The organism is Nocardia sp. NPDC050412 (assembly GCF_044458825.1).
In the GTDB taxonomy this organism is placed as follows: domain Bacteria; phylum Actinomycetota; class Actinomycetes; order Mycobacteriales; family Mycobacteriaceae; genus Nocardia.
Map to the genome: position 1 here is coordinate 55,530 of NZ_JBITIJ010000023.1, position 57,671 is coordinate 113,200.

General features: G+C 66.8%; 29 protein-coding genes, 1 tRNA gene and 1 pseudogene (2 of these 31 cut by a window edge). 21 read left to right on the forward strand and 10 right to left on the reverse strand.

Features of this window, described 5'->3' with window-relative positions; all coding sequences use genetic code 11:
* The 6 genes and pseudogenes from ACIBI6_RS38305 to ACIBI6_RS38330 form a co-directional block, all read left to right on the forward strand.
* A pseudogene (locus ACIBI6_RS38305) lies at nucleotides 1-232 on the forward strand (ionic transporter y4hA); its annotated part reaches 70 nt to the left of the window's first position; the annotation flags it as partial.
* 26 nt (nucleotides 233-258) lie between these two features.
* Nucleotides 259-636, forward strand: coding sequence for a hypothetical protein (locus tag ACIBI6_RS38310; protein WP_396959867.1), 378 nt, complete (start codon nucleotides 259-261; stop codon nucleotides 634-636).
* Between the two features lie 116 nt (nucleotides 637-752).
* A complete protein-coding gene (locus tag ACIBI6_RS38315; RefSeq protein WP_364355770.1) occupies nucleotides 753-1,457 on the forward strand; it encodes a hypothetical protein in 705 nt (234 codons plus the stop codon).
* 47 nt (nucleotides 1,458-1,504) lie between these two features.
* Nucleotides 1,505-2,386, forward strand: coding sequence for an aminoglycoside phosphotransferase family protein (locus ACIBI6_RS38320; protein WP_364355773.1), 882 nt, complete (start codon nucleotides 1,505-1,507; stop codon nucleotides 2,384-2,386).
* 261 nt (nucleotides 2,387-2,647) lie between these two features.
* A complete protein-coding gene (locus tag ACIBI6_RS38325; RefSeq protein ID WP_396959870.1) occupies nucleotides 2,648-3,793 on the forward strand; it encodes a sensor histidine kinase in 1,146 nt (381 codons plus the stop codon).
* Entirely contained in the window at nucleotides 3,790-4,434 is a 645-nt protein-coding gene (locus ACIBI6_RS38330) for a response regulator transcription factor (protein WP_364355779.1), read from the forward strand. Before ACIBI6_RS38325 ends, ACIBI6_RS38330 begins: the two co-directional genes overlap by 4 nt.
* A 4-nt stretch (nucleotides 4,435-4,438) precedes the next feature.
* On the opposite strand, the gene ACIBI6_RS38335 is transcribed toward ACIBI6_RS38330, so the two are convergent.
* Both ACIBI6_RS38335 and ACIBI6_RS38340 read right to left on the reverse strand, forming a co-directional pair.
* Entirely contained in the window at nucleotides 4,439-4,807 is a 369-nt protein-coding gene (locus tag ACIBI6_RS38335; protein ID WP_364355782.1) for a DUF5313 family protein, read from the reverse strand.
* The gene (locus ACIBI6_RS38340; protein WP_396959873.1) at nucleotides 4,804-5,274 is read right to left on the reverse strand and encodes a MarR family winged helix-turn-helix transcriptional regulator; all 471 of its coding nucleotides are present in this window, start codon (nucleotides 5,272-5,274) and stop codon (nucleotides 4,804-4,806) included. Before ACIBI6_RS38340 ends, ACIBI6_RS38335 begins: the two co-directional genes overlap by 4 nt.
* Before the next feature lie 227 nt (nucleotides 5,275-5,501).
* Here ACIBI6_RS38340 and ACIBI6_RS38345 point away from each other — a divergent pair, with 227 nt between their 5' ends.
* Nucleotides 5,502-6,527 carry a DUF418 domain-containing protein gene (locus tag ACIBI6_RS38345; RefSeq protein ID WP_396959875.1) on the forward strand — a complete coding sequence of 342 codons (1,026 nt, stop codon included), beginning with the start codon at nucleotides 5,502-5,504 and terminating at the stop codon, nucleotides 6,525-6,527.
* 226 nt (nucleotides 6,528-6,753) lie between these two features.
* Here the strand turns inward: ACIBI6_RS38345 and ACIBI6_RS38350 are convergent, their stop codons facing one another.
* Complete coding sequence (locus ACIBI6_RS38350; protein WP_396959877.1) at nucleotides 6,754-7,038, reverse strand: hypothetical protein; 285 nt, start codon at nucleotides 7,036-7,038, stop codon at nucleotides 6,754-6,756.
* Between the two features lie 55 nt (nucleotides 7,039-7,093).
* Between ACIBI6_RS38350 and ACIBI6_RS38355 the strand changes: the two genes are divergently transcribed.
* Nucleotides 7,094-7,450, forward strand: a complete 357-nt coding sequence (locus ACIBI6_RS38355) for a helix-turn-helix transcriptional regulator (RefSeq protein ID WP_396959879.1) — start codon at nucleotides 7,094-7,096, stop codon at nucleotides 7,448-7,450.
* Here the strand turns inward: ACIBI6_RS38355 and ACIBI6_RS38360 are convergent.
* On the reverse strand, nucleotides 7,399-7,590 hold the full coding sequence (locus ACIBI6_RS38360; RefSeq protein ID WP_062990687.1) for a heavy metal-associated domain-containing protein: 192 nt from the start codon (nucleotides 7,588-7,590) through the stop codon (nucleotides 7,399-7,401). The two genes, ACIBI6_RS38355 and ACIBI6_RS38360, sit on opposite strands and share 52 nt — an antisense overlap.
* A gap of 141 nt (nucleotides 7,591-7,731) precedes the next feature.
* On the opposite strand from ACIBI6_RS38360, the gene ACIBI6_RS38365 reads away from it, so the two are divergent.
* Nucleotides 7,732-8,247: a hypothetical protein gene (locus tag ACIBI6_RS38365; protein WP_396959881.1), complete on the forward strand. Its 516-nt coding sequence runs from the start codon at nucleotides 7,732-7,734 to the stop codon at nucleotides 8,245-8,247.
* Between the two features lie 11 nt (nucleotides 8,248-8,258).
* Nucleotides 8,259-8,417: a hypothetical protein gene (locus tag ACIBI6_RS38370; RefSeq protein WP_364355800.1), complete on the forward strand. Its 159-nt coding sequence runs from the start codon at nucleotides 8,259-8,261 to the stop codon at nucleotides 8,415-8,417.
* 49 nt (nucleotides 8,418-8,466) lie between these two features.
* Here the strand turns inward: ACIBI6_RS38370 and ACIBI6_RS38375 are convergent, their stop codons facing one another.
* Both ACIBI6_RS38375 and ACIBI6_RS38380 read right to left on the reverse strand, forming a co-directional pair.
* A complete protein-coding gene (locus ACIBI6_RS38375; RefSeq protein WP_396959884.1) occupies nucleotides 8,467-9,189 on the reverse strand; it encodes a VIT family protein in 723 nt (240 codons plus the stop codon).
* 228 nt (nucleotides 9,190-9,417) lie between these two features.
* A complete protein-coding gene (locus tag ACIBI6_RS38380; protein ID WP_396959886.1) occupies nucleotides 9,418-9,807 on the reverse strand; it encodes a PPOX class F420-dependent oxidoreductase in 390 nt (129 codons plus the stop codon).
* Nucleotides 9,808-9,938: 131 nt separating this feature from the next.
* Between ACIBI6_RS38380 and ACIBI6_RS38385 the strand changes: the two genes are divergently transcribed.
* Entirely contained in the window at nucleotides 9,939-10,907 is a 969-nt protein-coding gene (locus tag ACIBI6_RS38385) for a sigma-70 family RNA polymerase sigma factor (RefSeq protein WP_396959888.1), read from the forward strand.
* A gap of 350 nt (nucleotides 10,908-11,257) precedes the next feature.
* Here the strand turns inward: ACIBI6_RS38385 and ACIBI6_RS38390 are convergent, their stop codons facing one another.
* Entirely contained in the window at nucleotides 11,258-14,143 is a 2,886-nt protein-coding gene (locus ACIBI6_RS38390; protein WP_396959890.1) for a BTAD domain-containing putative transcriptional regulator, read from the reverse strand.
* A gap of 288 nt (nucleotides 14,144-14,431) precedes the next feature.
* Here ACIBI6_RS38390 and ACIBI6_RS38395 point away from each other — a divergent pair, with 288 nt between their 5' ends.
* Together ACIBI6_RS38395 and bla are read left to right on the forward strand one after the other, a co-directional pair.
* Nucleotides 14,432-14,557, forward strand: a complete 126-nt coding sequence (locus tag ACIBI6_RS38395; protein WP_396959892.1) for a hypothetical protein — start codon at nucleotides 14,432-14,434, stop codon at nucleotides 14,555-14,557.
* Between the two features lie 119 nt (nucleotides 14,558-14,676).
* Nucleotides 14,677-15,576, forward strand: a complete 900-nt coding sequence (bla, locus tag ACIBI6_RS38400) for a class A beta-lactamase (RefSeq protein ID WP_396959894.1) — start codon at nucleotides 14,677-14,679, stop codon at nucleotides 15,574-15,576.
* On the opposite strand, the gene ACIBI6_RS38405 is transcribed toward bla, so the two are convergent.
* Entirely contained in the window at nucleotides 15,565-16,587 is a 1,023-nt protein-coding gene (locus ACIBI6_RS38405; RefSeq protein WP_396959896.1) for an AraC family transcriptional regulator, read from the reverse strand. The two genes, bla and ACIBI6_RS38405, sit on opposite strands and share 12 nt — an antisense overlap.
* 69 nt (nucleotides 16,588-16,656) lie before the next feature.
* Between ACIBI6_RS38405 and ACIBI6_RS38410 the strand changes: the two genes are divergently transcribed.
* The gene (locus ACIBI6_RS38410; protein ID WP_396959898.1) at nucleotides 16,657-18,222 is read left to right on the forward strand and encodes a flavin-containing monooxygenase; all 1,566 of its coding nucleotides are present in this window, start codon (nucleotides 16,657-16,659) and stop codon (nucleotides 18,220-18,222) included.
* Nucleotides 18,223-18,276: 54 nt separating this feature from the next.
* On the opposite strand, the gene ACIBI6_RS38415 is transcribed toward ACIBI6_RS38410, so the two are convergent.
* Complete coding sequence (locus ACIBI6_RS38415) at nucleotides 18,277-19,491, reverse strand: FAD-dependent oxidoreductase (protein ID WP_396959899.1); 1,215 nt, start codon at nucleotides 19,489-19,491, stop codon at nucleotides 18,277-18,279.
* Between the two features lie 72 nt (nucleotides 19,492-19,563).
* Here ACIBI6_RS38415 and ACIBI6_RS38420 point away from each other — a divergent pair, with 72 nt between their 5' ends.
* Nucleotides 19,564-20,031, forward strand: coding sequence for a MarR family winged helix-turn-helix transcriptional regulator (locus ACIBI6_RS38420; protein ID WP_396959901.1), 468 nt, complete (start codon nucleotides 19,564-19,566; stop codon nucleotides 20,029-20,031).
* A 50-nt stretch (nucleotides 20,032-20,081) separates the two neighbouring features.
* On the forward strand, nucleotides 20,082-20,801 hold the full coding sequence (locus ACIBI6_RS38425) for a hypothetical protein (protein WP_396959903.1): 720 nt from the start codon (nucleotides 20,082-20,084) through the stop codon (nucleotides 20,799-20,801).
* A gap of 1 nt (nucleotide 20,802) precedes the next feature.
* Here ACIBI6_RS38425 and ACIBI6_RS38430 read toward each other — a convergent pair whose 3' ends face one another.
* Nucleotides 20,803-21,216: a VOC family protein gene (locus ACIBI6_RS38430; protein ID WP_396959905.1), complete on the reverse strand. Its 414-nt coding sequence runs from the start codon at nucleotides 21,214-21,216 to the stop codon at nucleotides 20,803-20,805.
* A gap of 100 nt (nucleotides 21,217-21,316) precedes the next feature.
* Here ACIBI6_RS38430 and ACIBI6_RS38435 point away from each other — a divergent pair.
* From ACIBI6_RS38435 to ACIBI6_RS38455, 5 genes are all read left to right on the forward strand, one after another.
* Nucleotides 21,317-21,390: transfer RNA gene (locus ACIBI6_RS38435), tRNA-Met, on the forward strand.
* A 902-nt stretch (nucleotides 21,391-22,292) separates the two neighbouring features.
* Complete coding sequence (locus ACIBI6_RS38440) at nucleotides 22,293-36,893, forward strand: SDR family NAD(P)-dependent oxidoreductase (protein WP_396959907.1); 14,601 nt, start codon at nucleotides 22,293-22,295, stop codon at nucleotides 36,891-36,893.
* 52 nt (nucleotides 36,894-36,945) lie between these two features.
* Nucleotides 36,946-47,763 (forward strand): type I polyketide synthase, encoded by a 10,818-nt coding sequence (locus tag ACIBI6_RS38445; RefSeq protein WP_396959909.1) that lies wholly within the window; start codon nucleotides 36,946-36,948, stop codon nucleotides 47,761-47,763.
* Nucleotides 47,760-53,267, forward strand: a complete 5,508-nt coding sequence (locus ACIBI6_RS38450; protein WP_396959911.1) for a type I polyketide synthase — start codon at nucleotides 47,760-47,762, stop codon at nucleotides 53,265-53,267. Before ACIBI6_RS38445 ends, ACIBI6_RS38450 begins: the two co-directional genes overlap by 4 nt.
* Before the next feature lie 34 nt (nucleotides 53,268-53,301).
* Nucleotides 53,302-57,671 carry part of the coding region annotated (locus ACIBI6_RS38455) for a type I polyketide synthase (protein ID WP_396959916.1) on the forward strand (this coding region is incomplete at its 3' end). Its footprint extends 1,887 nt past the window's final position, so 4,370 of the 6,257 annotated nt are shown.

Consider the following 57,671-nt stretch of genomic DNA (forward strand, 5'->3'; position numbering starts at 1 on the left):
AGGTGCAGATCAGCCTTGATCTCGCGCTCGGCTCCTAGGCGAGCATCGGTATGACCATTCCGGCGATCGCCGTAGCAACCATCTGGCTAGACGGTAACCGGTCCTCGGGCTCGTCGCCACGCAGATGGTGCTGCTCGCTTTGGCGGTCGTCGTCGGCGTACTGACGTAGGTTCCGAGTCGGGCGACGCTACTGCGAGGCGGTGTACATGTGCCCCTGTTCTCGGCTTTTTAGTTCATCGCGGGTAGTCCGTAGCCGGTGTGATCGAGCTCAATAGCTTCCAGTTGGCCGCGAGCGATATCGAATGGGCGGGACCGGCCACCTCGATCGGCGCGCCCAATCTGGTGCGGTTCGGTCAGTCGCTGGACGATCTCGTCGAGGCGGTCGGTCGGCTGGTCACGGCCGGGAACAGTCCGCAGATGTATCTGGAAGGCGATGGCCTGGTGCCGTTCCTACAGCGGGTGACCGAATGGATGGACAAGGTCGGGCCGGAGCTGAAATCGCTGCTTCCGGGACTGCGGCCGTTGGCCGATGCGGTCGCCGCCACAGCGCCGCGCATCGATCTCAGCAGTCTGATCAGTCAGGCGCTGCACGAAACCGGCGATGACGCCGTCAAGGTGCGCGTCGGCATCAAATAGGGCATTACCTGCACGAACACACGTCGCCAAAGTTGATCTTTCGCACTGCGATCTTCGGTAGCCTGCCAGCAGAGCTTTTCGTGAAGGTAGTCCCTACTCGGCACGAAGGCGGTGCGATGGTGGAACCCGGCGTCGGCACGACACCCGGCGGTGATCGCGGAACCGATAACGGGCGCGTCATGGCCATCGCGGCCGTAATCGCCGCCGCGCTCGCACTGGTGGTCGCGATCGCTCTGCTGCTGCGATCGAATCAGGATTCGAAGAACGCACCGCCATCGGCGACGTCGACCACCACCGCCCGGCCCGTCCCCGCACCACCGCTCGTGCCGCCGTCGAACCGCGCGACGACCTCCGCGGCACAACCGGCGCGCAAGCCCGGCGATGATTGCTCGCACGAAGGGATCGTCGCGCAATGGGATATGCGCAATGGCCTGTGGGTCTGCGCACCGCGGGAACAGGCGCGCAATCAGCACCAGGTCGGCGATGATTGCTCGCACGAAGGGATCGTCGCGCAATGGGCCCTGTCACCGGATGGCGGCTGGAACTGCATACCGCAAGGTCAGGGCGTTGCGGAACCGCCGCCGGTGCCGCAGAATCCAGTGCCTCGCTCGGTTCCGGTCCCGGGCAATGCGAGCCCCAACCCGGGCAATGCGAGCCCCAATCCGGTTCCGGACAATCCGAACCCCAACCCGGTTCCGGACAATCCCAACCCCAACCCGGCCCCGCAGAATCCGAACCCCAACCCGGCCCCGCAGAATCCGATCATCATCCCGGGTCTGCCGCCGCTGCCCCCGCTGCCGCCGCTGCCCGGACTGCCGTAGCCGAGGCGATGACGAAATTCGTTCGACACGGCTGAGATGCTCGATCGGTGATCGTTGTCCCCGAATTCTTCGCCGATCGTCTCGCCGAGATGGAGCCCGCGGCCCGGGTTTGGCTGGACGGTCTGCCCGAACTCGCGGCGCGGTACGCCCAGCGCTGGGAGCTTCGGTTCGAGGGCGCGCCCATGCACGGTTATGGCGGCTTGGTGCTGCCCGCCTTGCGCGCGGATGGCAGTCGGGTTGTGCTCAAACTCGGCCATCTCACTCCGGAGACCCGCGATGAACCGGTCGCGTTGACCGCCTGGGCAGGCAATGGCGCGGTGCGTTTGCTCGACAGCGATGCCGAGTACGGCGCACTCCTGCTGGAACGACTCGATCCCGCCCGGTCATTGGACTTCGAGCCCATCGACGACGCGGTTCGGATCATCTCCGTCCTGCTGCGTCGGCTCGCCATCCCCGCCCCGCCCGGCCTCTCCCGCGACCTGCGCAGTGAGGCCGAGCGCCTGGTGGAGGAGCTGCCGAAGGACTGGCAGCGCCTCGGCGCTCCGTTCCCACGCAAAATGCTCGATGCGGCCGTCGAGGTCTGCGCTCAGCTCGGCCCGAGCGCGGACCGCCTGCTGGTCAATGAGGATCTGCACTTCGAGAACGTCCTCGGCGGCGGCCGCGAACCGTGGCTCGTCATCGATCCGCAGCCCCTGGCGGGCGATCTCGAATTCACCACGCTGTCGCTGCTATGGAACCGGCGCACCGAATCCGCCCTCGACGATCGCTTCGCCGCCGTCGTCGATATCGCCGGACTCGATCCGGATCGCGCCCGTGCCTGGACGCTGGTCCGCGCCGTGCAGAACTGGCTGTGGTTCGTCGAAGATGAGGACACCGAAGACTTCGGCTGGCCCGCCGTCCAGGCCATTGCCCCGTGGGCTCTGCGCTGACCCTCCCGGCTATGCGAAGAAAACGACTCCACGCCACCCGCCCGGCCGACGCCCCTTGGCGAAACGGTCGGCGCGCCAGGCCGACCGAGACCAGGCCGCCCAACTTCACCGCCCGCCGCTGCGCGCGTCGCCGCTACTGGTGAACCGCGAAGGCAGGCAGGACGTAGGAACTTCGGCCTCCGGGAGGAGGGGCATCCTCCGCCGGAAGGAGTCGATGCCCGCCCCCGACCAGGCATCATGGTCCGCGTGGTGGATTCGGGCGTGACCAGGAGTGTGGACTGGCTGCTCGATGTCCGTGCACTGCCGGTGCGCGTGGGCGTGCTGTTGGCATCGGCGATCGGCTGTCTGCTGCTGCTTTCGGATGCGCCCCGACCGGTGGACTGGACCATCGGCCTGCTCGCGGTATTCGTGACCGCCGTCGGCATCCGCTGGCCGTTCGTGACGTCGCTACTGGTGACCGGGCTGTTGGTGCTCGGCTACGAGATCGGCGGCACCGGCCCACTGGTCCCCAAGGTGGGCGCCGCGATCGCCCTCATCGGGCTCGCGGCCCGTCGCAGTGGATGGCAGCCTTGGGCGGCGGCGGGCGCATTGGGCGGGGCCTATCTGCTGCATCCCTCGGGCGCGGAAGCGGCGACCGTTTACCGAGCGCTTGTCATGGCCGGTGCACCGCTATTGATCGGACATCTCCTGTACGCGGCACGTGCGGGTGCCGACCGAGCCAGGCAGCTGGCCGGGGAGATTTCGCAGCGCCGCGAGGCCGATATCGCGGCGGCGCGAGCGGTGGAACGGACCGCCATCGCCAGGGAGCTACACGATCTGATCGCACATCACGTTTCGTCCACCGTGCTGCGGGTCGGCGTGGCCCGGCATGCGGTTGCGGACGCGCCGCCTGCGGTCCGTGCGGTGCTCGACGATATTCACGCCAGCGGCACCGAAACCCTCGCTGACCTAAGACTTTTGGTGTCTGTATTAAGAGATCCGACGATGGCGGGTGAACCCTTCGTCGCGCCAACGGATCTGCCCGCCGCCATCGCGGCCGTCGCGGAACGGGCCGTGCGATTGGGAACAATTGTGGAGGTCGAGGTCGACGATGCCGGGGTGGATGCTTTGCGGTCATTGACATTGCTGCGATTGGCGCAGGAGGGCGTGGCGAATGTCGTGAAGCACGCGGGTTCGGGAGCGACCGCCCAACTGGCCATTACGACACGTGAGGATGGGACGGTCGATTTCGTGCTGTGCGACAACGGGACGCACACCGGCAAGGGCAGCGGGCAGGGCCTCGGCTTGGTCGGACTGCGCGAGCGGGTCGAACTGCTCGGCGGCGAATTCATTGCCGGGCCGGGTGATTCCGGTTGGCGGCTCGACGCATCCCTGCCGATTTCCGTCGGGAGGGCAGTGGCGTCATGACGATTCGGGTACTCATCGTCGACGACCAGCAGTTGGTCCGCGCTGGATTGCAGATGCTCTGTGAGGCCGATGCCGAACTCGAGATCGTCGGGCGGGCGGCCAGCGGGGGCGAAGCCGTTCGGCTGGCCGAGCAGACCTCTCCCGACGTCATCCTGATGGATCTGCGCATGCCCGGTATGGACGGTATCCGCGCCACCGAGCGCATTCTCGCAACCAGGCCATCGATCCGCGTCGTGGTCTTGACCACCTTCGACGATGACGACCACCTGTACCCCGCACTCGCCGCGGGGGCGTGCGGTTTCCTGGTCAAGGATGCCTCGCCCACCGATCTGCTCGACGGCATCCACCGCGCCGCCGCGGGCGAGTCACCGTTCACGCAGGCGGTACTGCAGCGACTGGTGGATTCCGCTGTGGCCGCACGCGAGGCCGATCGAACCCCGGATCACGTTGCACCACAAGGACTTACCAATCGCGAAGCCGAAGTCCTCACGTTGGTCTCGGCGGGGCTATCCAATGCCGAAATCGCCGAACGCCTGCACCTCGGCGTCACCACGGTCAAAACGCATATCGGCAACCTGATGACGAAAACCGGTGCCACCAACCGTGTTCGGCTCGCGGTACTCGGCGTCGGTCACCACTGAATTCTCAGTGCGGATGCTGCGCCGCGTATGTCGCCCGCTCCAGCGCCCGGCGCCGCGCCCGCTGCGGATTCTGCAAATCCGCTGGCAGTCCATGTTTGGCCAGCCGGTGCGCGCGATTCATCGGCATGAAGGCCGTCGTGTAGAACAGGGCGAGCAGTAACGCCAACAACACCATCGAGCCGCGCAACCACAGTTCGCCTGGGAACAAAAGGAAAGCGGCGAACAGTGGAGTGAACGGCATCAGTCCGCGCAGGAGATGACGTGGCGTCGCGTACTTGCCGGTGAGATCGTTGCGCACCCACTCGCGCAACGAATCCGGCAGCCGTCGCCCGAAGGCGTAGCCGATCCACTGAATGGGATTGGGTCGGGTCATGCGTGCACTCCTCGTGACGTGGCAGGGGCACCCGCGTGCCGTGCGGCCGCGTTGACCCGGGTCAGTACTTCGCGCAGTTCCTCCAGGTCCGCCAATGTCACGCCGAGTCGCTCCACTACGGCGGGCGGAATCTGCTCGGCCTGCTTGCGCAGCGTCCGCCCGCCCGGAGTCAGATCCACCACCAGGTTGCGCTCGTCACGACTATCGCGCCCTCGTGTGATCAGCCCGGCCGACTCCAGCCGCTTGAGCAGCGGCGACAGCGTCGGCGAATCCAACTGGATCGCCTCGGCAATCGCCTTGACCGACATCGGCGCCTCACCCCACAGCGCCAACATCACCAGATACTGCGGATGCGTGAGCCCGAGGGGTTCCAGCAGCGGCCGATACACCCCGAGCACCGCCCGATTGGCCACGGCCAGCGCAAAACAAACCTGCCGATCCAGCCGCAACGGATCGTCGGCCTCCATGGAACCTCCTAGTTCGCCAGCAAGCTTAGTGCATGAATCATTAGTGTACGAACTATTAGCGGGTGTGGTCACCGAGTTCACCAAAATGCGTAAGAACCGGAGGTGGCAGGGCACGGGAGATTCTCGATGCCACGGATGCGTTTGCCGCATGGGCGGCTCGTCGGCAATCTGGGCTGAGCGGCGCTGTCTTCACCGGATCTCGGGCAGAGTCTCGTTAGCGTGGACATATGGATCACGCCGGTGCGCGTCCGCGCATCCACGCGCTCGACGCCGTGCGCGGTTTTGCGCTGTGCGGGATTCTGGTGGTCGATATCTGGCAGATCACCGATATGCGGGCGATGACCGGGCCTGGCATCGTGGATCCGATATGGCACGTGCTGTCCGTGCTGTTCGAGGGACGGTTCTTTCCGATCTTCTCGTTTCTGTTCGGGCTCAGCTTTTCGCTGTTCCTGGATCGTGCCGCCGAGCGCAGTGACCGTCCGCGGCTGGTACTCGCGCGTCGGCTCGTCGCGCTTGGTGTGCTCGGCTTGATCCACCATGTGTTCGAGCCGGGTGAGGCGTTGCTGCCGTACGCGATGGTCGGGTTGGTGGTTCTGTTGCCTGCGGCTGGTCTGGCGCGCTGGGTGATATTGCTCGCCGGGCTGGTCGCCACGATCGGGGTTCCGGTCACGATCGGCGGTGGGCTCGGGTTGGTGCCGGGTCTGTTCCTGCTCGGCATGGCGGCCGACCGTTTCGGTCTCGCGGAGAGCCTGCCCGATGGCGGCTGGCGGATCGCGATGGTGTTCGCGCTGGCCGTGCCTGCGGCGGTGGCGGCGGGGGTATGGGAGTACCGCACGCCATATACCAACCTGTGGACCGGGAGTGTGGCTCCGGTGGCCGGACTACTCGGCGCGCTCGCATATCTCACCGGATTTCTGCTGTTCCTGCGCACCGAGACCGGTGAGGTTTTCGCGGAGGTGCTCGAGCCGATGGGGCGCATGGCGCTGACCAATTACGTTTCGGCAACCGGACTTATCCTGGCCGCCGACCCATGGCTGGGCATATCCGATTCCAATCGCTACGGCGCACTACTCGGCCTGGCCGTCGGGATCATCGCGGTGCAGGCAGTGTGGAGTTACTACTGGTTGCGCTGGTTTCGCTATGGCCCGCTGGAATGGGTGTGGCGGTGTGTGACCTGGTGGCGACTGGTGCCGAACCGCCTGACGCGACAGGAACGCTGGAAACTCACAGTGCCGTATGGGCGCGGTCGCTAGGGAAATCTCAGCAAATCACCGCAGACTGGGGCGTCATGGACCAGTTGGTGGGTGATGTTCGTCTTGCTTTTCGCCACGATCCTGGCCGAACCGCTCGCTCGGCGGCTCGGTATCGCGTCAGCGGTTCTGATGACGGTTTTCGGTTGCGTGCTCGCGTCGATACCTCGACGTGACCGGCGTTGCACCGGTCGGGTGGACCCGACACCTCGACCTGGGCGGCGCGCCGCTAGACCGATCGGGCGGACCAGACGCGTTCGACGTACTCGGCGAAATCGGTGGCCGGTCGGTCGAGTACCGCGAGCACGCCGTCCGTCGGTTCGGCGATGCGCCCAGTCCGCATCAGCTCGAACATCGCGTTCAGCGCCGTCGCGACTTCCTCGGGAAGGCCCTGGGCGAGCAGTTCGGTTCGGTAGGCGTCGGGCGTCAATGTCTCGTATTCGATCGGACGCCCTGCCGCCGTTGCGATCTGCGAGACGGCTTGCGCGAATGTCAGCGCGCGCGGCCCCGACAACTCGTAGATCCTGCCCCGTGGCCATCGCGAGTGAGTACCGCAAGCGAGCGATGACGTGGTCGGTCCCGTATTGCGGGTGATGCACGAAACACCGGGCGCGCCATGGACTCTCACCACTTTGGCCGCTGTCGCCGGCGTCTCGCGCACCACATTCGCCAAGCGGTTCGCCGAACTGGTCGGCGAACCGCCATTGGCATATCTGACGGATTGGCGGATGACGATCGCCGCGGACCTGTTGGCTGAACCCGGCGCCACCGTGAGTGCGGTTGCCCGCCGGGTCGGCTACGCGGACGCCTTCGGATTCAGCACGGCATTCAAACGCGTGCGCGGGGTCAGTCCGAGCGAATACGCCAGGTCCGCCTACTTCGCACCGACGCCCGCGGAGCGGATCGCGTCGAGTACTTCACCGTAGGAAAGGGTGGAATTTACGGTGATGGTTTCCGAAGTGCGGTCGACGTCGACCGATTGCACGCCACCGAGGTTGTAGAGCGCGCGTTCGGCGACGACGGCGCGTTCATCCGAGTAATCGGTCATATCGAAGGTGTAGGTCATCACGACCTCCTGGTAGGGGCTGTCTTCGGTTCGGCGGATAACCCGATCGGCAGGTTTCAAACGCCGCGCCGGCGTGGTGTTTGATTTCGGAATCACCGGGCATAGCCAGAAAGTAATATCAACCAGCGCAACGGGATTGTCATGATCATTATCATCGGGCTCGTCGTTCTCATCGGCGCGGTAATTATCGGCGTTGCCGGAGTGGCGGCCAATACGGGCGAAGTTCGTACGTCACCGGGCGATTTCGGGGTATTCGACTATCACTTCAGCGTCTCCGCGGGGGAACTTTTCCTCTACGGGATCGCAATCGGGGCGATCGGGATGCTCGGCCTGAGCCTGCTACTGGCAGGCCTCTGGCGTAGTTCCCGTCGCAGCAGCGCCGCACGGCGCGATCTGCGGCAGTCGCGCCGGGAGTTGGCGGCCCAGGAAAAGGCCCAAGAAAAAGCCCAAGAAAAGGCCCAAGCAAAGGCGGCCGAGCCGCGTCGAAGCACGCCACCGGCGGCGGCACCACCGCCCGCCGCGACCAAACCCGCCACGCAGGACACCCCGCCCCAGGGCGGTAAGCCGGCGTGGAGCTGGAATCGGTTCATGCGCCAGTCCGGCGGGTCGGCACCGGTCGAAACATCCGGCCGCACAACGGTCAAGACGACCAAGTAAAGGAAAGAACGATGATCATCCTCGGCTTGATACTCCTCATTGTCGGATGGCTACTCGGCATCGGTCTGCTCACCACAGCCGGAATCATATTGCTGATCATCGGTGCGGTACTCGCCCTCGTCGGGTCGGTGGGGCGGCACCCGGTCGGCGGTCGACGGCACTATTACTGACGTCGACATGCTGAGCAGTGAGCGGGCCGAGGGTTTCCCTCGGCCCGTTTCACGATCCGGAAATACCCGCCAATTGACCGATGCCGTAGGTGACCGCCATCCCCAGCGCACCACCGATCACCACCCGCAACACCGCGCGCCCGCGATTACTGCCGCCGAGCCGCGCGCTGACCGACCCCGTAATCGCCAGCGCGATCAGCACCGCCGCGAATGTCACCGGAATACGCGCCGTGGTCGGCGGCAGGATGATCGCCAACAGCGGCAGCAGCGCACCCAGGGTGAATGAGACCGCCGAGGAGACGGCAGCGGCCCATGGATTGGTCAACTCGTGCGGATCCAGACCGAGTTCGGCCTCGGCGTGGGCGAGGAATGCGTCGTGTGCGGTCAACTCCTCGGCCACCTTGCGCGCCGTCTCCGGTGTCAGCCCCTTCGACCGATAGATATCGGCCAGTTCGGTCAGCTCGTATTCCGGTTCTTCCTTGAGTTCCGTGCGTTCCTTGGCCAGTAGCGCACGCTCGGAATCCCGCTGTGCGCTCACCGACACGTACTCGCCGACGGCCATGGAGATCGCACCCGCGGTGAGTCCGGCGATGCCCGCGGTGAAAATGGCCGAGGCGCTGGTCGTCGCCGCCGCGACACCGACAACCAGACCCGCGGTCGACACGATGCCGTCGTTCGCTCCGAGTACGCCCGCGCGCAACCAGTTCAGCCGCGACGCCAGACCCTCACGATGTGGTTCGTGGGGGTGCGGCGAACCCAGCGTCTCGTCCATAAGCCGCAGACTATGCCAAAGTCCGGAAGGTATCAGTGTCTTCCTGCGGGTTCACGCGCCAGTCGAGGCGGGCGAGCGGCACACCCAGCCGATCGGTGTGGTCGGTCGGCGTGACGCGCCTGTCCGGATTCGGCAGGTCGTAGGCCGGGCACCGTCCGACGATGCCCAAATCCAGACGGATCCGACGTCGGCGCGGTCACACTCGAAGCTCGTTGTGGCACAGGATGATCAGGACGGCGGAAAAGTGTACAGCTTTTCGGGCGTGATCCGCACGATCAGCCGCTCGGCCTCCGGTTCCGGCGGTGGGGTGACCCCGTTCATATACCGGCCGTACATCTCGTACAGCAGCGTCTTCTCCGGATCCTCGGTGATATCCACTCGTCCGCGAATCTCCACGTAGCGACCGTTCGTCCGGCTCAGTACCAGCAGGCTGACTCGCGGATCGCGCAGCATATTGCGGGTCTTGAGCCGACCCTTGATGGTGCTGAACACCACGGTGTCGTCCTCGTACTTCACGAAGATCACCGACGATTGCGGCCGGCCGTCGGCATTGGGGGTCGAGAGGATAGCGGCGTGCGGTTCGTCGATCAGCGTGCGGACATTGTTATCGAGTTTCATCGCGGTCTCCTTTGCGGGTGGTCGGATAGGTAGACCCAGGTGATCGCCCGAAGGAATCGGGTGCGGCGATTCTTTTTCGGCGCTCGGTCGGTCTATCTCTACGAGGACCTCGAGACAGGAAGGAGGCGCCGATGACGCAGGCGAGCACCGCGCATGCCGAATTCGATCGCCGCACCCAGCCGTATCGGCGCGAATTGCTCGCGCACTGCTATCGGATGCTCGGCTCACCCGACGACGCCGAAGACCTGGTCCAGGAGACCTATCTGCGCGCCTGGCGGGCCTTCGACGGCTTCGAAGGCCGCTCGTCGGTGCGGACCTGGCTCTATCAAATCGCCACCAATGCCTGCCTGTCCGCGCTGCGACATCGCAGCCGTCGCGTCCTGCCGTCCGGACTCGGCGCGCCCGCCACCGACCCGTCCGGTACTTCGACCGTGGACCTCGAGGTGCAATGGCTCGGTCCGCTGCCGGACAAGCTGGTGACCGATGAATCCGACGATCCGGCCAGCATTGTCGCCGCCCGCGACAGCCTGCGGCTCGCGCTGATCGCCTGTCTGCAACAGTTGTCCGGCAAACAGCGTGCGGTTCTGCTGCTGCGCGACATCCTGGACTTTTCGGCTGCCGAGGTGGCCGAATTGCTCGGCACGACCACCGCCGCGGTCAAGAGTTCGCTGCAGCGTGCGCGGGCCCGGCTCGATGAACTCGGCGCGGTCGATGCGAATAGTCCGACCGAACCCGAGCAGCGGGCACTGCTCGACGCATATATGACCGCATTCCAGAATGCCGACGCCGCCGCCATCGAGCGCCTGTTGCACCGCGACGCTGTTCTCGAAATGCCTCCCGCCACAACATGGTTCGCAGGAAAACGTGCCTGTGTCGCCTACCTCGCCACACAGGTACTCGGCACGCCGGGCGATTGGCTCATGTTGCCGACCACAGCCAACCGACAACCTGCCGCCGTCGCCTACCTCCGCGAAACAGATGGCGGCTACCGGGCTTTCGGACTCGCGGTGCTCACCACCACACGCGGGGCGATCACCCGAATCGCCGCCTTCGGTGACGCGAATTTGGTCACCGCATGCGGATTTCCGGCGACCATGTAGGCGTACGGCCCGCGTTCGTTGAGGGGCGCATGTCACGGACTCGTCAGATTGCGACTCGAGATTCTTTCAGATAGCGATGGACCGGGCGCACCGGCAACCGGTGCTGCCGGGGCGACCACGGCGTGCGCGGACTGCGTGGACCGGACCCGGCGGGCCCGCGGCCGCTGTCGATGCGACGCCCGCGAATCGCTCGAAACACCGCGGTTGGACATGTCGATACGCCTTGCGTACCCCTCGTACACAAGGCGGTATATAGCGCGCCCGCCCGGTGAAACCCACGACGGTGATCGCATCGACCCAGAGAATCCCAGGCAACCATCAGCGACCGATAAATGTTGGATAAACGCCGCCTAATCCGCGATATCGGCGGTCGGCGCGGCGCTGAACAGCCGGTCGATGGTGGGTGGTGCCAGCCCCGCGCGCCGGAAGATCTCGGCTGCCTCACCGAATTCCGCGGTGGCCGGGCCGGTGCGTCCCTGTGCGGCCAACGCGCTCGCGTGCAGCGCCAGCGCGCGCGCCCGATCGATCGGATCGGCCGCCTTAGTGAGCAACCGAACCGCTTCCGCGGCTTGGCTTTCCGCATCGACCACATTGCCCGCGCGCAGCTGGATCTGCGCCAATCTGGTTCGCGCCCAACCCTCCCAGAGGCGCACACCATTGCGTTGCGCGATCCGCACGGCATCGCGGCCGAGTTCGAGTGCCCGCTCGTGCTCGTCGCGCATCGAAAGCGTGGCCGCCAATTCGTGGGTGGCCCAACCGAGTGCGACCGGATTCGAGGACGCCTGCGCCAACGCGATGGCGCGGTCCGCGATATCGACCGCCTCGTCGTATCGGCCTGCCTCGCAATAGGTTCGGGTGACCAAGGCCAGACACCAGGCCTGCATCGACCGGTCGCCGAGTTCGCGGGCAAAGCGCATCGCATTCTCGAAATGCCGACGCGAGGTTTCGACATCGCCGAGTCGTCGATCGGCAATGCCGAGCAGTACTTCCGAAAGCACCGCGATCCGGCGATCGGCATCGTCTGTGGGTGGCCCGGCCGCCGCGTCGAGATATTTCAGACTCGCCTCGACCTCACCGAGCCCGACCTGCAGCAGCGCACCGAGCGCGACCCGGATGCGGCGTTCGCTCGCGTGCGAGTCGCGAATTGCGGTGTCCAGCAGGGCTGTCAGTGCCTCGGATAATTCCCTGGCGCGGGTGCCCGCGTCCATTAGTTCGGCCATCACCCAGGCCAGATCCGCGGCCACCCGCAGTGCGCGGCCACCGACCCTGGCGGCCTGCCGGTGCAGCGCGATCACGACGGGTCGCTCGACGTCGTTCCACACCTGCCCCTCGGAACCGTTGGCGAACCGCCGACCTGGCACTGTGGTCGGGACCAGCAGGCGCGTGATGTTGCTGTAGTCGATGGCGCTCAACAGGTTCTTCGCACCCGCGAGGTAGTAGTCCAGCAGCCGGACCAGCACCGCCGACTCGTCCTCGTCGGCGACACTCTGGGCGAATAGCCGCAGCAGATCGTGGAATCGGTAGCGACGGGGCACCGTCGTCTCGAGCAGGCTCAGATCGACCAGCGATTCGCAGATCCGCTCGGCCTCGGACTCCGCGATGCCGAGCACCGCGGCCACGCCGTCGACCGGCAGATCCGGGAAGTCGACGAGCGCAAGCGTGCGAAAAGCCTTGGCCTGCTGTTCATTCAGCTGCCCATAGCCGAGCCTGAATGCGGCCTCGACGCCGAGTTCGCCGGTCTCGAGCACCGCGAGCCGACCCTGCTCATCGGCCAGACGTGCCACGAACGATCCAATCGTCCATTGCGGCCGAACTGCCAGTCGCGCACCGACAATGCGCACCGCCAACGGTAGGCAACCGCACAGTGCGACGACCTGCCGTGCCGCGCTCTCCTCAGCGGCGACGCGTTCCGGGCCGAGGATGCGGATCAGTAGCGCCATGGCCTCGTCATGCTCCAGCACGTCGAGGCGAGTGCGACGCACAGCGGGCATCTCGGTCAGCGCCGAACGACTGGTGATCAGCACCGCGGTGCCGGAAGTTCCGGCGAGCAGCGGCGTCAATTGCGCACTGCCACGGGCATTGTCGAGCACGATCAGCATGCGTTTACCCGACAGGCGGGTGCGTAGTTGGGCCGCACGATCGTCGACGGCGCCCGGAATCTCGCCCTCCGCGATGCCGAGCGCACGCAGGAATCCGCCGAGTGCGTCACCGGGTGAGGTCGGCACCGGATCGACGCCGCGCAGGTTCACATACAGCTGTCCGTCCGGGAAGCGATCGCGCACGTGATGGGCCACATGCAGGGCCAATGTTGTCTTGCCCACGCCGCCCATGCCGCCGACCGCGGAAATGGCGACTGCGCTGCCACCGCTGGTCAACTGGTCGGTAATGCGCTCGACCAGCTGCTCGCGGCCGGTGAAATCGGCGATATCCGGCGGCAGTTGCGCTGGCACCACCGGCTCCGGACCGTAGCCGTGCTGCCGCGGTGTCGGCATTTCGGCCCGCAGGATGCGTTCGTGCATCGCGGTCAACTCCGGGCCGGGTTCAACTCCGATTCCGTCGATCAGATCGCGGCGGGCTCGCGCGTACACTTCGAGCGCCTCGGCTTGGCGGCCGCAGTGGTACAGCGCGGCCATGAGCAGCGCCCGGAACCGTTCACGCAATGGATGCTCATCGATCAGCGGACCCAGTTCGGCGACCGCGCCGCCAGCACGGCCGACCTCGATATCGAGGGCGAGTCGGTCCTCGAGAATCGCCAAGCGCCACTGCTCGAGGCGGGTGCGGTGGCGTTCGGCGAAAGGTCCGGCCAATCCGCTCAGCGCGGGCCCACGCCAGCGGACGAGTGCGTCGATCAGTGCCTCGCGTGCCGCCTCCGGTGACGCGCCGCGCACCCGTTCGGCCGTTCCCACCAGGGCCTCGACCTCCTCGATATCGGTCGAGCCCGGCGGGATCCGCAATGCGTAACCGTCACCGACCGAGACCAGCACCGTCGACGGCGCGCGCGGAATCCGATCAGGTTCCAGCACCCGACGCAATTGCGCGACATGGGTGCGCAGTGCGGCAATGGCGCGCGGCACCGGATCCTCGCCCCAGATGCCGTCCACCAATTCCGCTGCGGTAACCGACTTTCCGGCACGCAGCAGTAGCGCGGCCAGTACCGCGCGACGTTGCGGAGGTCCCAATTCGAGCGGCGTCTCCCCACGCCACCCGCAGACCTCGCCCAATACGGAAAACTGCACTGACCCGACCTCCCGGACCAGGGAGCATACGCGCGCATCCGGCGAACGGCTCGTTCATTCCTTGACTATTCGACGTTCATCGATCCTTGCTAGCGCCGCGTCCAGGCCCATCACGACCCAAGCCGTTCGCCGCATTGCGCCCGGCGGGCACCTCGCCTGGTACGGAAATATCGGGGGTGCAGCCGAATTGAACCTGGCCGACTTCTACGCCCAAAGCTGGAACGCGCACATCGTCGGCTTCATAAGCCCGGTCCCGGAGGAAACCACGGGCGAAGATCTCGGCACCTGGTGGACCTGGTCGCCGATGGCCGGGTCGCGCCATCGATCGGCTTGACGCTCGACTGGGAGCAGACCGCCGATGCCTTCCAAGCGCCGCGGACCCTGCGCGGTAAGGCGGTGCTGCGGGTGACCTGATTTGCGGTGCCTACGAGCCCACGGGTGGGGCCCTGCGCTGCGGCGATATCGGTTTCGATATCGGATTTCGGCCACGTCGGTCTTGGACAGGCGGATCGGCGCTGTGCTGTCGTGTCGCCATGACAAAGATCGGTAGACGCGGGGCTCGCATGGGCCTGTTCCTGGTGACAACGGTGCTGCTCGGCGCATGTGGGACCGAATCTAAGGATCCGGACCCAGCGCCCACCCCGGTGGGCCAGCTGGCCGGTATCGAGCAGCAGCATCAGGCCAGGCTCGGGGTCTTCGCCGTCGATACCGGTTCGGGAAAGACCGTCGGCTTCCGTCAGGACGAACGCTTCGCGATGATGTCGACATTCAAGACCTTCGCGTGCGCTGCGTTGTTGCGCGAACATCCGCTTGCCACAGGGTATTTCGATCAGACTGTGCACTTCACCGAGGCGGATGTGGCGGCTGCGGGCGGCTCGGCGGTCACCGGTACCCGGATCGATAGCGGTATGTCGGTTTCGGAACTGTGCGATGCGGCCATTACTCGCAGCGATAATGCCGCGGGCAATGAGCTGCTGAAACTGCTCGGCGGCCCGCAGGCGCTGACGCAGTTCCTGCGGTCCATCGGCGATCAGATCTCCCACCTGGACCGTACCGAGCCGACGCTCAATACCGCTATCCCCGGCGACGAGCGCGACACCACCACCCCTGCGGCAATCGCGGCCGACTATCGGGCACTGACGATCGGCGACGCACTCGGCGCGCCTGAGCGTGCGCAGCTGACAGCCTGGCTGATCGCCACCGCCACCGGCGGTACTCGCATTCGCGCTGGCCTGCCTAATAATTGGAAGACCGGCGACAAGACCGGGACCGGCGACTACGGCTCTGCCAACGATGTCGCGGTCACTTGGCCCGCAGGTAGCGCCGCGCCCATCGTTATCGCGGTACTGACCACCCATTCCAGCCCGGATGTCAAGGCGGACAACGCCTTGGTCGCGGAGGCCGCCAAAGAGGCAGTCGGTCTACTGCGGTAACCGGTGCTGCGCGCCTTCTCGGCGAACCGCGGTAGGCGTTGTGCCCCACCATCTTCGGCAGCAGCGGGTGAAGGTGGCCTGTTCGGACAGGCCGATCAGCGAGGCGACCTGACTCATCGGCATATCGGTGGTGGTCAGGTAGCGGCGGGCCTCGTCGCGGCGGACGGTATCCAGGATGGTGGCGAAGGAGGTGTCCTCAGCGGCGAGGCGACGTTGCAGAGTGCGCGGATGGATTGTCAAAAGCCTTGCCACGGTAGTAATTTCCGGCGCGGAAGTACCCAGCAGTTGTTGTACGGCGGCGCCGACCTTAGGTGCCATGGTGGCATCCGCGCCGCCGGACTGTTCGGCCAGGAATGCCATCGCCAAACGATGCAGATTCTCGTCGCCGCCGCTCAGCGGCCGGGTCGCCAGGCTGATCGGCACTCGCAACACCGCCGCGGCACACTCGATCCGCACGGGGGCGCCGAAGAACTCCTCATAGATCCGGATCGGCGCGGCCGGTCGGTACGGCAGTTCGACCGAGCGCAGCCCGTAGCGCACATCCACCAGCCGTTGAAATGTGCGGTGCACGAAGGCGAGTCCGAGATCGGTGCCCTGGACCGGTGTCGGCCCGCCGGGCGCAATGCCATAGCGCAAGGCGGTAACGCTGCGATCGCCGTACGGGTCGGGTGCGAGCGTCAGGCTGAGTGAGCGCGCGTGCAGGAACAGATAGCGCGAACAGCATTCGAGGGCATCGGCGAGCGTCGGCGAATTCCGGATGGCCAGGGCCAGCGGGCCGAGCATATCCAGATCTTGTCGACGCGAAATGCGCAGACCGAGGTCGGGGCAGTCGAGCCGCTGCGCGGCCAGTTCCAGCGCCGCCGCGACCGCCTGATCCGGTACCAGCAGATCATCGGCGTCTAGAGCGGCGATCGGCAGCCCGACGGCGGTGGCGAATTCCTCGGCGTTCCCGCCCAGCTCGGCCACCGTCGCGCGAAATCCGCGCAACCCCGCGGACCGAATCACCGACATGTCGCTCAGAATCAAATACTTGTCGTGCAAAGTCAAGAATCCGGTCCATTGCCCTCGCAGACTGGAACGATGAGGTCAGCATCGCGCGGCGATTCGATAAGGGACGGTGGTCGGGTGACGGGTGGGCCCGAGACCGCTGTAGTTCCGGACCACCTCGATGTCGTAATCGTCGGCGCCGGGTTATCCGGCGTCGGCGCAGCGTATCGGCTGCAGACCGAATGCCCGGGCAAAACCTATGCCGTGCTGGAGGCGCGCGAATCGCTGGGTGGGACGTGGGATCTGTTCCGCTACCCCGGAATTCGCTCGGATTCGGATATGTTCACCCTCGGCTATCCCTTCAAGCCGTGGCGGGACGCGAAGTCGATCGCCGACGGTCCGTCCATCCTGCGCTACGTCGAGGAGACGGCCGCGGAATTCGGCATCGACCGGCACATCCGCTACGGCACCAAGGTGGTCGGGGCCGACTGGTCCACCGCATCAGCGCGCTGGACGCTCACCCTCGAGCAGCGCGACACTGCCGGTAGCACCACACAACGCACGCTGACCTGCAATTTCCTATATGTCTGCGCCGGGTACTACAACTACGACCAGGGCCACTCCCCGGATTTTCCGGGCATCGACTCCTTCGCCGGACAGGTCGTGCATCCACAGTTCTGGCCCGAGGATCTCGACTACGCGGGCAAACGTGTCGTGGTCATCGGCAGTGGTGCGACGGCGGTCACGCTGGTGCCCGCCATGGCCGACCAGGCCGAATCGGTGACGATGCTGCAGCGCTCGCCGACCTGGATCAGTGCCGTTCCCGGCCGGGACAAGCAGGCCGACAAGATCCGCGAGTTGCTGCCGCCGCAGCTGGCGCACCGCGTGATCCGCACCAAAAACATCCTGTTCAGCATTGGTTTCTATCAGTACTGCCGTCGACGTCCGGAGGCCGCGCGCAAACTGCTCACCGGTCTGACTGCGCGAATCCTGAAGGACCGGCAGGTCGTTGCCGAGCACTTCACACCCGAGTACGACCCGTGGGATCAGCGGCTGTGCGCCGTACCCGATGCCGATTTCTTCAAGGCGATGAAGAAGGGTAAGGCACAGGTCGTCACCGATCACATCGAAATCTTTGGGCCCGAGGGGATTCGGTTGAAGTCCGGTCGAATCCTGGAGGCGGACATCGTGGTTACCGCGACCGGACTGCAGTTGCTGGCCTTCGGCGGCATCGCGCCGCGGGTCGACGGCGAGACGGTGAACCTCTCGGAGCAATTCGTCTGGCAGGGTGCGATGCTCACCGGCGTACCGAATTTCGCGGTCTGCATCGGCTACACGAATGCCTCATGGACGTTGCGTGCCGACCTGACCTCACGGTTGGTCTGCAAGGTCATCAACCACCTGGACCGCAATGATTACGCGGCCGTGGTGCCGAAGCCGGAGGGCAAGCTCGATGAGCGCCCGCTGCTCGATCTGGCCTCCGGCTATATTCAGCGCTCGATCGGCGACTTCCCGCGGCAGGGGGATCGGCACCCGTGGAAGGTGCGGCAGAACTATCTGCTCGACTCGGCCACGACCATGCGCACCAGTTTGCACAAGACGCTGGCTGCGACCCGGCGCTCGGCCGTCCGTCACGCCGATCTCCCGGTTGCCCGCTGAACCGTCGCATTTTCAGTGGTGACCCCCGCACAACGTGCACCCTGGGTGGGGTCGTCACGCGGTGTGCGTCACTGAGGCTTGTGTCCAGTCGATCCGGTAGTCGTACATCCAATTCAGTGGGGCGACACCGGCTTTGGCGGCCTTGCGTAGGAAGTAGGGAGTGAGCAGGCGAACCAGCAGGCGTGCGAGTCCGTTCGATGCCTTGTCGCTGGTGGTTTCCGCGCCATAGGCGACCACCTTCTCGACGCGTTCCCGGCGGCGGTTCTCGAAGGCAGCCAAGGCCGCCGGGGTATCCGGTATATCGCGCAGGCAGATCGCCAGCGTCACGGCATCTTCCACCGCCATGGACACGCCCTGACCGGAGGAGGACGCCACGGCGTGCGCGGCATCGCCGACGATGACCATATTGTCGTTGTGCCACTTGTCGACCGTCGGCATGTCGTACTGGTTGAAGGCGGGGACGAATGTGTCATCCATTGTGGCGGCGACGATCCGGGCGGCCGGGCCGCGGTCCGCCGACAGCAATTCGACGAGTTGCGCACGCCAGTCCACCGAATCCGCCATTGAAAGCTCCTGTGTCCGAGGCATATTGGCGAACCACCAGATTTCGCCGTCCGGTGCGACGAAATAGCCGAAGAACGCCTTCTTGCCGAAGATCATGCTGTACACACCGGGCCGCAACCCGAGCTCGCTGTGCAGCGCCCGGTCGGTCACGAATCCGCCGAGCCCGTAGATGCCGAGGAAGTGCGCCTTCGGTGCGGACGGGTCGATGATTTCTCTTGTGCAGGAACGGATTCCATCGGCACCGATCAGTACATCGGCATCCATGGTGGTGCCGTCGGCGAAGGTCGCACGGACGCCCTCTTCCGTCGATGTCGCGTCCACCAGTAGCTTGTTGTACTCGAACCGCACGCCGCGCCGCGTCGCCTCGGCATTCAGCGCTCGATACATATCGCGCCGCTTGATGCTGTGCGTGACGGTGCCGTCGGGCAATGTGCCGCCGATCGGCATATCGGTGATGTGCTTGCCCCCGCTGGTCGCGAACGACAACGTGGCGGTCGGGTGCCCGATCTCGGTCACCACGTGATGTGCGTCCAGCAATGCCAGCGCCGACAATCCGTTGACCGCCACCGTCAGATACGCGCCGATCTGCTCGGCTGCCGCCTCCCCGTATGCCTCGCACACAATCGGCTCCAGCCCCGCCTGCCGCAATGCCATCGCGGTGACCGGTCCGGCGATCCCGCCGCCGATGATCAGCGCCCTCTTCATGATGTCTCCTGACTTGGCTCTGCTGTATCTTGATTATCAAGACATCATTAGTTTGACAATCGAGAGGCTTGAATGTCAAGAGAAAAGTCGGAGCTGGCAGAATTGCGTGCCGAGGTCGGCCGCGAAGCGCAGGCGCTACAGGCCGCGGTCGATGACGTGGACCAGGCCGCCGCGACCAATCTCGGCGTCAACCGCACCGATCTGCGCTGTCTGGAAATCCTGTGGCACGGCGAATCCACCCCCGGCGCTCTCGCCGCCGAACTGGGGTTGACCAGCGGCAGCGTGACCACCATGCTGGACCGCCTTGCCAAACTCGACTACGTCGTCCGGCATCCAGAACCGGGAGACCGTCGCAAGGTCGTCATCCGCATTACCGATACGGCGATGGCCAAGGTCATGCGGATCTATGGGCCGATCGCCGAGGAGGGGGCCGGCGAGGTATCGCGCTACAGCGCAGCGGAATTGCGCCTCGTTCTCGACTATCTGCGTCGCTCGCGCGAGCTGCAGCAGCGCCACCGCGGCCGGATAACGGAGCTCTGAAATACCTTCCGAAAGTCGGTGCTCGTGGCGACAGCTGACATGATCACCCCATGATCGAATTGCGTAACGCACGGTGGGCAGTGGCAATGGCGGCGGGCGTGGTGCTCGTGGCTGGCTGTAGCGGCAGCAAGGACGACTCGGCGGATCACTGGAATTCTGCGGCGCCCAGCACACCTCGCGAACAGTTGGTGCTTACCCAGGAGGAATTCCCCGCGGGCACCAAGAAACTCGACCTGCCGCCGGAGCAGCTGCAGTCGACGGTCGGCGACCTCACCGCGACCCAGCAGAATGCCACCTTCACGCCGGCGGAATGCGGTTCCACGCAGCAGGATCTCGGCGCGGCGACCAAGGAACTGCTCGCGCAGTCATCCATCTCCGCGGCGACCGGTAAGTCGGGTCAAATCTTTGTCGAATTCGTCTCCGGGCGCACCGGCGATCTGCAGCGGATCGCCGACGGCAATAAGCGCTGCGGTTCGGTCGAGGTGGTCGCCAACTACGACGGCCATCAGGTCAGCGCGACCGAGCGTGTCACGGATCAGCCTGTGCCCCAGGAACTGAAGGGCGCGAACGCAATCGCCTACCACGCGACCAGCACCGCGAAGACGGATGCCAGCGACAAGCCGTTGACCCAGAACGCATACCTGGGTTACGCCGAAGTTCGGGGCATTACGGTCGCGGTTCGCGTTGCCGCGCTGGATGATTCGCTCGACCAGGCGGCATTCGACCAGTTCTTCGTCGCCGCGGTGCAGAAGGTGGTGAAGGCGGCCTAGCCTACTTGCGGACAACCAGTTCCAACGCGATATTGTCCGGATCCCGGAACTCGAGGATGTAGCTGACCCCGATGTCCTTGATATCTTCACGCGCGACCCCGCAGGCATCGAGATGTGCTGCGGCAGCTTCCAATTCGGCCAGTGAGTTCAGCGGAAACGCGAGATGATCGAGCCCGACCCGGTCTTCGTCGAACCTGTCGGTGCCGACCGGCCGCAACCCGATCATCCCGTGCTCCATCCGATAGATCACTCCACCGAAGAGGAACCCGAGCCGCTCCCGCGTCGCCTCGTCCGCATCGGCGGGTACCTCCAGCGCAACGGGCCATCCGAACACCTTCTCGTAGAACGCTCGCGACCGATCGATATCGCAAACGGTCAGTCGTGCATGGGCAATGGCGCTAGTGGCAATCGGCATATGCCCATGCTCGCACCCGCTTCCGTTTACCCGCCGGTTAGCCCCTCCCACCTGCCGTTTAGGTAAGCGTCGCCGCATGCTGTAGCGTTATCCCTACCGACGCGGGGTGGAGCAGCTCGGTAGCTCGCTGGGCTCATAACCCAGAGGTCGCAGGTTCAAATCCTGTCCCCGCTACAAAGGGAAATGGCCCGGAACACTTTGTTCCGGGCCATTTTCCGTTTCCGCCTCCGAGTAAGGGTTCGCGTGGACATCGCCCAGTAGATAATCCACGCCGCTGACCAGTGCGGCGTGGTCCATCCAGGGTGGCGCATGTCCACTTGGGCGGGTGCCGGCAAATCCTGGGTTTGTTCAACCTTGGATTTGTTTTTCGATTCAGCAGACAGCATCTTCGGCATAGGTCTCGGCCGTGGCAAACGATAAGCACGCGGAGTGGTCTGGCTTCCCATGTTTGGAAAATTCTCTCGGCCGAGGTCTGCTATTTCTGGTGTAGCGACGCCATGAGGAGACCAATGCTTTACACCGCACAATCCCACCGGGGCCGACTGGTGATCACCGCCTCGATCGAGCCGGTGGCTCGTCCTCGGTCGCGGTAACCATTGGGAAGCTACTGGCCGGTTGACAAGGTCAAGAGCACCAAATTACTGTTCAGTACGATGAATCGTGTTCTACTGGTCGAAAATCTCAGGGATCATTGCGCTGATCCACATCGCTGTCGCGTAGGTGCTATGCGTGCACCTAGCGGCGGATATTTCGGGCACCACGCGTTCTTATGTGCGCCTATGCCCTCTGGTGTGCTCACGTAGCGCTCCAGTCCTCAGCATTATTTGCTGATAATTTGCTCTACTGTGTCCGGCGGCACACCATGTCCAGCCTGGCCTAGCCTGCGCCATCTCCTCGCCGGCCCCAAGTCGCTTGCGGAAGACGCTCCGCATCTCCTGGGCTCTTCGCTGAGCCTCGACCGCGTCGAAACCGTTATGTCCGGAGCAGGAATCGTCTGATTCCTTTGCTGCGGACAACAAACACACTCGCCAAGGTTTTAGGGCGGGTCCCAGCTGCCTTGGGAAGGATGTTCAGAGGTGACCGGATCGGCGTTCGAGGTCGCTATCGTCGGCATGTCCTGCAGACTGCCGGGGGCGGCCGATCTCGACAGTTACTGGCAGTTGCTCAGCGAGGGGCGCGCCGCGATCGGCGCAGCTCCCCGGGGTCGGGAGAGCATCACCGAGCGCGCCGGATTCGCCGATACCGTAGGGGAGTTCGACGCGGACTTCTTCGGAGTCTCGCCCAACGAGGCGCGGGCAACCGACCCGCGGCAGCTGCTGGCACTGGAGTTGAGCTGGGAGGCGCTCGAGGACGCTGGCCTGGCCGCCACGGCACGCGATGCCCGGCGGTGCGGTGTGTTCCTCGGCTGCACCGGAACCGATATCGCCGAAATCGCGAACCCCGTCTCGCGCTACTTCGGGTTCAGCGGCCCGAGCATCCTGGTCGACAGCGCCCAGGCGTCCGCGCTGGTCGCTGTTCATCTGGCATGTGAGAGCCTGCGCAGCGGCGAGAGCGACATGGCCCTGGCCGGTGGACTGAACCTGGCGCTGGCCGACGGATTCGTGCGCGGCGAGGGCGGCGGCATTGTGGCGCTGAAACCCTTGGCGCAGGCGGTCGCCGACGGCGACCGGGTTCATGCCGTGATCTGCGGAAGTTCGGTCGACACGGGCAACGAACGCCGCGAGCTGAGCGCACCGAGTCGCGATGCGCGGGCGGCGGCGATTCGCGCCGCTCTGACCGCGGCAGGTTTCGAGGCGCCGTCGGTGCAGTACGCCGAATTGCACGGCATCGGAACACCCGCAGGTGATCCGATGGAAGCCGCCGCGCTCGGCGAGACCTATGGTGTGCGCCGGGTGCAGGAAGCGCCGCTGGCCATCGGATCGGTCGACGGGCATCTGGAAGGTGCTTCCGGTATCGCGGGCCTCATCAAGACCGTGCTCTGTCTGAGCCGCCGGGAACTGGTGGCCAGCCTGGACTTCGAGCCGCTGAATCCGCGGATTCGGCTCGCGGACTTGGGCTTACGGGTGGTGACGGGCACCGAGGACTGGCCCATGGCCGACGTACGCAGGGCAGCTGTGTTGTCGTTCGGTATGGGGGGATCCAACGCCCACGTGATCGTGGAGGAGGCGCCCGCCGTCGGGGCCGCCGCGTCCACGGTGGACAGCAAGGCCGCTGCGGTGCCGTGGGTGGTGTCGGCGCGCAGCGAGGACGGGGTGCGTGCACAGGCAGCCCGGCTGCGGGAGTGGCTACTACGCCATCCGGAGCTGGATGTGGTCGATGTGGCGCATTCACTGCTGGCCATGCGAGCCCAAATGCAGTGGCGCGGAAGCGTTGTCGGGCGGGATCGGGCGGAGCTGCTGGACGGTTTGAAGGCCATGGCCGACCCGACCGCGCCCGCTATGGCGACCGAGCCGACAACCGGGCGGGCCGAGCAGCGGCGGGTCGCGTTCGTCTTCCCGGGGAATGGCAGCCAGTGGGAGGGGATGGCTCTCGGACTGCTGGATTCGGGTGGGGTTTTCGCGGAGTCGATCGCGGAATGTGGAGCGGCGCTTGCGCCCTACGTGGACTGGTCGCTGACGGCGGTGCTGCGTCGCGAGGTCGATGCCCCCTCGCTGGATCGCGTGGATGTGGTGCAGCCGGTGCTGTTCGCGGTGATGGTGTCACTGGCCCGGATGTGGCGGGCAGCCGGTGTGCAGCCGGACGTGGTGATCGGCCATTCCCACGGTGAGGTCGCCGCCGCGCACGTTGCCGGTGGACTGTCGCTGTCCGATGCGGCGCGTGTGGTGGCTCTCCGGTCCCGGGCGCTGGCCGATGAGCTGGCCGGGCAGGGTGGTATGGCCTCGATCGGACTCGGCTCGGATGCCGTCCGAGAACGTCTTTCGGCGTATGGCGACCGGCTGTCGTTGGGGGCGGTGAACGGACCGGCGCAAAGTGTGATCTCCGGTGACGTTTCGGCGGTGCAGGAATTCCTCGCCGACTGCGCCCGCGACGCTGTATGGGCCCGCCGGGTTCCGATCGATTACGCCTCGCATTCGAAGGCGATCGAGCGGATTCGCGATCGGCTGCTCGCGGAACTGGAACCGATCCGCCCGCAATCCGGGCCGGTGCCGTTCTTCTCCACGGTATCGGCCGACCGGTTGGATACGGCGGACCTGGACGCCGAATACTGGTATCGGTCGGAGCGGGAACCGATTCGATTCGCCGATGCCGTTACGGCGCTGATCGGGGACGGTATCACCGGCTTCATCGAGGTCGGCCCGCATCCGGTGCTCACGATGGGTATCGCCATGACCGCCGAGGCGGCAGGTGCGGCCGAGGACGTATCCGTTGTCGGCTCGTTGCGGCGCGGTGCGGACGGTCCGGAACAGTTCATCGTGTCGCTGGCACAGGCCTACTGCGCCGGTATGCCGGTGGATCCGCGCGCGCTGGTCTCCGGTGGGGCGCGGGTCGATCTGCCGCCATACGCGTTCCAGCGCCGTAACCTCTGGTCGGGTGCGCTGGTCACTTCCGGTGGCTTCCACGAAATTTCCGAGGGCCGAATTCCCGAAGACAGGGCGCGGACCGATGCGTGGGACGACAGCCCGCTGGCCCGCAAACTGCTGGCCGCCCCCGAATATCAGCGTGCCACAGTAGTTCTCGATATCGTTCGTGAGCATGCCGCCGCCGTACTAGGCCACGATTCGGCCCGATCAATTGACCCCGACCTGCCGTTCACCGAGTTCGGCATTGATTCGGTCAGCGGGGTGCGGCTGCGGGACCGGCTGATGCGGGCCACCGGTGTGCCGCTGCCCTCATCGCTCATCTTCGACCATCCGACCGCGAGTGCGGTCGCGACACTGTTGCGAGCCCGGGTCACCGGAAACGACCGGGGCAAGCACCGGGTATCACGGCGCGCGAGTACGGACGAACCGATCGCGATCGTCGGCATGGGCGCCCGATTCCCCGGTGGTGTGCGGTCCGCCGAGGACCTGTGGGACCTGCTGACCGCGGGCCGGGACGTGATCGGCGAATTCCCCACCGACCGGGGTTGGGACCTGGACGGGCTGTTCGACCCGGACCCCGACAAACCGGGCACGGTCTACACCCGCCACGGTGGATTCCTCAGCAGCGCAGGCGATTTCGACCCAGGCTTTTTCGGCATCAGCCCACGCGAAGCGTCGGCGATGGATCCGCAGCAGCGGTTGCTGCTGGAGACATCGTGGGAAGCCCTGGAAGACGCGGGTATCGACCCGACCTCGTTGCGGGGCAGCGATACCGGCGTATTCGCCGGTGCCTGCTCATCGGGTTACTCGCGACGGGTGACCGGCGACCTGGAGGGCTTCCGGCTGACCGGCACTTCGCACAGCGTCATCTCGGGCCGTGTCGCGTACGTGTTCGGCCTGGAAGGTCCGGCGGTGACGGTGGATACCGCGTGCTCGTCGTCGCTGGTGGCATTGCACCTGGCGTGCCAGGCGCTGCGCCAGGGCGACAGCTCGCTGGCGCTCGCCGGTGGCGTGACGGTCGCGGCCAGCCCATATCTGTTCGTGGACTTCGCCCGCCAGCGCGGCCTGTCGCCGGACGGCCGCTGCAAGGCGTTCTCGGCTGCCGCCGACGGTGTGTCGTGGTCGGAGGGTTCGGGCATCCTTGTGCTGGAGCGGCTTTCGGATGCGCAGCGGCTCGGACACAACATCCTGGCCGTTATTCGCGGTAGTGCGGTGAACCAGGACGGCGCGAGCAACGGTCTGACCGCGCCGAACGGTCCGTCGCAGCAGCGGTTGATCGCGCATGCCCTCGCGAATGCGGGGATCTCGGCGGCCGATGTGGATGCCGTGGAGGCGCACGGGACCGGCACGACCCTGGGTGACCCGATTGAAGCACAGGCCTTGATCGCGGCCTACGGGCAGACCCGTGGCGACCGGGAACCATTGCGGATCGGTTCCTTGAAATCGAATATCGGCCATACCGTGGCCGCCGCAGGTGTGGCCGGTGTGATCAAGATGGTGCAGGCCATGCGGCACGAGCGGCTGCCGCAGACACTGCACGCCGAAACACCGTCGCCGCATGTGGATTGGACCGCGGGCGCGGTGCGTCTGCTGACCGAATCCGAACCGTGGATCGGCGGAGCTCGGACGCGCCGGGCGGGTGTGTCGTCGTTCGGTATCAGCGGCACCAACGCGCATGTGATCCTCGAAGAAGCGCCTGCCGCACCGGCAGCGGCCGCCGAGGACGACACCGAAATCACCGTGGCGGTGACGCCGTTGCTGGTGTCGGGTAAGGGCGAGGCGGGTCTGCGTGCCCAGGCCGCCCGGTTGCGGGCGTGGTTGTCCGAGCGGCCGGAGATCGACATCGCGGATGCGGCCTATGCGCTGGCGACGTCGCGGGCACAGCTGGATTCGCGCAGTGTGGTCCTCGGTCGCGATCGGGGCGAGTTGCTCGAGCGGTTGGCGGATCTCGCCGAATCGGGTACCGGTACCGGTGTGATCGGCGGCGTCGTCGGTACGGGGCAGACGGCATACCTGTTCACCGGTCAGGGTGCACAGCGGATCGGTATGGGTGCAGGCTTGTACGACGCGTTCCCGGTATTCGCGGACGCGTTGGATTCGGTGTGCGCCCAGTTCGATCCGGTATTGGAGTGCTCGCTCAAAGCGGTCATGTTCACCGGCGTCGCTGGTGGCGATACCGGTGTCGCGGTGCTGGATCGGACGGAGTTCACCCAGCCCGCGCTGTTCGCCTTCGAGGTGGCGCTGTATCGCTTGCTGGAGTCGTTCGGCGTCACCCCGAATGTGTTGATCGGCCATTCGATCGGAGAAGTCGCTGCCGCGTACCTCGCGGGCCTGTGGTCGCTCGAGGACGCGTGCCGGTTGGTGGCGGCGCGCGGACGTCTCATGGGTGGGTTGCCCGAGGGCGGAGCGATGCTGGCCATCGCGGCGTCCGAACCCGAAGTCAACGATGTTGTCGCCCGATACCCCGACCGAGTGTCGGTCGCCGCGGTGAACGCGCCGGCGGCTCTGGTGATCTCGGGTGACGAGGACGCGGTCGGCGAAATCGAGGCACGATTCGCCGAGCGTGGCGTGAAGACGTCACGGCTGCGGGTCAGCCATGCCTTCCACTCGCATCGGATGGAGCCGATGCTGGTCGAATTCGAGTCTGTCGTCAAGGATTTGACGTACAACCGGCTTCGCTTGCCGTTGGTTTCGAATGTGTCGGGTCGGCTTGCTGGTGACGAAGTGACCGAACCCGCCTACTGGGTTCGGCAGGTGCGGGCCGCGGTGCGATTCGCGCCGGGCATCGAGACGTTGATCGCCTCGGGTGTGCGTCGATTCCTGGAAGTGGGGCCCGACGCGGTGCTGGCGGCGATGACCCGGCAGACGCTTGCGGAGGACGCGGAGTCGACCTCGGTTGTGGCCGCGGCCGCGCGCCGGGATCACGATGAGCCCCAACAGTTCGCGATGATGCTGGCACACGCGCACACATCCGGGCTGCCGGTGGATTGGACGCCACTGCTGCGTCGCGGGGCGATACGACGAGTTCCCCTGCCCACGTACGCTTTCCAACACCAGCGCTTCTGGTTGCCGCCGCGCCCCGAAGTCACCGGCGACGCCCTTGCCCACCCGTTGCTCACCGGTGTGGTGCAGGTAGCCGGCACGGACGAGTTCGTTTTCACCGGCCGGTTCTCGCTGGCGACCCACCCGTGGGTCGCCGACCATATGACCTACGGCACCGTGGTGCTGCCGAGCGCGGCCCTCGTCGAGTTCCTGCTCGTCGCGGGCAGCAGCATAGATTGCGGCGTCGTGGAGGAGCTGACCCTGGAGGCTCCGATACCGCCGACGGAAGACGATGAGGTCGAACTCCAGGTGTCGGTGCGGGAGCCGGACCAGGCCGGGCGACGGCAGTTCAGCTTCTACTTCCGTCAGGGTGGTCGCCGAGCGGGCGAATGGGTGCGTAACGCCAGCGGTGTACTGGCGCCCTCGCCAGACGGCGATGACGCGCTGCTGGACCAGTTGCGGGACGAAACCTGGCCGCCGATCGACGCCGAAACTCTCGACCCGGCATGGATTCCCGAGCGGATCGCCACAGTATCCGGACTCGAGTACGGCCCGGCGTTGCTCGGTGTCGGCGCCGCATGGCAGCGGGGTGCGACCGTCTTCTCCGAGGTCACCCTGGATACGGCGGCCGCGCCCGAACCGGAGCGATTCGATCTGCATCCGGCGCTGCTCGACCTGGTGATGCACGCCGGGCTCGCTGGGCTCCTGTGGCGCGATCAGGACGGAGATCCGGACACCGGCCGGTTGCTGTTCCGCTGGGGCGGAGCGCGGCTGCACCGGCCGCTGGCCGAAGCGACGACGCTGCGGGTCATCGCCACGACGCGCGGACCGGAGACGATTTCCCTTGCGGCCACTGATGATTCGGGACGGCCCGTGGTGTCCGTCGACGCGGTCGTCATGCGGCCCTATGACGTGAAACAGCTGCGCGGCACCCTGGCCGGGGATATCGCCGACCTCTACGAGGTCCAGTGGACGCCCGCGTCGGCAGCGACACCGGGTGTGTCCGCGGACCGGATGGCCGTACTCGGTTCGGAACCGGTTGCCGGAATCGGCACCTGCTATCCAAGCCCCTCGGAACTCGCTGCGGCACAAGAGATTCCAGATGTCGTAATCTGGCATCCGCAGGACAGCGCCGCGGCCGACGATCCGGCGATCGTTCGCGAGTACCTGGAAATGGTGTTGGCGACGGTGCAGTCCTGGCTGGCAGCGGATCGTCTGGCCGACACGCGGCTGCTCGTGGTTACCGCGAACGGTGCCGCGCTGCCGGGCGAGGCACCAGATCTCGCCGCGGCGGCCGTCTGGGGCCTGATGCGCAGCGCCCAATCCGAATATCCGGGCCGGTTCATTCTCCTCGACTCCGACCCGTCGGCAGTTGCGCCCATGGATGACTCGACACTCGTCGGTGCGGTGCTCGTGGCGGGCGAACCACAGGCCGCGGTGCGCGCCGGAGCATTGCTCGTGCCCAGACTGGTGCGAGCGCGAGCGGAGCACGATGCCGACCCGTCGCCCGACCAGCACCCCTCATCGACTCGCTCCGCGACGCCGTCGTTCGGCGCGGGCACCGTCCTGATCACCGGTGGCACCGGTGGCCTCGGCGCACTGGTGGCTCGACATCTGGTCACCGCGCACGGGGTCCGCCACCTGCTGCTGGTGTCCAGGCGTGGTGAAACTGCCAGCGGCGCAAAAGAACTGGTTACCGAGCTGTCGGCATCCGGCGCCGCTGTCGCGGTGGCGGCCTGCGATGTGGGCGATCGAGAAGCCCTCCGTTCCCTGCTCGATTCGATAGCGGTCGAGAATCCGCTGACCGGCGTGGTCCATGCGGCCGGTGTCCTCGACGATGGCACCCTCGCGGGCCTGACCACCGCGCAACTGCGGCGGGTGTTCAGCTCGAAGGCCGCGGCGGCATGGCACCTGCACGAACTCACTCGCGACCGCGCCCTGTCGGCCTTCGTGCTGTTCTCGTCTATCGCGGCAACGATCGGATCGGCGGGACAGGGCAACTACGCGGCAGCCAATGCCTTCCTCGACGCGCTGGCGCACCGTCGCCGTGCCGACGGGTTGCCCGCGATCTCATTGGGCTGGGGGCCTTGGAACTCCGCTGGCGGCATGACCGGTGGCTTGGACCGCAGCGCCGTCGCCCGCTGGGAAAGGCTCGGTCTCCACGCACTCGGGAACGACGAAGGTCTGCGGCTGTTCGATGCGGCCACCGGTCGCGCCGCCGCGCACTTGGCGGCGATTCGGTTCGACCCGGCCGAGCTGCGGCGCGAAGCGGGCACCGGTGCGGTGCCCACGGTGCTGCGCGGTTTCCTGCCCCGCACCACGAACCGGACCGCCGCCGCGTCGAGTTCACTGGCCACACGACTGAGCCGGGTACCGCGGGCCCAACGCGCCGAGGTGGTGCTCGACCTGGTTCGGGAGCACGCGGCGGCCGTGCTCGGACACGGTTCCGCCGAAGACATCGGCCCCGACGAGCGATTCGACGCACTGGGATTCGACTCGCTCGGCGGCGTCGAATTCCGCAACCGGCTGGCGCAGGCCAGCGGTGTCCAGTTGCCGTCCACCCTGGTCTTCGACCACCCCACCGCCGCGGCTGTCGCCACCCTGCTGCACTCCACGATCGAGGGAACGGATTCCGGTTCCAGGACGGCACCGGTTTCGCGCCGCGTGCGCGTGGACGAACCCATCGCGATCGTGGGCATGGCCTGCCGGTTCCCCGGCGGCGTCGAATCGCCGGATGCGCTGTGGGACCTGGTTGTTTCCGGCCGGGATGCGACCGGGGAGTTCCCGGCGGATCGTGGCTGGGATCTGGAGCGGCTGTTCGATCCGGATCCGGACAAGCCGGGGACGGTCTATACCCGTCGCGGTGGATTCCTTTATGACGCAGGTGATTTCGATCCGGGCTTCTTCGGGATCGGCCCGCGCGAGGCGACGGCGATGGATCCGCAGCAGCGGTTGCTGCTCGAGGTGTCCTGGGAAGCGCTCGAGCACGCGGGAATCGACCCGACGTCGTTGCGCGGCAGCGACACCGGTGTCTACACGGGCGTGATGTACCAGGACTACGAGGCCGTGACGGGTAAGGCCGGGCCCGAGGTCGAAGGGTATGTCCTGACCGGCGGCCTGGGGAGCGTGGCTTCCGGGCGGGTGGCCTATGCGCTGGGTCTGGAGGGCCCGGCGATGACGGTGGATACCGCCTGCTCGTCGTCGCTGGTGGCGCTGCATCTGGCCTGCCAGGCGCTGCGTCAGGGGGAGAGTTCGCTGGCCTTGGTCGGTGGCGCGACGGTAATGGCGACACCGATGGTGTTCCAGGAGTTTTCGCGGCAGCGTGGTTTGGCCACAGACGGCCGGTGCAAGTCGTTCTCGGCCGCGGCCGATGGTGTCGCGTGGTCCGAGGGTGCGGCGGTGCTGATCGTGGAGCGCCTGTCGGATGCACGTCGGCTGGGCCACGACGTATTAGCCGTAGTGCGTGGCAGTGCGATTAATCAGGACGGCGCGAGCAATGGCTTGACGGCGCCGAATGGCCCGTCGCAGCAGCGGGTGATCGCGGCGGCGCTGGCGAATGCCGGGTTGAATCCGCGCGACGTGGATGTGGTGGAGGCGCACGGTACTGGAACGGCGCTGGGCGACCCGATCGAGGCGCAGGCGCTGATCGCCACCTACGGGCAGGACCGTGCGGGAGAACCGCTGCGTCTTGGTTCGCTCAAGTCGAATATCGGTCACGCGCAGGCGGCGGCGGGTGTGGGCGGTGTGATCAAGATGGTGCAGGCGTTGCGGCACCGAACTCTGCCGACGACATTGCACGCGCAGGAGCCGAGCCCGCACGTGGACTGGTCTGCGGGCGATGTCCAGCTGTTGACCGAGGCGCAGGCGTGGCCGGTCGGCGACAGGGTGCGCCGGGCCGGGGTGTCGTCGTTCGGGATCAGTGGCACCAATGCGCACGTGATTATCGAAGAAGCACCGGCCCAGGCGGTTTCGACGCCTGAGCGTGGTGCGGCCGGGCCGGACATCGATGTCGCCGTGGTGCCGTGGACGGTGTCGGCCAAGTCGCAGGAGGGTCTGCGGACGCAGGCCGAGCGGTTGCGGGCGTGGTTGGCCGATCGCCCGGAGCTCGACATCTGGTCGGCGGCACGGTCATTGGTGGACTCGCGAGCATTGCTGGACCGACGGGCGGTCGTCGTCGGCCGGGATCGGGACGAGCTGCTGGTGGGTCTGGCGGATGTGGCGGCGGGTTCGCCGGGCACGATCGCGGGGACGGCGGGTTCGGGGAAGACGGCCTTCCTGTTCACCGGGCAGGGTGCGCAGCAGGCTGGGATGGGCGCGGGCCTGTACAAGTCGTTCCCGGTGTTCGCGGCGGCCTTGGACGAGGTTTGCGCGCAGGTCGATCCGCTGCTGGGCCGATCGCTGAAAGCTCTCATGTTCGCCGGTACCGAGAGCGTGTTGGATCGGACCGAGTTCACCCAGCCAGCGTTGTTCGCGTTCGAGGTGGCGTTGTTCCGTCTGATCGAATCATTCGGTGTCACACCGGATCTGCTGATCGGGCATTCGATCGGGGAGTTGACCGCGGCGTACGTGGCGGGGGTGTGGTCGCTCGAGGATGCGTGTGCGCTCGTTGTGGCGCGCGGTCGCTTGATGGGGGCCTTGCCGGAGGGCGGTGCCATGCTCGCGGTCGCGGTCCCGGAGGACGACGCGGTGCAGGTGCTCGCCGGGTATGACGGGCGGGTGTCGTTGGCGGCGGTGAACGGTCCGTCGTCGGTGGTGCTGTCCGGGGATGCGTCCGCGATCGACGAACTCGCTGATCGGTTTGCCAGGCAGGAGGTGAAAACCTCCCGGCTGCGAGTGAGTCACGCGTTCCACTCGGTATTGATGGAGCCGATGCTCGACGAGTTCCGTTCGGTCGCCGCGGGATTGACGTATCGGGAGCCGTTGTTGCCGATCGTGTCGAACGTTTCGGCGGTCGTGGTCGCTGCTGAGCTGACCGATCCCGAGTACTGGGTCGAGCAGCTGCGGGGATGCGTCCGGTTCGCGCCGGGCATCGACACCCTGGTCGAGGCGGGTGCGCGGCGATTCGTGGAGATCGGACCGGATGCTGTGCTGGCCTTCATGACTCAGCAATGCCTGGTCGAAACCCCCGCTGTCGAAGCCAAATCGACAGTGGTCGCGGCCGCCCGACGCTCGGTGGACGAGCCGACGCAGTTCGTGACCGCGCTGGCACAGGCCGCCGTCGTCGGCGTAGGGGTGGACTGGACGCCGCTGTATGCGGGCCGCTCCACGCATCGGATGACGTTGCCTACCTATGCGTTCCAGCATCGACGCTACTGGGCGCGGCCGGTCGACGCGCCGGACCTATGGCAATCGGGCCTGGACGATGCGGGGCATCCGCTGTTGGGCGCGATGCTGCGGTTGCCGGACTCCGAGGATGTGGTGTTCACCGGGAGGCTGTCGCGAGCCGGTCATCCTTGGCTGGCCGATCATGCTGTCACCGGGGTGGTGTTGCTGCCCGGTGCCGCGCTTGTGGAGCTGGCCCTGCACGTGGGAGCAGTGGTGGACTGCCCGCGACTGGCGGAGTTGGTGATCGAGGCGCCCCTGCCGATACCGCCCACCGGGGTTGTCGACTTGCGGGTCGTAGCGGGCGGACCGGATGACACCGGCGCACGGACGGTGTCGATGTACTCGCGGTCGAACGGCGACGCTTCAGGCTCGCCGAACGATGCTGCGGGACAATGGATTCGCCACGCTGTCGCAACGGTCACAGTCGGATCGGACACGCCCCCGGTGGAATCGGGTCCGGTGAGCTGGCCGCCCGCAGAGGCGACGGCGATAGCGATCGATCACGCCTACGCGGATCTGGCCGGGCGGGGCTATGAGTACGGACCGGCGTTCCGCGGACTGACCGCCCTGTGGGCGCACGACGGTGAGGTGTTCGCCGAGGTCGTACTGCCGGAGTCCGCACGATCGGACGGCTCGGCCTTCGGTGTGCATCCGGCATTGTTGGATGCCGCGCTGCACGCGGTCCTGCTCGGTGGGCTGGTTCCCGACACCCGGGCCGGTGCGATCGCGGTCCCGTTCTCGTGGGAGAACATCGCCTTGTATGCGACCGGCGCGACCACGGTGCGGGTCCGTGCTGCCGCGACCGGGTCCGGGACTGGGGGTGAGCGGATCACCGTAACCCTGGCCGACCCGGCGGGCATGGCCGTGGCCGACATCGGTGCACTGACGCTGCGGACATTGTCCACCGATGCGCTCGGTTCGGCGCACCGTCGCACCGACGGCGTCGGCTACGAGCTGAACTGGGTCGCGCTACCCGAGCCTGCGGGTGCGCTCACCGCCGCCGCCTGGAGTCCCGCCGATGACGGTGAGACCGCGACGATCGCGGGCCGGGACGCGACGGTGTTGCGACTCGACGATCGGCGATGGAATGAGCTGTCGCGCACCGGCTCTCCGGCCGTCGACGGCAAGCTTCCGGTGGCAGTGCGGGATTTGGTCACCGACCTCGCGGCGCAGGTGCGGCGGCTGCTGACGCAGGACCGGCTCATCGTCGTGGTGACCCGGCAGGCGGTCGCGGTACATCCCCACGAGCCAGTGGACCTGTCGACGGCAGCCGTGTGGGGTCTGCTGCGGACCGCACAGAGTGAGAACCCCGACCGGATCATCCTCGTCGATGTCGAAGACTGGCCGGACTATCGGCCCGCTGTGGCCATGGCCTCGGCTGCGGGCGAGGAACCCCAGCTGGCCCTGCGGCACGGAAAGGCATACGTGCCGCGCCTGAACCGCGTTGATCCGAACGCTCTCGACCTCGCGTCGCGAAATACCAAGGCATGGGCGCTGACTCTGCGCGACAAGGGCACATTGACCGCGGACAACTTCACCTTCAGCGACCATCCGACCGCATTGGAACCACTTGCGGCAGGACAGGTCCGGGTGAGTATGCGGTCGGTCGGCCTCAACTTCCGGGATGTACTGATGGCGCTCGGCACCTACCCCGACAAGGCTGGTCGGCCCGGCGGCGAGGGAGCCGGTGTCGTGTTGGAGGTCGCACCGGATGTGACCGAATTCGCACCTGGCGACCGGGTTTTCGGGTTGATCCCGGGTGTCGGATCGGTGGCGGTGGTCGATCGCCGACTTCTCGCGCCGATGCCGCGTGGTTGGTCGTTCACTCAGGCCGCGGCGATTCCGATCGTCTACGCGACCGCCTACTACGGCCTGGTCGACCTGGCCGATGCGCAACCTGGCGAGACGCTGCTGCTGCATGCGGCGACCGGTGGTGTCGGGCTGGCGGCCGTGCAACTCGCGCGGCACCTGGGCCTGCGGTTATTGGTCACCGCCAGTGAGCCCAAGTGGAATGTGTTGCGCGATTCGGGGTTCGACGACGCTGAAATCGGTAACTCGCGCACCTTGGATTTCGAGCAGAAGTTCCTCGACGCCACCGACGGTCGCGGTGTCGACATCGTATTGGATTCGCTGGCAGGCGAATTCGTGGACGCGTCATTGCGACTGCTGCCGCGCGGTGGCCGGTTCGTCGAGATGGGCATGCTGGACCGGCGTGATCCGGTCGAGGTGGCCGCCGCGCATCCGGGGGTCGACTACCACAGCTTCATGCTGATGGAGGTGGGTCCCGATCGGCTGCACGAGATTCTGACCACGCTGGTCGAGCTTTTCGAGGCCGGCACTCTGGCGCCGTATCCGACTGTCGCGTGGGATATGCGGCAAGCGCCGCAGGCCTACCGGTACCTGAGTCAGGCCCGGCATATCGGCAAGAATGTGCTCACCGTGCCGGTGCCATTGCGGCCCGAGGGCACTGTTCTCATCACCGGCGGCACCGGAGGATTGGGCGCGGTGGCCGCACGACACCTGATCACCGTCCATGGTGTGCGCAGGCTGGTGTTGGCGGGTAGGCGCGGTCCCCAAGCCCCCGGCGCGGCCGAACTCGCCGCCGAGCTGACCGCGCTCGGTGCGCATGTGGACGTGGTCGCGTGCGACGCGGCCGATCGAGCCGCACTGGACGCGGTGTTGGCGGCCATACCGTCGCAGCATCCGTTGACCGCTGTCGTGCATGCGGCGGGTGTGCTTGCCGACGGTCTGCTCGCCACCATGACGCCGGAGCAGATCGCGAAAGTGTTGCGGCCCAAGGTGAATGCGGCCTGGAATCTGCACGAGGCGACCAAGGACCTGGATCTGTCGGCGTTCGTGCTTTACTCCTCGATCGCGGGCTTGATCGGCAATCCGGGCCAGGCGAATTATGCGGCCGCCAATGTCTTCCTCGATGCGCTCGCGCAACACCGGCAGGTGACCGGTCTGCCCGCGACGTCGGTGGTATGGGGGCCATGGGAGCAGAGCGGCGGTATGACCAGCACGCTCGGCGCGGCCGACGTCGCCCGTTTGCGGCGCGAAGGTCTCCTTCCGCTGGGCGACGAGGACGGCATGGAATTGTTCGACGCCGCACTGGCGGGCGGGCAGTCGGCGTTCGTGGCGGTCCGGATCGACCGGACCGCCCTCGGCGAGGCACATCCCGGTGATGTGCGCGCGGTCATGCGTGGCTTGTCGCGGCCAGCGCGCCGCCGGGTGGTCGATACGACGAGCGCACCGTCGGCGGCATCGAGTGGCTCCGTGTCTTGGTCGACGCAACTGCTCGGACGCTCGACCGCCGAACAGGAACGCGTCATCCTCGACGTGATCCGGGCCCAGGCCGCGGCCGTGCTGGGACACACCAGTGCGGACTCGACCCCGCCGGACAAGCCGTTCAGCGATATCGGGTTCGACTCGCTCGGCGTGATGGAATTCCGCAACCGGCTGAAGTCGGCTGTCGGCGTGCAGTTGTCCGCGACCGCGATGTTCGACTATCCCACCCCGGAGGCGCTGGCCGGTTTCCTCCGGCAGGAGATCGTTCCGGTCGACGACCCCGCGGAACGTGTCGCGGCCGAGATCGAGTCGCTGGCGCGCAGTTGCGCCACGGCCGAGCTGTCGGCTGTGGACCGGTCGGATATCGCGAGCAGATTGACCGCACTGTTGCGTGAGCTCGAAGGCAAGGACACCGACGGATTCGACCTGGATGGCGGCGCCGACAGTCTCGAATCCGCGGACGACCGCGAGCTGTTCGAATTCATCGACCAAATCAGTTGAAGCAAGTTCCGCGACCACCTCAGCTGAGCAAATACGATCTGGAGTTCCACCGATGGCCGACAACGACGAGCTACGCCAGTATCTGAAGAAGACCGCGAAGGAGCTCTACCAGACCAAACAGCAACTGCGCGCGCTCACCGACCGGTCGCGGGAACCGATCGCGATCGTCGGTATGGCTTGCCGGTATCCCGGTGGCGTGCGCTCCGCTGAAGACCTGTGGCGGATGACGGCGGACGGTGTGGACGCCATCGGGGACTACCCGGCCGATCGAGGCTGGGACCTGGAACGGCTGTTCAACCCGGATCCCGATGTGCCGAACGGCATTTACACCCGTGACGGTGGGTTCCTCGACGCCATCGGCGAGTTCGACGCGGCCTTCTTCGGGATCGGCCCGCGTGAGGCCGCGGCGATGGATCCGCAGCAGCGCCTGATGTTGGAGGTGTCCTGGGAAGCGTTGGAGGATGCGGGAATCGATCCGGTGTCGTTGCGCGGCAGCGACACCGGCGTCTTCGCCGGAGTCATCCATCAGAACTACGGTCCCCGCATCGGCTCGCCGAATATCACCGCTGAGACCGAAGGCCATGCCTACCTGGGTGTTTCGAACGCTGTGCTGTCCGGGCGGATCGCGTATACGTTCGGGCTCAAAGGTCCGGCGATATCGGTCGACACCGCCTGCTCGTCGTCGCTGGTGGCATTGCATCTGGCGTGCCAGGCCCTGCGGCAGGGCGATACGTCGCTGGCGTTGGCGGGTGGGGTGACCGTCATGTCGGATCCAGCCTTGCTGATCGCATTCGCGCGTCAGCGTGCGTTGTCGCCCGATGCGCGCTGTAAGGCCTTCGCGGCGGCTGCTGATGGAACCGGATTCTCAGAGGGGCTCGGAGTAGTTGTGCTGGAGCGTCTTTCGGACGCCCAGCGGCTCGGTCACACCGTGCTTGCGGTGGTGCGTGGGAGTGCTGTCAATCAGGATGGTGCGAGCAACGGCCTGACCGCGCCGAACGGTCCGTCGCAGGAACAAGTGATCGCGTCCGCCTTGGCGAATTCCGGCCTGACCCCGTCGGATATCGACGCGGTAGAGGCGCACGGCACCGGCACGATGCTCGGGGATCCGATCGAGGCTCGGGCACTGATCAGCGCGTATGGCACGCGGCGCGAGAGCGCGCCGTTGCGTTTGGGGTCGTTGAAGTCGAATATCGGTCACACCTCGGCTGCCGCGGGGGTGGGCGGCGTGATCAAAATGGTTCAGGCCATGCGGCACGGCGTGCTGCCGAAGACGTTGCACGTGGATGCGCCGACACCGCATGTGGATTGGTCCGCGGGCACGGTGCGGCTGCTGCGGGACAATGAGCCGTGGCCGGTGGGGGATCGGATCCGGCGAGCCGGGGTCTCGTCGTTCGGAGCCAGCGGCACCAATGCCCACCTCATCCTCGAGGAAGCGCCCGCGCCTTCGGTTACCGTGGCGTCGGCGGCCGAATCCGAGCCCGAACCGGCCACGAAATCCGTTGTGGCCGAGGTCGTTCCGCTGTTGATATCAGCCAAGTCCGACGAAGCCCTCCGTGCCCAGGCGGATCGACTGCGGCAGCGGTTGATCGACGATCCCGACGTCGATATGCGGGATATGGCGTATTCCCTGGCGACCTCGCGGGCACAGCTGGACCGTCGCGGTGCGGTCGTGGGACGTGACCGGGACGAACTGCTCGCCGGTCTGGCCGATCTGGCCGCGGGTGCGCACGGCACGATCGAAGGGGATGCCGGTTCCGATAGGACGGCGTTCCTGTTCACGGGGCAGGGTGCGCAGCGGGTTGGTATGGGCGCGGGCCTGTATCAGGCGTTCCCGGTGTTCGCGGAGGCGTTGGACGACGTCTGTGCGCAGTTCGATCCGCTGTTGGGTCGTTCGCTGAAAGAGCTGATGTTCGCCGACGCCGAGGGGGTGTTGGATCGGACCGAATGCACCCAACCAGCGTTGTTCGCGTTCGAGGTGGCGTTGTTCCGGCTGATCGAATCATTCGGTGTCACACCGGATGCGCTGATCGGGCATTCGATCGGTGAGTTGGCGGCGGCGTATGTGGCAGGGGTGTGGTCGATTTCGGACGCCTGCACGCTGGTGGCGGCGCGCGGCCGGTTGATGGGTGCCCTGCCGGTGGGCGGCGCGATGCTCGCGGTGGCGATCGGCGAGGGACGAGCTGTCGATATCGTCGCCTATTTCGCCGACCGGGTGTCGATCGCGGCGGTCAACGGTCCGTCGTCGACGGTGTTGTCCGGGGACGTCGATGCCATCGGTGAGATCGAGCGGCTGCTGTCCGCCGAGGGTGTGAAGACGAATCGGTTGCGGGTGAGTCATGCGTTCCACTCGGCGCGGATGGAACCGATGTTGGCCGAGTTCCGTTCGGTCGCCGCAGGATTGACGTATCGCGAGCCGTCGCTGCCGATCGTTTCGAATGTTTCGGCGGTCGTGGTCGCTGCGGAGCTGACCGATCCTGAGTACTGGGTCGAGCAGGTGCGGGGGTGTGTCCGGTTCGCGCCGGGGATCGATGTCCTGGTCGAGGCAGGTGTGCGGCGGTTCGTGGAGATCGGACCGGATGCGGTGCTGGCGGCAATGACGCGTGGCTGTCTGGCCGAGCACCCGGAGGTCGAGTCGGTGTCGTCGGTGGCGGCGGCTGCTCGGCGGTCGGTCGATGAGGTTGAGCAGTTCGTCACTGCCATGGCGCAGGTTCATGTCGCGGGTGCGCGAGTGGACTGGCGTGCGTTGTTCGCCGGGCGTGTGGCGCATCGGATTCCGTTGCCCACCTATGCCTTCCAGCGTCGCCGTTTCTGGTTGTCGGGCGCCCTCGACGCATCGCCGTCGTCGACGGATCATCCGATCCTGACCGGTGTGGTCGGGTTGGCCGGTACCGACGAATGGTTGTTGACCGGCCGGTTCTCGCTGCGTACTCACCCGTGGATCGCCGATCACATGACCTACGGCGTGGTGGTCGTGCCGAGCGCGACGTTCATCGAGTTCCTCCTCGTCGCGGGTCGCCGGATCGGTTGCGGGGTGGTCGAGGAGCTCACCTTGCAGGCGCCGATTCTGCCGACGGCGGGTGACGAGGTCGAGTTGCAGGTGCTGGTGCAGGCGGCGGACGACTCCGGGCGGCGTCCGTTCGAGTTCTATTTCCGCAAGTCTTCCGATGCCGAATGGATCCACAACGCCACCGGTGTGCTCGGTGCTCGGTGGGATGGTGATTCGGCGCTGGTGTCGCGGCTACGGGAGGAGCAGTGGCCGCCGGTCGACGCCGAGGCTGTGGACAGTGCGGGGCTGCCGGAGCGGATCGCGAAGCTCGCCGGGCTCGAGTACGGTCCGGCGTTCGTCGGCGTGCGCGCCGCGTGGCGACGCGACGACACGGTCTTCTCCGAGATCGTGCTGGACACCGATGCGGCGCCGGAGCCGGGACGGCACGACCTGCATCCCGCCCTGCTGGATATGGTCATGCACGCGGGGTTCGCCGGGTTGCTGTGGCGCGATGGGGATTCCGATCCCGATACCGGCAGGCTGCTTTTCCGGTGGGGCGGTGCACGTTTCCACGAGTCGACAACGGATGAGGTGACCTCGCTTCGGGTCATCGCGGTCGCGACCGGACCCGAGACCGTGTCGGTCGCGGCGGTCGATCCGGACGGTACTGCGATCGTGTCGGTCGACGCGGTGGTGATGCGTCCCTATGACGTGCAGGAATTCCGGAGCAGTCTCGTCGGTGACGAGGCGGGCCTGTACCAGGTGCGCTGGGAGCCCACCGCGGAATCGGTCGCGGCAGTCGACCGATCCGCACCGGCCATGGCGGTGCTCGGGGACACGACGGTGGCGGGGATAGGCCCGAAATACGTGTCGGTCGCCGATGTCGTTGCGGCCGAGGATATTCCCGGTGTTGTGGTGTGGCGGGCGAGCGCGCCTTTCAGGGAAGGTCCGGGATCGGTGCGGGCAAGCGTGCACGGCGCGTTGGCGACGGTGCGGTCCTTGCTCGCCGAGGAACGTCTGTCCGATGTCCGGCTGGTCGTTGTGACGACAGGTGCCGTCGGGTTGCCCGAGGAGGCTCCGGATCCGGCCGCGGCGGCGGTCTGGGGATTGGTGCGCAGTGCGCAGTCCGAGCATCCCGGACGGTTCGTCCTCGTCGACGAGGATCCGGCGCGGCCGCTCGATGCGGACCGCATCGGCGCGGTACTGCGGTCGGGCGAGCCGCAGACCGCGGTCCGAGGTGAAGAGATTCTGGTTCCTCGGATGGTGCGCGCGTCCGCTTCCGTGGACCCGGGGGCGCGGTCGTCGTTCGGGGATGGGACGGTGCTGATCACCGGCGGTACGGGTGGACTCGGTGCGTTGTTCGCCCGTCATCTCGTTGCTGAGCACGGTGTGCGCGGTCTGGTATTGACGTCACGTCGAGGATCCGACGCGCCCGGTGCCGCCGAGCTGGCCGCCGAATTGACGCGGGCGGGCGCCGAGGTTCGGGTCGTCGCGTGCGATGTCGCCGATCGCGACGCGGTGCGGAACCTGCTGGATTCGATTGCCGGACTGACCGCTGTCGTGCACACCGCGGGAATTCTGGACGACGGCACCGTCGAGTCGCTGACCGCTGATCAGGTGGACCGGGTGCTGGCACCGAAGGTCGACGGCGCATGGCATCTGGACGAGCTGACTCGTGGTTTGAATCTGTCCGCGTTCGTGGTGTTCTCGTCGATCGCGACGGTGCTCGGGTCATCGGGGCAGGGCAACTACGCCGCGGCGAACGGTTTCCTGGACGCGCTGGCGCAGCGGCGGCGGGCTGCGGGGTTGGCCGCTACGTCGCTGGCGTGGGGGCCGTGGAACCAGGGCAGCGGTATGACCGGTGGCTTGGACCGCGCCGCCCTGGCGCGGTGGGATCGCCTGGGACTGAGCCCGCTCGAAAGTGCGGAAGGGACGCGCCTTTTCGACGAAGCGCTCGCTCACTCGGATGCGCGTCCGGCTCCGATCCGCTTCGACGCGAGTGTCTTGCGTCGCGAGTCCGATGTCGACGCGGTTCCGGCGGTGCTGCGTGGATTCGTGCGGCGTTCGACGCGCCTGACGCAACAGGCGGCGGTCGCCGCGGCGGCAGGCTCGCTGGCCGCCCGGTTGGCGGGTGTGCCACAAGCGCGGCGTGGCGAGGTGGTGTTGGAGGTCGTGCTCACAGCGGCGGCGGCAGTGCTTGGGCATGATTCGGCCGCCGACATCCGACCCGACCAGCGCTTCGACGAGATCGGTTTCGATTCGCTGGGTGGCGTGGAATTCCGGAACCGGCTCGGCAAGGCCACCGGCCTGCAGTTGCCGTCGACGCTGGTGTTCGATTATCCGACGCCGGCGGCGGTGGCGAAGCTGGTGCAGTCCCGCGTCGAGCCGACAGTGGGCGAACCCGTCAAGAATGTTGTCCGCCGGGTCCGGGCGGACGAGCCGATCGCGATCGTCGGCATGGCCTGCCAGTTCCCCGGCGGCGTCGAATCACCGAAGCAGCTATGGGATCTCGTTGCCTCCGGAACCGACGCGACCGGCGATTTCCCGTCGGATCGGGGCTGGGATCTGGAGCGGCTGTTCGATTCGAATCCGGACAAGCCCGGTACTGTTTACACCCGGCGCGGCGGATTCCTTTACAGCGCAGGCGATTTCGACGCAGGATTCTTTGGGATCGGTCCCAAGGAAGCCTCCGCGATGGACCCGCAGCAACGTCTGCTGCTGGAGGTGTCCTGGGAAGCTCTGGAAGACGCGGGCATCGATCCGGTGTCGTTGCGGGGCAGCGACACCGGCGTGTATGTCGGCGCGGGCTACTCGGGCTACGTCGATCGGGTGGCCGGTGACCTGGAGGGCTACCGGCTCACCGGCACCACGAGCAGCGTGATGTCCGGACGGGTGGCCTACGTCCTCGGTCTCGAAGGCCCGGCGGTCACCGTGGACACCGCATGCTCGTCGTCGCTGGTCTCGCTGCATCTGGCCTGCCAAGCGCTGCGTCAAGGGGAGAGCTCGCTGGCGCTGGCGAGCGGTGTGACGGTCGCGGCCAGTCCTTACCTCTACGTCGATTTCGCTCGGCAGCGCGGTCTCTCGCCCGATGGCCGTTGCAAGGCCTTCTCGGCCGATGCCGACGGCGTCGCCTTCTCCGAGGGAGTCGGTGTGCTGGTGCTGGAGCGGCTCTCCGACGCAAAGCGCCTGGGGCACAACGTCCTCGCCCTCGTGCGTGGAACGGCGGTGAACCAGGACGGCGCGAGCAATGGTTTGACCGCGCCGAATGGTCCGTCACAGGAGCGGGTGATCGCGGCGGCGCTGGCGAATGCCGGGCTCGAGCCAGCGGACATCGACGCGGTGGAGGCGCACGGCACCGGCACGACGTTGGGTGATCCGATCGAAGCCCAGGCGCTGATCGCTGCGTATGGGCAGGACCGTGCGGGACAACCGCTGCGGATCGGATCGATCAAGTCGAATATCGGCCATACCGTCGCCGCGGCAGGTGTCGGTGGCGTGATCAAGATGGTGCAGGCGCTGCGACACGAAACCCTGCCGAAGACACTGCATGCGGACGAGCCGAGCCCACACGTGGACTGGTCCGCGGGCGATGTCCAGCTGTTGACCGAGGCCCAGCCGTGGCCTGCCGGTGGACGAGTCCGGCGAGCGGGCGTGTCGTCGTTCGGTGTCAGCGGCACCAACGCGCACGCGATCCTCGAGGAAGCGCCGGTCCCACAGTCGGTCGGCTCGCCACCGGCCGCCGACCGTCCACGCACGATGGTGCCGTGGCTGGTGTCGGCCAAGAATGAGACCGCGCTGCGAGGACAGGCGGCGAGACTCCGACAGTGGCTCATCGATAACCCGGACGCCGATCCGGCGGATGTGGCGTATTCGCTCGTGACGACACGGGCGCAGCACGAGTCGCGGGCGGCGGTCCTGGGCGGTGATCGCGACGAACTGCTGGCGCGGCTGGCGCGTCTGATCGCCGGAACCTTCTCGGCCGGAGTGGTGTCCGGCACGGTGGGCTCCGGGAAGACCGCCTTCCTGTTCACCGGTCAGGGCGCGCAGCGGATCGGTATGGGCGCGGGTCTCGCCGAGGCCTTCCCGGTATTCGCCGCGGCACTGGACGAGGTGTGCGCCCAGTTCGATCCGCGACTCGGATGTTCCCTGAAGCAGGCGATGTTCACCGGTCACCTGATCGACGATCATGGGGTCGCCGCCGAAACCGGGATGCTGGATCGCACACGATTGACCCAGCCCGCACTGTTCGCGTTCGAGGTGGCGCTGTATCGGCTGTTGGAGTCGTTCGGAGTTGTTCCGGATGTGGTGATCGGGCACTCGATCGGTGAACTGGCCGCGGCGTATGTGGCCGGTGTGTGGTCACTGGAGGACGCATGCGCGCTGGTCGCGGCGCGAGGGCGGCTGATGGATGCGCTGCCGGCAGGCGGCGCGATGCTCGCGGTCGCCGCGTCCGAGGCCGACGTTCGCGCGGTGATCGCCGGATTCGGTGATCGGGTGTCGGTGGCGGCGGTGAATGCGCCTGCGGCCGTGGCGATCTCGGGTGACGATGACGCCGTCGACCAGATCGATCGGCAGTTCGCCGAACGGGGTCGCAAGACGAGCCGGTTGCGGGTGTCGCATGCGTTCCATTCCCATCGGATGGAGCCGATGCTGGCCGAGTTCGAGACCCTCGTTGCGGCAGTGACCTGCAACGCCCCCCGGATTCCATTGGTGTCCAACATTTCTGGCCGGATCGCCGACGACGAGATCCTGGATCCGAAGTACTGGGCGGCGCAGGTGCGCGCCGCGGTGCGTTTCGCGCCCGGCGTCGAGACGCTGGTGGCCTCGGGCGTGCGCCGTTTCCTCGAAGTCGGACCCGACGCGGTGCTCGCGGCGATGACGCGGCAGACGCTTGCCGAGGACGTCGAGGCTCGATCTGTGGTGGCCGCGGCGACCCGCCGGGATCACGACGAGGTAGAGCAGTTCCTCACGATGCTCGGCCAGGCGCATACCGCAGGGGTTGCCGTCGACTGGGACGGGTTGTTCAGCACCCTCCAGGTATCCCGAATCGCCTTGCCCACCTATGCCTTCGAACATCGGCGGTACTGGCTCGAACCCGGCCGCGGGGAGGCCAGGAATGCGTCGGAACATTCGCTGCTCACCGATGTGGTTCGGGTGGCCGACCGTGACGAGTGGCTGTTTTCGGGACGGCTCTCGCTGCGCACCCATCCATGGATCGCCGACCACACCACCTACGGTGTGGTGCTCGTCCCGAGCGCCGCGCTCATGGAGATGCTGTTGGTCGCGGGCAGGCGAATCGGTTGCGACGCCGTCGAAGAGCTCACCCTCGAGTCGCCGATCCTCCCGCCGCCAGACGGCGATGTCGAACTCCAGGTACTGGTGCGGGAACCGGATCCCACGGGACGTCGATCGTTCACATTCCACTACCGCCTGACCGACACCGCCGACGGTGAGTGGACGCGCAATGCCAGCGGCGTGATGAGCGGTCAACAGCTGCTCGACATCGGACTCGTGGACATGCTGCGCAACGGGCCGTGGCCGCCGATCGATGCCGAACCGGTGGACGCCGACTGGATTCCGGCCCAGGTGGCGCGTGTCGCCGGACTGGAATACGGTGCCTCGTTCATCGGCATCGACGCCGCATGGCGCAGTGGCGACACGATGTTCTCCCAGGTCACGCTGAATGAGGAAGTCTCGGCCGAACGGTTCCAGCTGCATCCGGCGCTGTTCGATATGGCACTGCATGCCGGACTCGTCGGTTTGATCTGGTCTGACGACAAGGGCAATCCCGCCGAGGGCAAACTCTTGTTCCGCTGGGGCGCGACGCAATTCCACACCACGTCCAAGGTCACGACATTGCGGGTGATGGCTATCCAGCGCAGCGGTGAGGCGATCACCGTCGTGGCGGTCGACCAGGACGGAAACCCGGTGGTTTCCGTCGATGAAGTGGTCATGCGCTCCTACGACGTCCAGCAGTTCCGGGCCACGCTGTCGGGTGGACGTGCGGCCCGGTATGCGTTGCGCTGGGCAGCGGTCGAGACGCCTGACGGAATCATCCGGCGCGGCAGCACAGCCGTGCTCGGAACCACGCAGGTGCCCGGCATCGCTGAGCGGTACCTGGATCTGGCGGCGCTCGCTGCGGCTCCGACCGTCCCGGATGTCGTTGTCTGGTCCGAATTCACTGCACCGCACGGTGATTCGCGCTCGTCCGTGAGTGATCGAGTGAAGGTTGCCCTGCGCATGGTGAACGGCTGGCTGGCCGACGAGCGATTCGCACGGTCGCAGCTGGTTGTGGTGACCGGACGGGCGGCGGCGTTGCCCGATGAGACGCCCGATACCGCATCGGCTGCGGTATCGGGGCTGATACGTAGCGCGCAAACCGAATATCCGGAGCGGATCGTACTGCTCGACGCGGACGAATCCGTTGGTGCGCGGCATATTTCGACCGACTTCATCCGAGCCGCGATCACGACCGGAGAACCGCAGCTGGCCCTGCGGGGCGACCTGGTCCTGGCACCACGGCTGGAGGCGGTGACATCCGCTGCGGCCGAGCCGGTTTCGTTCGGGACCGGGACCGTGCTGATCACCGGTGGAACCGGAGGATTGGGTGCGCTGCTGTCCAGGCACCTGGTCACCGCGCACGGCGTGCGACGGCTACTGCTGGTATCTCGCCGTGGCGAGCGTGCCGACGGCGCAACGGAACTCGCGGCGGAGCTGTCCGGACTCGGTGCCCAGGTGCGGATCGCCGCCTGCGATGTCACCGACCGCGACGCGCTTCGAGATCTGCTGTCGGGCCTGCCCGCGCAATTCCCGCTCACCGGTGTCGTACACACCGCGGGCGTGCTCGACGACGCCACGTTCCACACCCTCTCCGATGATCAGGTCGATCGGGTGTTCGCTCCCAAGGCCGATGCGGCGTGGCATCTGCACGAGCTCACCCGGGACATGAATCTGTCGGCGTTCGTGATGTTCTCCTCGATCGCCGGAATGATCGGTTCGGCCGGTCAAGCGAATTACGCTGCCGCGAACAGCTTCCTGGACGCCCTCGCGGTGCGACGCCGCGCCGAAGGACTACCGGCCCTCGCACTCGCCTGGGGTCCGTGGCAGCAGGACATCGGCATGACCGGCGCTCTGGATCACACCGCCATGGGCCGATTGGAGCGATTCGGGCTTGCCCCGCTGAACCGCACCGACGGCCTGCGGTTGTTCGACGAATCGCTGACCACGGCGGAACCGGTGTCGGCGCTGATGCACCTGGATACCGACAAACTGCGCTTGGAAGCGCATACCGGTGCGGTCCCGGCGGCGCTGCGCGGGTTCGTTCGCGCACGCGGCCGGGCGGCCACGACATCGAGTGATGGACCGTCGCTCGGGGAGCGTCTGCACGGTGTGGCGGAGGCGAAGCGACGCGGGGTCGTCCTGGACCTGGTGCGCGAACACGTGGCGACGGTGCTGGGTTACGGGTCGGTCGACGACATCGGACCCGATCGCGGCTTCGACGAACTCGGCTTCGATTCCCTCGGCGGGGTCGAGTTCCGCAACCGGCTTTCCAAGGCTACGGGGCTCTCGCTGCCCTCGACCCTGGTGTTCGACTACCCCACCGCGGGAGATATCGCCGACTACTTGCTGGCGCAGACCGTGGTGACGGCACCCGCGCAACCGACATCGACGGTGCCCGACGACATCGCGCGCCTCGAGGCGATGCTCGAGCGGATTATCGCGGGCGGCAGCGACGACGAGACCGTCGCCGGATTGCGGGGCGTCAACGAGCGCCTGCGCGACTATCTGACCGGCAAGTCGCCGGAAGGCGACTACGACGACCTCGAATTGCATTCCGATAGTGAGCTTTTCGACCTGATCGACGAGGAGTTTGGTCCAGCATGAGCAACCCCGGCACCAGCAACGAGGAACGTCTCAGCCGGTATCTGCGCAAGCTCACCGGAGACCTCCGAACCGCCAAGAAGCACATCCAGCACCTGGAAGACCGTGCCAGCGAACCGATCGCGATCGTGGGCATGAGCTGTCGGTACCCGGGCGGCGTCGAGACTCCGGCGCAGCTGTGGGAGTTGGTGGCCTCCAGCACCGACGCCATCGGTCCTTTTCCGGCCGGCCGCGGCTGGGACCTCGAGCGTCTGTTCGACACCGATCCCGATCGGCCGGGGACCATCTACACCCGGGAAGGCGGATTCCTGGACTCGGCAGGCGATTTCGATCCGGGATTCTTCGGAATAGCTCCGCGCGAGGCCGCGGCGATGGATCCGCAGCAGCGCCTTTTTCTGGAAGCGGCATGGGAGGCATTGGAGGATGCCGGTATCGATCCGACGTCGCTGCGCGGAGGTGACACCGGTGTGTTCGCGGGCGTGATCCACCAGGACTACGGCCCGCGCGTGGGTTCGCCGGGTCTGACAGCCGAGGCGGAAGGCCATGCCTACGCGGGTGTTTCGGCCAGCGTCCTATCCGGGCGCGTCGCCTTCACCTTCGGTTTCAAAGGTCCGACGCTCTCGGTGGACACCGCGTGCTCCTCGTCGTTGGTCGCACTGCACCTCGCCTGTCAGGCACTGCGTCAGGGGGAGACCTCGCTCGCCCTGGTCGGTGGCGTCACGGTGATGTCCGACGCCAGTCTGCTGATCGCTTTCGGTCGGCAGCGTGCGCTGTCCCCGGACGCACGGTGTAAAGCCTTCGCGGCGGCGGCGAACGGGACCGGATTCTCCGAGGGCCTCGGCATGATCGCGGTCGAGCGGTTGTCGGACGCGCGCAGTAAGGGCCATCAGGTCCTCGCGGTCATCCGCGGCAGCGCGGTCAACCAGGACGGGGCCAGCAACCGGCTGACCGCACCGAACGGTCCTTCGCAGGAAAAGGTGATCGCGCAGGCCCTCGCCGCTGCCGGTCTGACGCCCGCCGACATCGACGCGGTCGAAGCGCACGGCACCGGCACCAGCCTCGGTGACCCGATCGAGGCGCAGGCGCTGATCGCCGCCTACGGTCGCGATCGCGCTGGAGATCCGTTGCGGATCGGCTCGCTCAAGTCGAATATCGGGCACACCTCCGCCGCCGCCGGTATCGGCGGTGTGATCAAGATGGTGCAGGCGCTGCGACACGAAACGTTGCCCGCGACGCTGCATGTCGATGCCCCGACCCCACACGTCGACTGGTCGGCGGGAGCGGTGCGGCTGCTCACCGAGGCAGAACCGTGGCCCGCGGGCGAGCGGGTGCGTCGCGCCGGTGTGTCCTCCTTCGGAGCCAGCGGTACCAACGCCCACGTGATTCTGGAAGAGGCCCCCGCGCCGGAGCAGGTCTCGGTCGAACCGGCGGACGATGCCACCGATCGTGGTGCGAAGACAGTGGCTTCCGGTGTCTGCCCATGGTTCGTATCGGCGAAAACCGAAGAGGGCCTGCGTGCGCAGGCAGCCAAACTGCTGGACTGGGCGACCGAACACCCCGACCTGACGGTCGACGACATCGGCTATTCACTGTTGACGACCCGTGCCCGGTTGGAATGGCGCGGCTCGGTAGTGGGCGGCGAACGGGACACAATACTCGCCGGACTGGCAGCGCTCGCGGAACACGGATCGGCGTGCACCGCCAGCGGCGTCACCACCGGGAGGGCGGTGACACGCAAGACAGCCTTCTTGTGCACCGGGCAGGGCGCACAGCGGGTCGGGATGGGACGTGAACTGTACGAGGCGTTCCCGGTGTTCGCTGCCGCGTTGGACGAGGTGTGCGAGCAGTTCGATCCACTGCTCGGCGGGTCGTTGAAGCTGTTGATGTTCACCGGTCGGCCCGCCGGTGGCAGCCCCGACAGTGCTGATGCCGGTGTGCTGGATCGGACGGAGTTCACCCAGCCCGCGCTTTTCGCGTACGAAGTCGCGCTGTACCGACTCCTGGACTCGTTCGGTGTGACACCCGATGTCCTGGTCGGACATTCGATCGGTGAGCTGGCCGCCGCGTACATCGCCGGAGTGTGGTCGCTAGCGGATGCGTGCCGTTTGGTCGCGGCGCGTGGTCGCCTCATGGGGCAGCTGCCCGAAGGCGGCGCGATGCTGGCTGTCGCGGCGAGCGAGCACGAGGTATCCGAGGTGCTGGTCGACGATCGAGTATCCATTGCCGCGGTGAATTCGCCGGCAGCCGTGGTGGTTTCCGGTGATGAGGAAGCGGTCGATGCGCTCGATCAGCGGTTTGCCGACCGCGGGCGCAGGACCTCGTGGCTGCGGGTGTCGCATGCGTTCCATTCCCATCGGATGGAGCCGATGCTGGCCGAATTCGAGTCTGTCGCAAGGAATGTGACTTACCACCGCCCGCAGATTCCCCTGGTCTCGAACCTGTCCGGCCGGATCACCGGAGATGAAGTGCTCGAACCCTCCTACTGGGTCCAGCAGGTGCGGGAGGCGGTTCAATTCGCCAGGGGCATAGACACTCTGGTGGCCTCGGGCGTGCGCCGCTTCCTGGAAGTCGGTCCGGACGCGGCACTGACCGCAATGACCCGCCAGTGCCTGCCGGAAGAAATCGAATCGCAGGTTTCCGTAATCGCGTCCGCACGCCGCGGCCGCGCGGAGATCGAGCAGTTCGTGAACTGCCTGACGCACGCGCACACGGTCGGGGTCGACGTCGACTGGAGCGCGTTCTTCACCGCCCGCCCGGTCTCGCGAGTGTCCTTGCCCACCTATGCTTTCCAGCGCCGTCGCTACTGGCTCCAGCCCTCGCATGGCACCGCCGGAATCGAATCCGCGGGATTGGCTGTGGTGGAACACCCCCTGCTGGATGCGGTCGTGCCGATGGTCGATGGTGGCGTCGTCCTGACCGGGCACCTGTCACCGCTGTCGCAGCCGTGGTTGGCCGACCACGTCATCGGCGGGGTCATATTGCTGCCGGGGACGGGGTTCGTGGAGTTGGCGCTGCGTGCCGGGGCCGAAGCCGGGTGCCCGGCGATCGAGGAATTGACACTGCGAGCGCCGCTGGTGCTGTCCGCGTCCGGCGGCGTGCGGATCCAGGTCGTCGTCGGCGCACCCGACGTCGAGTCGCCGCGGCGGCCGATATCGGTGTACTCCCGTGGCGAGCACGACCCTGACGGGCCGTGGGAACTGCACGCGCACGGCGTGCTGACCACCGGAATCGACACCATCGCACCCGAACCCGTGGCGTGGCCGCCCGCCGCAGCCACCGGTGTCGATGTCGCGTACTCGAAGTTCTTGACGCGGGATTACGGACTGGGACCTGCCTTTCAGGGTGTGCGGGGATTGTGGCGGCGTGGCGACGAGGTTTTCGCCGAGATCGCCGTCGATGCCGACACCGGGGTGCGGGCCGAGGGATTCGGCATCCATCCGGCACTGCTGGACGCGACGCTCCAGGCGGGACTGCTGGCCGATGTGCTCGAGATCGGCGCGGGGCAGGTGATGTTGCCGTTCTCATGGGAGTCGGTGTCGCTGTACGCGACCGAGGCATCGGTATTGCGCGCGCATGTGACGGCGGCCGGTTCGTCGGTATCGGTAAGGGTGACCGACGAACTGGGCCTGCCGGTGTTGTCCGGGTCGGTCACGATGCGGCCGATGCCACTGGAACAGCTCGCCGCCGCGGGTGCGAGCCGCGGGACCGATCCGGTGCTCGAGGTGGTGTGGTCGCCGACCGCACCGGAGTCGGATCCGGAATCACCGGCACTGCCCGTGGTGGTGGTCGAGGCGGGGTCCGGGTGGAACGGCACGACGGGCACTGATGTGGTGGCCGGTACGGATACCGAGGTCACACGGATTCTCGAGCTGGTGCAGGAGTGGCTGGCGCGGGATAGGTTCGCGACGAACACATTGCTGATCGCCACGCGCGGCGCGGTGGCGCTGCCCGGTGAACACCTCACTGATCTCGCCGGTGCCGCGGTATGGGGTCTGGTGCGTGCCGCGCAGGCGGAGGGTTCGGGTCGGATGATCCTGGTGGACGCGGACATTCGCGTCGACGAGCGACTCGCGGCCGCCATCGCGGCGGTGGGCGAACCCCAGGTGGTCGTGCGCGCCGGTGTCTTCCACACCGCTCGACTCACCCGGCCCGCGACCGCGTCCCCGGAGCGCGGTGCTGCAGCCGCGTTCGGTACCGGGACGGTGCTGATCACCGGCGCCACAGGCGGTTTGGGTGCGGTCGTGGCTCGGCATGTGGTGGTCGAGCATGGGGTGCGGTCGTTGTTGCTGGTGAGTCGCAGCGGCCCGCGCGCCGAAGGTGTGGCGGCGCTGAGCGCCGAACTCGAGCAGCTCGGCGCGCAGGTGCGGGTAGTGGCCTGCGATGTCACCGATGCCGACGCGGTGGCCGGATTGCTGGACGAGGTGCCCGCGCAGTGGCCGTTGACGGCGGTGATCCATGCGGCGGGTGTGCTCGACGATGGCGTTATCGCCTCGCTGACCGCGCAGCGGGTGGCGGCGGTGCTCGCGCCGAAGGTCGCCGCCGCCTGGTATCTGCACGAAGCGACGGCGGATCTGGATTTGGCCGCGTTCGTGTTGTTTTCGTCGGTGTCGGGCACGGTCGGTGGTCCGGGTCAGGGCAACTACGCGGCCGCGAATACGTTTCTCGACGGACTGGTCGCGTACCGGCGGGCGCGAGGGCTGACAGGTCAGTCGCTGGCGTGGGGGCCGTGGGCCCGGTCGAGCGGTATGGCCGGGCATCTGGGTGCGGCCGATATGGCGCGGATGAATCGTGGCGGGTTCCAGGCGATCTCGGATGAATCGGCATTGTCGGCCTGGGACGCGGTGCTCGCACGGGACGCCGCGCACGCGGTGATCGCCGCGGTGGATACCGCCGCGATCCGCGCGCGAGCCCATGCCGGACTGCTGCCACCGCTGCTACGGGAGCTGGCGCCGGCGACGACTCGCCGCCCTGCGGTCCCGGCGGCGATATCTGGTCTGCGGCAACAGCTCGCGGTTCTGGACGCCGATCGGCGGCCTCAGGTGGTGCTCGATTCGGTGCGCACCCACGTCGCGTCCGTGCTCGGCCACGACGCGGGGTCCGCGATCGGCCCCGATCGCGCCTTCCAAGAGCTGGGGTTCGATTCGCTCAGCGCGGTGGAGCTGCGCAATCGGCTCGAGGCCGCCACCGGCCTTTCCTTATCGGCCGCGGTGGTTTTCGACTACCCGACCCCGGCCGCACTCGCCGACCATCTCCTCGAACAACTCACCGAAGAGCGAGTGGAAACCAAGACCCGCTCGATCGACGCGGTATTCGAGGAATTGGAATCCGCTCTCGCCGGCGGAAATTGGGGCGAATCGGAAAAGGCTCGAATCGTGTCCCATTTGCAGTCCATCACGACGAGCTGGACCGCTCGACTGGACACCGACGGCGCTTTCCGCGAAGACGATATCGAAGACGCTTCCGAAATGGAGCTCTACGCGATTCTGGACAGAGAACTGGATGCCTGAGCAGATGGCCGACGATAAAAAGCACCTGGATTACCTGAAGCGTCTCACCGTTGATCTGCGCCAGGCTCGCAAGCGCCTGCGGGAAGTCGAAGATCAGAGGTTCGAGCCGATCGCGGTCGTGGGTATGGGGTGCCGGTTCCCGGGTGGCGTGGCGTCCCCGGAGGGCTTGTGGCACTTGGTTTCGGAAGGCATCGATGCCATTGGTGAGTTCCCGGCCGACCGCGGCTGGGACGACGGCATCTACGACCCGGACCCGGAAGCCAAGGGCAAGTCGTACACGCGATCGGGCGGATTCCTCTACGACGCGGCCGAATTCGACGCGGGCTTCTTCGGGATAGGCCCGCGTGAGGCGCTGGCGATGGACCCGCAGCAGCGGCTCCTGCTGGAGACATCCTGGGAGGCGCTCGAACGAGCCGGTATCGACCCGTCGACGTTGCGGGGCTCCGACACCGGTGTGTTCGCCGGCGCGTCGCATGGCGAGTACACCGATCTGCTGCGCGAGGGTCCGGTGGATCTGCGCGGCTACCTGCTGACCGGCACGACGGGCAGCGTGCTCTCGGGGCGCGTCGCCTACACGCTGGGTCTGGAAGGCCCGGCGGTATCGGTCGACACGGCGTGTTCGTCGTCGCTGGTCGCGGTCCACCTGGCGGTGCAGTCGTTGCGCTCGGGGGAGTGCGCGATGGCGTTGGCCGGTGGCGTGACGGTCATGGGCTCGCCCGGTATGTTCGTGGAGTTTTCGCGCCAGCGGGGCCTGGCGGTCGACGGACGGTGCAAGTCCTTCGCGGCGTCGGCGGACGGTACGAGCTGGTCCGAAGGCGTGGGAATGCTGGTGCTGGAGCGGCTTTCGGACGCACGGCGACTCGGGCATCGGGTGTCGGCGGTAATCCGGGGATCGGCGATCAACCAGGACGGCGCGTCCAATGGGTTGACCGTGCCGAACGGTCCCGCGCAGCAGCGGGTGATCCGCACGGCGCTGGCCAATGCGCGGCTGACGACCGGTGACGTGGATGTGGTGGAGGCCCACGGCACCGGCACGGTACTGGGTGATCCGATCGAGGCGCAGGCGCTGTTGTCCACCTACGGACAGGACCGGGATCCGGGCCGTCCGCTGTGGCTGGGCTCGCTGAAGTCCAATATCGGCCATTCGGTGGCCGCGGCCGGCGTGGGCGGCATGATCAAGATGATCATGGCCATGCGGCACGGGGTAATGCCCCCGACCCTGCATGTCGACGAGCCCACCCCACGGGTGGACTGGTCGGCCGGAGCGGTCGAACTGCTGACCCGGCAACGGGATTGGCCGCAGGACCCGGAGCGGCCACGCCGTGCTGCGGTGTCCTCCTTCGGTATCGGCGGCACCAACGCGCACGTCATCCTCGAAGACGTATCCGCCGTCGAGCCGGTCGAATTCGAGGATGGCGCGACCTCCGACAGTGCCGGACGCGCTGCCCCGGTGGTGGTGCCGTGGGTGGTGTCGGCGAAGTCGGAGGCCTCGTTGCGGGCGCAGGCCGCGCGATTGCACGAGTTCGTGGCCGCGGATCCCGCCCTGTCGCCGTCCGAGGTGGCGTATTCGCTGGTATCGACTCGCGCGGTATTCGACCACCGGGCCGTGGTCGTGGGCGACGACCGTGCCGAACTGCTGGGCCGACTGAGCACGGTGGCGGCTGGAGCGCCCGGCCCCGGTGTCGTGTCCGGCGATGGGTCGACCGCGCGGCTGGGTGTGATGTTCGCCGGGCAGGGATCGCAGCGGGCGGGCATGGGCCAGCAGCTGTACCGGCGGTTCCCGGTGTACGCCGAGGCGTTCGACCGGATATGCGCGCAGCTGGACCCGCTGCTCGGACTTTCGCTGCGGGAGGCGATCAGCGACGGAACGGAGCTGGAACAGACCCGGCTGACCCAACCTGCGCTGTTCGCCATCGAGGTGGCGTTGTATCGCCTGCTCGAATCATGCGGTGTCACACCGGAAGTCGTCTTCGGGCATTCGATCGGTGAGATCGCCGCCGCGCATGTCGCCGGCGTGCTGAACCTGGCGGATGCCTGCACGCTGGTCGCGGCGCGCGGTCGGTTGATGCAGGAATTGCCCACCGGCGCAGCGATGCTCGCGGTGCAGGCCAGCGAGGAGGAGATCACCGCACTGCTGGACGGGCTCGACGGGGTGGATGTGGCCGCGGTCAACGGCCCGGCGGCCGTGGTGGTCTCCGGTCGCGAGGACGCGGTGGACGACCTCGCCGAGCGGCTGCGAGCGGACGGGCGGCGCGTCAAGCGGCTACGGGTCAGCCATGCGTTCCATTCCTCGTTGATGGAACCGATGTTGGCGCGGTTCACCGAAGTGGTCGAGCGGCTGCGGTTCGATCCGCCTCGGATTCCGGTGATCTCGACGGTGACCGGTGCGGTGGCGGATCCCCAGCTGTGGTGCTCGGCGCAGTACTGGGTCGATCAGGTGCGCCGCCCGGTGCGGTTCGCCGACGCCGCGGCGGCGGCTTGGGCGCGGGGCGTGAACACCTTCGTGGAGGTGGGCCCCGACGGGGTGCTGTCGGCCATGGCGGCCGAATGCCTGCCGGAGGACGCGACCACCGTCGCGGTCTTGCACCCCGAGCGCGGCGAACCCGCCGAGATACTCACCGCGTTGGCGCGGTTGTTCGTGCGGGCGGTGCCGGTGCGCTGGAACGCCGCGGTGTTCGCGGGAGCCGAGGCGGCGGTGGTGGAACTGCCGACGTATGCCTTCGACCGCCAACACTATTGGCTCGAACCTTCGCGCCGAGCCGGTGTCGACAGCGCGAACCGCGACGCGGACTCGGTGTCGGAGTCATTGTTCGGTGTGGAGTGGGTCGCTGGTCCGCATTCGTCGGCGGTGGTCGACCCGAACCGGGTGGCAGTGTCGGGCGATCTCGCGGTACTGATTGCCGACTTGGATGCGGCCGAGGATGCGGTTGTTCCCGAGGTCGTGTTGTTCGAGTGCCCCGAGTTCGATGGTGCGCCGCCGGAGGTGGCGCGACAGGTCGTGACCGGTGTCCTCGACGCGGTCCAAGTGTGGTTGAGCGATGTGCGTTTCGCGGACTCTCGCCTCGTTGTGGTGACGAGAAATGCTGTTTCCGTAGATGTTTCCGAGCCCGTGAACTTGGGGCAGGCCCCGGTGTGGGGTTTGGTGCGTGCCGCGCAGGCCGAGCACCCGGACCGGTTCCAGCTCCTCGACCTGGATCACCACGTCTTGGACCGGGATCTGGTCTCGGTTGCGGCGCTGGCGACGGAACCGGAGGTTGCGCTACGCGGCACGACCCGGCTGGTACCACGGCTCAGTCACCATGCGGTTGGCGAGGCTGTCAGGCTGGAAGAGCCCGGCACCGTGTTGATTACCGGTGGGACCGGTGGTCTCGGTGCGTTGATCGCCCGGCATCTTGTTGTGAATCACGGTGTGGGCCAGCTCGTTTTGACCTCGCGTAGGGGTTTGGACGCTCCGGGCGCGGCGGGGTTGCGCGATGAGCTGTCAGAGCTCGGTGCGCAGGTACGCATCGTTGCTTGCGATGTGTCCGATCGCAATGCGTTGGCGGCGTTGATCGACAGCATTTCGGACGAGCATCCGTTGATCGGTGTCGTGCATGCGGCGGGCACCGCCGACAACGGCCTGATCGAGTCGATGACCGCGGAGCGGGTCGATTATGTCTTCGCTCCGAAGGCCGATGCGGCATGGCATCTGCACACGCTCACCCGTGATCACTCATTGTCGCTGTTCGTCCTGCTGTCCTCGGCCGGTGGTCTGGTGCTAGCGGCCGGTCAGGCGAATTACGCCGCGGCGAACGTCTTCCTGGATGCCTTGGCCGCGTACCGCCGCGGTGCGGGATTGCCCGCGACCGCTGTGGATTTCGGATTGTGGGCGGCCACCAGCGGCCTCGGAGCCATGCTCTCCGAGGTCGATATCGAGCGGATTCGTCGACAGGGTTTCCCGCCGCTGACCGAGGCCGAGGGTCTGGCGCTGTTCGACGCGGCGATCGCCACCGAATCCGCTCAGGTGGTGGCATTGCGGGTCGATCCGGTCGTACTTCGAACCGGGGGCGAGCAGGTTCCGGCACTGGTCCGTGCGATCGCGCCGAGCCCGGCGCGCGATGACGCCGGAACCCCGGCAGTGGGTCGGGCTCTGCTCGATGAGCAGGCAGTGCTCGACCTCGTTCGATCGGTGGCTGCCGAGGTTCTCGGACACGCCGCCGCGGATGCTGTTGAGCCACAACGGACTTTCCAGGAGCTGGGGTTCGACTCCCTCGGCGCGGTCGAGTTCCGCAAGAAGCTCAATGCCGCGACCGGCCTGAAGCTTCCGGCCACGCTCATTTTCGACTACCCGAACCCGCGGGTTGTCGCCGAGTTCATCGGTTCGCAGCTCGCGGGCACGGCGGCTGTCGACGAGGTCGTGGCCAG

Bases quoted from the DNA above. Each gene is read 5' to 3' on its own strand.
- ACIBI6_RS38315 (WP_364355770.1), top strand. From the start codon at position 753: ATGGTGGAACCCGGCGTCGGCACGACACCCGGCGGTGATCGCGGAACC.
- ACIBI6_RS38330 (WP_364355779.1), top strand. From the start codon at position 3,790: ATGACGATTCGGGTACTCATCGTCGACGACCAGCAGTTGGTCCGCGCT.
- ACIBI6_RS38335 (WP_364355782.1), bottom strand. From the start codon at position 4,807: ATGACCCGACCCAATCCCATTCAGTGGATCGGCTACGCCTTCGGGCGA.
- ACIBI6_RS38340 (WP_396959873.1), bottom strand. From the start codon at position 5,274: ATGGAGGCCGACGATCCGTTGCGGCTGGATCGGCAGGTTTGTTTTGCG.
- ACIBI6_RS38345 (WP_396959875.1), top strand. From the start codon at position 5,502: ATGGATCACGCCGGTGCGCGTCCGCGCATCCACGCGCTCGACGCCGTG.
- ACIBI6_RS38360 (WP_062990687.1), bottom strand. From the start codon at position 7,590: ATGACCTACACCTTCGATATGACCGATTACTCGGATGAACGCGCCGTC.
- ACIBI6_RS38365 (WP_396959881.1), top strand. From the start codon at position 7,732: ATGATCATTATCATCGGGCTCGTCGTTCTCATCGGCGCGGTAATTATC.
- ACIBI6_RS38370 (WP_364355800.1), top strand. From the start codon at position 8,259: ATGATCATCCTCGGCTTGATACTCCTCATTGTCGGATGGCTACTCGGC.
- ACIBI6_RS38375 (WP_396959884.1), bottom strand. From the start codon at position 9,189: ATGGACGAGACGCTGGGTTCGCCGCACCCCCACGAACCACATCGTGAG.
- ACIBI6_RS38380 (WP_396959886.1), bottom strand. From the start codon at position 9,807: ATGAAACTCGATAACAATGTCCGCACGCTGATCGACGAACCGCACGCC.
- ACIBI6_RS38385 (WP_396959888.1), top strand. From the start codon at position 9,939: ATGACGCAGGCGAGCACCGCGCATGCCGAATTCGATCGCCGCACCCAG.
- bla (WP_396959894.1), top strand. From the start codon at position 14,677: ATGACAAAGATCGGTAGACGCGGGGCTCGCATGGGCCTGTTCCTGGTG.
- ACIBI6_RS38405 (WP_396959896.1), bottom strand. From the start codon at position 16,587: ATGTCGGTGATTCGGTCCGCGGGGTTGCGCGGATTTCGCGCGACGGTG.
- ACIBI6_RS38410 (WP_396959898.1), top strand. From the start codon at position 16,657: ATGAGGTCAGCATCGCGCGGCGATTCGATAAGGGACGGTGGTCGGGTG.
- ACIBI6_RS38415 (WP_396959899.1), bottom strand. From the start codon at position 19,491: ATGAAGAGGGCGCTGATCATCGGCGGCGGGATCGCCGGACCGGTCACC.
- ACIBI6_RS38420 (WP_396959901.1), top strand. From the start codon at position 19,564: ATGTCAAGAGAAAAGTCGGAGCTGGCAGAATTGCGTGCCGAGGTCGGC.
- ACIBI6_RS38425 (WP_396959903.1), top strand. From the start codon at position 20,082: ATGATCGAATTGCGTAACGCACGGTGGGCAGTGGCAATGGCGGCGGGC.
- ACIBI6_RS38430 (WP_396959905.1), bottom strand. From the start codon at position 21,216: ATGCCGATTGCCACTAGCGCCATTGCCCATGCACGACTGACCGTTTGC.
- ACIBI6_RS38445 (WP_396959909.1), top strand. From the start codon at position 36,946: ATGGCCGACAACGACGAGCTACGCCAGTATCTGAAGAAGACCGCGAAG.
- ACIBI6_RS38450 (WP_396959911.1), top strand. From the start codon at position 47,760: ATGAGCAACCCCGGCACCAGCAACGAGGAACGTCTCAGCCGGTATCTG.